The organism is Vibrio sp. Y176, from assembly GCF_033438945.1.
Genome location: NZ_JAWOQS010000005.1, coordinates 230,687 through 288,357, shown reverse-complemented (window position 1 = coordinate 288,357; position 57,671 = coordinate 230,687). Strand labels below are relative to the sequence as shown.

The window sequence follows — 57,671 nt, the reverse complement described above, 5'->3', positions numbered from 1 at the left end:
CATCTAGGTCTTCCGCTAAGTTCAAGTCGCGGAAAATAATTTCTGAGTAGAGATCATCTTCAAACCCACTGCCACTGAATAAACCAAAGTTGTAGCCCTGATCTTTCAGTACATCGAGCAATACTGGGGAAGCACCTTGCGCCTTGATGCTTGATGCATAACTGGTCGGTAAGCCATAGAACAAACCAAAGGCCCCGTATGTATCATTACTTGAGCTGTAATGATTACGGAAGTTCTGATTGTTTTCAGCAAACTCATAGAGGTTAGGCATCTCTTCTTGGTTCAGCGCATCCGCTCGTAAATTGTTTATGCTGATCATCAACACATTGAGCTTATTAACTCGGCGGTTAAACTCAAGCTTTTCAAGAGGGTAGTTGACTAACTCTACGTTGCCTTCGTTTTCTGCCAAACGTTTTAGGTATTCCTCACGGTCAAGTAGACCATGTTTTTCCATAAAACTCTTCGCCGTCATCGGGTAAGACAAAGGGAAGTTTGAACGCTGGCTAGTAATTGGGTTGTAAAAATACGCATCTGCCCAAATGTAAACCAAATGGCTGGTCATAAAGCTGAGGAAAAAGACGGCCGCGAGAGGGCGTCCTACGTGCTTATGAGATAGTTTGCGCTGTTTTCGCCATACCCATTCGGATAGTGCGAGTTGAATAAGGAAGATCAGCGGCATCACAACAAATAAATGTTGTAGGTCAGTGCTGAGCGCACTTTTGTCTTCGCTGAATAGTAACTCCCAGACAACGGGAGTTAAGTGCAAATTGATCGACTGATACGCTTGGGTATCAATTAATAATATGGTTTGCCCAACGGTTGCGAAAATCACTGCCACCAAACGGAACAACTTCCGCGATGGCAGGATAAACGTCAACGGGAATAGAACAAGCAAGTAAAGTGCGAAAACTAGAAAGCCAAAGTGACCAACCCAAGAAACCGCCAGATAAAACTGACCAAGTAACGTCTCGGGCCAAGGAGACTGAACAATGTAGCGTGTGCCTATCAACATCGACGCAACGATATTGAAGAATGCAAACCAGTGACCCCAACCAACTAGTCGAGATACACGTTCGCCGTATGAGTTTCCGCTGTCTACCATGTATGTGTTCTATTGTCCGTGATTAGTGTGTTTTTGGTGTTTCTAAAGAAGACATCAGCGCCTGAGCAAATTTTTCAGCAATCGCTTTGCGTTGTGAAGCAGCAACACGTTGATTTAAGACATTGGTTGCGATATTTCCGGCAATCATTAGCGTCAACTCAGGAGAAGCAGCATGTTTTTCAAGAACTGTTGCTACTTCAGCAAGAATTTTTTCTACTTGCTCGTCAGTATATTTAGATGTAATCGGCATAAAGACTCTAATAATGATAGTAAAAGCGGCTTATGATAACCTACAATGCCCATCAACTAAAACCTTGTAGCAAGATAAAATCACTATGAGTCTTCATCTTTCAAACGTTATTCTGCATCAACTGTGCAAAAACGATCAGGACGAGCTGGTTGTAAACTTTCGTCCAGCATCATTAGAGAACGATGCATCTACAGAAAACTTAGTCGCTGAGCTTCACCGAGTATTCCATTCTAAAGCTGGTAAAGGTTTTGGCGCTTTCCAGTCAGACAGCGAATTTCAATTTTGGCTTCAAGAAATGCGCAAAGGAGAGCGAGATTTTTACGACTTCTCACAAATTAGTGCAAATCGCTTGAAAGAAGAGTTGATTAAGTACCCATTTGCGGATGAAGGTATCTTGGTTTTCGCTGAGTATCAGAGTTTAGCAACGGACTACTTGTTCATCGGTATCTTACCAATGAATCAGAGTTTAAAAGTGACCGAAGGTTTGGACATCAGTGCGACAGATTACCTTGATATCACCAAAATGGATATTGCCGCACGCATCGACCTGTCGAGCTACGAGACCGACAAGGAATCCAATCGTTATCTGCAATACATTAAAGGACGCGTTGGCCGTAAAGTGGCGGACTTCTTCCTAGATTTTCTGCAAGCGGATATTGGCTTAGATACTAAACAACAAAACTTAGTGTTGATGCAGGCGGTGGATGATTTTTGTGCTGACTCGAAGCTAGAAAAGCAAGAAGTGAACGAGTACAAGAAACAAGTTTACGACTACTGCAATGAGCAAATTAAATCCGGTGATGAAGTTCAAATCTCAGAGCTTTCTGGAGAACTTCCTCCAAGCCAAGATGGCACAAGCTTTATGGATTTTACCAAAGAGCAAGGGTACGAGCTTGAAGAGTCTTTCCCAGGTGATCGTGCGACGGTTCGCAAACTGACTAAATTTGTTGGAGCTGGTGGTGGTTTGAATATTAGCTTCGATAGTCTCTTACTTGGCGAGCGTATTTTTTATGATCCAGAGACGGATACCTTAACGATTAAAGGGACGCCTCCAAATCTAAAAGATCAGTTAAGTCGCAATTAAAATCATATCGTTAAATAAAGAGAGCAAACGGCTCTCTTTTTTTATGTGAATAAGAAACATCCATAGTATATGCTTGTAATTAATGGAGATATGCGAGGGGCAAGTGTTGCTGAAGCTAAAAGAAGGAATACGGCGGTTTGTTTGGTTCTGGTTCGTTTTGTGGTGTGTTTTAGCACTTGGCATTTGGCTGCAAGCCAAACAAACGATTCAAACGATTTCGACTGTAAATGAGTTAGGAAGTAAAGTTGAAGAAGTCAGGCACTTTTTTAACTTCGATCTGCCTTACCGTGTTAAACACGTCGACCAAATTTCACTGAAACTTCAGTTGGCTTATGCAGTTCGCTTACAGCTTGAAAGTGAGTTTTCTGAAGGGAAAATCACACCAGACATCACTCAATTGCTTTATACGACCGACCGATTTTTAGAAAGTGCTCGAGCTTTTGTAAGAAGTGACAGTGAATTGGTTTCGTTAGCAGAACAGTTACGAAGCAGCCGTGCTCGAACAGAAAACTCTGATCAAATCCAGGCAATGTACTATCGCTTAGGTGCGCTTGTTTTTGAGTCTGTCTTTAGTGACTCTGCAACGAATAGCGATACTTACCGTGACTTAGACCGACTTTTTATTGAATCAGAGACGCTCTCTCCCGAAGAGCGAAGTGCTCTTCAGCGCCAGCTTGCTCAAACCTCAAGCGCACTATCTGCTCAGGCACAGGGCAGTTATTTATCCAATCAACTGCTTAATCCAGATTTCCCGAACCAGTTAACTTCGATAAATGATCAGTTGGAACAGAAGCTAATGACTTTTATTGTTTGGTTGTCTGTAATCAGTGGTTTGCTCCTTTTCCTCATTTCATGGGGAGCCTTCTCCCCAAAAACGATTCAACCGATACCACTACCCAGAACCGATGATAAAAAGTCAGAGCAAGTTGGCGATGATGAAAATGGAGCTAACGCTGTTCCCTCAGCTCAGTCAGAAAATTTTCAAAACGTCCAAATGAACGAAGAAAGTTGTAATGAGGTGAATTCATCACAAGTGGAAGTAGTGGAACGTGAGCCGTACATAGATATCAATAAAATGTTAGATTCTCTGTCTGGTGACGAGGGCGCTGTGCGGATGTTACTGGAGGTCTTTATTCAGGATCACTCTGGCGATGGCACTAAAATGTATCAGCTGTTAGAAGAGGATAAAGAGCAAGCGCAAAGAGCCGCACACAGTCTTAAAGGGGTCTCAGGGAGTTTAGGTGCAATGCCATTGCACTGTATTTCGGGTGATATTGAACTGTTGATTAAACAAGGGCAAAAAGTGCCGGAAGAGAAGTTGGCATGTTTAGATGATGTCCTAAAACAAACCATACTTTTTGCTAATAATGTTCTCAATAGTGAAAAGATAACAGAAGCGCTAACAGATTGATATTGCTCTGACTTAATGTCATAAGAGTTGAGGTAATAAAGGCTCGAACTATATGACTTAGTTCGCTTTATTCCCGTTCTATACAATTTGTTAAAGGTGTTTTCATGTCCGTTCGCCGAATGTCTTCAATGATGTTGATAGGGCTGGTTATGATGCTTTCAGGGTGCTCCCTGCTCGAAGTCAAGATCGAGAGTCAAACCGTCCCTCTTACCAAACAAGAGCTCAATATGCGTCTTTTGACTCGTGAGTATGCGCAGCAGTTTTTTGCTCAGGTTGAGCAAGCAGCAGATGCACTACACGAACAATATGAGCCTCATGATAAAGTTCATCAATCTTATATTTTACTTTGGAAGATAAATGCTGAAGAAGGCATCCAAGCTTCTGCGTATCAAGTGTCCCCAATGGCTGCACTGATTGATACATGGACTTTCACGCTACAAATGGAACAGTTCTTTACTACCGCTTCTGGTAATGAGCTCTTTGCGTCTGATGAGGCCAAGTTAGTTTCCGTTTATTTAGCGAAAGAGGTAGATAAACTGGCTCAATCTTTATTGAAGAAAGAAGCATACATCAAGACACAAACGTTTGTTGCAGAGTTCGCCAAGCAGCATCAATTCGCTGATTTAAGCATGATTAGGACTCCGGCTTACCGTAAGTGGTTAGATGCAAACCAAATTAGCGAAGAGGAAGCCGTTACAACGTTAGGCACGATGCCAGAAGCACTTGGGGATGTCTCTGATCGTCTAAGTCTGGTATCAGAACAGACACCAAAAATAATGACGTGGAAAGCGCAGTTGTTGGCCTTGAATAGCTCTGCCAGCATCGAAAAAGTCAATGCGGCGCTCAATAGTTTGCAAGTTACCGCTGATTCGATGAGGGATTTTATCGATAACAACCCAGAGTACATGCGTTATTTGGCAGAACAAATGGCGCTGGAGTTACAACCTTTGGTTGACGATATCGATCAAAGGACGGAGGCGCGTTTATCTCAGTTGGGTGAAGAACGCCAAGCTATAGAGCTGATGGTTGCCAGAGAGCGCCAAGAAATCGCACAGATCATTACCCATGAGCGCGAGAAGTTTGCTCAAGATATGGATCGAGTGTCGCAAGAGGTTGTGAATCTCGCCATGACTAAGCTGATTGAACTTGTCAAAAGTACCATCATCTACTTTATTCTGTTCATTGCCGTTATATTCTTTGCACCGCTTGGATTGGGCTATTGGTTTGGGAAGCGTGCAGCCGTGAAAACGCCAGTCAAACAAAGCTAACGATTTGTTTTGGAAATAAAAAAAGAGCGCTTTAAAGCGCTCTTTTTTAGTATTGAATTCGGAAGGGAGGTTCTTCCTATCTCTGCGAAGTTAAGCGGTTTGCTGCTTTAATTCGCCTTCAGCTTCTTCAACTGCTTCTGCTGTTGGTTCGCACTTATCAACAAACCAACCCATGTAAGAAGTGAAGATCGTTACGATGATACATACAAAACTCAGCCACATGAACGGGGCATAAGACAGTGTAGCAACACCCAAAATACTGGCCATGTAGATACCGTTGTCACTCCAAGGGACCATACCTGAGGTTAGCGTGCCGCCAAATTCTGCGTTACGAGACAAATTCTTACGTTTGTAGCCTAGACGGTCATAGTTCTTCGCACAGATTTTTGGGGTCAGAATAAGTGAAACGTACATCGCTGAACCAAATACGTTGCCCATAAAGGCCGTACCAATTGTGCTTGTTGCCAATGAACCTGCACTTTGAACGCGTTTTTCAAACAGCTTCGCGATAGTCTCTAGCACGCCTACTTTATCTAGTAGACCGCCAAAACCAAGGCCGAATACGATAACCGCTACCGACCCAAGCATTGAAGACATGCCGCCACGGTTAAGGATTGAGTCAATGAAATCTACGCCAGATGAGATTGCAAACGGAGCCCAAGCCGTGTTGAACGCGGTTAGGAAATCGACATCTTGGATCATCACTGCCCAAATAATACCTAGCAGAGAACCAAAACTGATCACTGGGAATGAAGGCATACGCATCGCTAGAAGTGACAATACGATGATCACAGGAACAAATGAGTAAGGGGTGATGTAGAACTGCTGTTCCATCGCTTTAATGACAGAGTCTACCTGGCTCATGTCAACTTGACCTGCGTAGTGGAAGCCAAATGCAGTAAACATAATGCCTGTAATAATGTAGCTAATGAGTGCTATCGGCAACATGCCTTTAATATGTTCCATCACTTCAACGTTAGACATAGATGAAGCAAGGATTACTGAATCCGATAGAGGCGACATTTTGTCACCAAAGTAACAGCCTGAAAGTACGGCACCTGCAGTGATTGGCGCAGGAACACCAAGACCTTGACCGATACCCATCATTGCAATACCTGCTGTGCCAGCAGCTCCCCAAGATGTGCCAGTCGCTAGCGCAGTCAATGAACAGATGATCATGGTCGCGAGCAAAAAGATGGAAGGGTGGATTGCTTTAAGGCCGTAGTAAATAATGGTTGGAACAATACCACCAGAGATCCAAGTACCTACAAGCGCGCCAACGGCCAAAAGGATTAAAACGGCTCCAAGTCCATTGGAAATGCCATTTAGTGCTGCTTTTTCCAGATCTTTATACTGATGGCCAAGCTTTATGCCCAATATCATGACAATGAACCAACCGATGTATAGCGCTAGCTGAATCGGTAGGTCTAGCTTGGCTGTGAACGAAAATGCCAGCAGGAGAAATAAACCGAGCGAGATAAATACCTGTATCAAGCTTGGTAGGCGTGGTGTAACTTGCTTCATATGTGCCTCTGTCAATCTTGGAGCAATAGAGGAAGGCGCTCCTTGTTGTAATCGCGCATAACATACATTAACAAAAATTATATTTCGAACATTTGGTGCTTTATCTTGATGTTCGTCGGTAAAAACGTTTGCTTGTGAAATTAACTGTTAGTTTGTTTTAACTTTTTTGGTTTTAAATGTTGTGTAATGTGAAATTATTGTGCTTCATGTGTTATTTTCTCACTGAGTGGTAAGACCAATTAGGGGGCTAAAGTACTTTCCCTACTTGAAAAATGGTTAAAACCGCAAACCAAACACTAAAAAATCTCGTGTAACCCGGTTTTTCAGAGGAAAAGGTTAAAAAACGCGCTTATTTACAAAATAGGGGTTGAGATTTTGCTGTGAAAAATTAACTATGGGGTAGGTTTTTTAATACATGGAGAGTTAATACGATGAGAGTTGGTTTAGTTGGTTGGCGCGGTATGGTTGGTTCAGTCCTTATGCAGCGTATGGTTGAAGAGAAAGACTTCGACCTAATCGAACCAGTATTCTACAGTACTTCTCAAGTTGGTATTCCTGCTCCTAACTTAGGAAAAGACGCAGGCTTACTGCAAGACGCGTATGATATTGAAAGCTTAAAACAGCTTGATGCGGTAATCACCTGTCAAGGTGGTAGCTATACAGAAAAAGTTTTCCCTGCACTTCGTCAGGCTGGTTGGAAAGGCTACTGGATTGACGCGGCCTCTACGCTACGTATGGCTGAAGATTCGATCATCACACTTGATCCAGTGAACTTAAAGCAAATCCAACAAGGCATCCACGGTGGCACGAACACATTTGTCGGTGGTAACTGTACGGTTAGTTTAATGCTAATGGGGCTAGGTGGTCTATTTGAGAAAGGCCTTGTTGAGTGGACAAGCGCAATGACTTACCAAGCCGCATCTGGTGCTGGTGCGCAAAATATGCGTGAATTGATCTCGCAAATGGGCGTTATCAATGACTCTGTGAGCTCTGAACTTGCAAACCCATCAAGCTCTATCCTAGATATTGATAAGAAAGTCGCGGATACAATGCGCAGCGGCTCTTTCCCTACCGATAAATTCGGTGTGCCACTAGCTGGTTCGTTGATCCCATGGATCGATGTGAAGCGCGATAATGGTCAGAGTAAAGAAGAGTGGAAAGCGGGCGCTGAGGCGAATAAAATTTTGGGTTCTCAAAGTTCACCTGTTCCAATTGACGGTACTTGTGTGCGTATTGGCGCGATGCGTTGTCACTCTCAAGCACTTACTATCAAGCTTAAACAAAATGTACCAATGGACGAAATCGAAGAAATCATCGCCACTCATAACGATTGGGTGAAAGTGATTCCTAACGACCGTGACATCACTGCTCAAGAGCTAACGCCGGCAAAAGTTACGGGCACAATGTCTGTACCAGTGGGTCGTCTACGTAAGATGGCAATGGGTGATGATTTCCTAAATGCTTTCACTGTTGGTGACCAACTGCTTTGGGGTGCTGCGGAGCCATTGCGTCGTACTCTGAGAATTATTCTGTCTGAGAAAGCATAATCACATCAATCCTTTATTTGATGACAAAATAAAAGAGCTCCGTAGGGAGCTCTTTTTTCATGCGTCGTCTTCCGTTCGAACGACTCTTTTGTCTGGATCGGCCAGTTCACTACCACAATGTTTACAGTAAATTGCGTCAGAGTCGTGCCCTGCGTGGGAGCAGTTTGGGCATTTCACCAATACTTTGTGCGATTGCATCTCTTGGTGCAGTTCGGCAGTGAAAATACCTGTAGGTACCGCCAAAATGGAATAACCCAGTAACATGGTGAGTGATGCAAGCCCTTTACCTAGGTCTGTTTGAGGGACCAAGTCACCATACCCAACCGTTGTGATGGTCACGATCGCCCAATAAATACTCTTAGGAATGCTAGTAAATCCGTTTTCAGGTCCTTCAATGATAAAAATCAACGAGCCGAAAATCGTTACCATAATGGCGACGGAACTAAAGAAGATAAAAATCTTTCTGCGCGCCATAAGCAGTGAACGTAAGAGGATATTGGACTCTTGGAGGTATCGGACTAACTTGAGTATGCGGAATATTCGCATCACTCGCAGCGCCCTGATCACACCCATAAACGAAGCGGATGGGAAGAAGAGTGCTAAATAAGTGGGCAAAATCGCAAGTAAATCGACGACACCATAAAAACTCTTTGCGTAGGCGGCAGGTTTGGGGGAGCAATAAAGCCTTAGAAGGTATTCAATCGTGAATAGGCCAGTAAATGTGTATTCAATAAACTTCAGCTCTTTTTCCCACTCGGCCCGAACGGAGGGTATCGAATCTAACACCAGTACGATTAACGAACTGATGATCGCGATAATGAGAGCAATATCGAACGTTTTACCAGCTTTGGTATGAGTACCAAAAATGGTGACATATAGAGTATGTTTAAGAGAGTCAGTCGTCATGACAAAGCGATCCATTGTTGAATCGCTCTATCATACAATTTTATAGAAACTCAGGCTAATCCTGGAAATAAGTTGCGTAAGCCATTCGCAATAAACTCTATGCCAAGCGCGCCCAATATCAAACCCATGATACGAGTAATGACGTTGATTCCAGTTTGACCTAAAAATCGTACGATCAATGGGGCAGAACGGAATAATAGCCATGAACAAAGGCAGAACAAACCAATCGTAATACTAATGCCCACGGTATCGAACATGCTTGGGTAGCGTGCACCATAAACAATAGTCGAACTGATTGCACCAGGACCTGCCATTAAAGGCATTGCAAGAGGGACCACACCAATCTGTTCACGACTGACGTATTCCGTTTTCTCTTGTTTGTTCTGCTTATCTTCCCCCAGTTTACCGCTCATCATCGAGAATGCGATGCTAAGTAATAGCAACCCGCCAGCGACACGAAACGAATCCAGAGAAATACTGAACATGTCTAACAGTAACTGACCAGCAAAAAGCGAAATGATCAGGATGATCGCAACAGCCACATTTGCTGTTGTTGCCGTATTGCGCTTTTCGTCTGGTGTCATATGCCCGGTTAGTGACACAAACACAGGCATGATACCAACAGGGTTTACTGCGGCGACCAAACCGAGAAAAAACTGCAAGAAGATAGCAAGTTCAAAAGTTTGCATGTTGCGTACTCATCAAAGTTCACATTAGTGAAAAGGAGAAGGGGTAATTTGGGCGTAATGTAAGGCAAAAGTTAGGTTGTAAGAAATGAAAAAAACTAACGCATTCCCTGCCATTTAAGTGAGAAAAACTAATTCTTTAATAAACTGTATCTAATCTGGAAAGGAAATGTTACGTATAAAGTTGCTGATAAATTGCACTGTTTTACATAAACGTTAACATTCGCACATTTTTGATAAAAACCAAGGTGGTTTGTAGAGAGATGTATTCGGTTCGATATACTCTCAGTAGCACACAGAATTGGGCCTACATGTAATTTTGTTGGTCAAAAATGAAACTTTTTTACAGGTTGTTGTAGTTTCTTTTATTTATTTGTCCATTTGCTTCTTTTTTACTCAATAAAAAATGAAAGTTAATTTATTTGTTTATCAGTGATTTATGTCATTTTGGTGTGATGAGGCACCACTTTGGTAGTATTTAGGTGGTGAGAACTGATCCAAGTCAATTTTTTTCACACTCTGAAATATTATACTCAGTCCTGAAAGCAATTTACTAAGACGTTTGTTTTCTAAGTTACTGATAAACAGTAAAAACGATAAGTAATAGCCTTAGTAAAAAGTTTTTAATATTTGTTAATTTTAGGAGATTCCCTATGCCTGTAACTAATATGGCTGAACTAGATGCAATGGTTGCTCGCGTTAAGAAAGCGCAAGAAGAGTTCGCTACTTACTCTCAAGAGCAAGTAGATAAAATCTTTCGTGCAGCATCGCTTGCAGCTAACCAGGCCCGTATCCCGCTAGCTCAACAAGCGGTAGAAGAATCTGGTATGGGTATTGTTGAAGATAAAGTAATCAAGAACCACTTCGCTTCTGAGTTTATCTACAACAAATACAAAGACGAACAAACGTGTGGCATCTTAGAAGAGGATGACAACCTAGGTACTATGACTATCGCTGAGCCTGTAGGCATCATCTGCGGTATCGTACCAACGACTAACCCAACTTCTACAGCGATCTTCAAATCTCTAATCTCTTTGAAGACTCGTAACGGTATCATCTTCTCACCACACCCACGTGCGAAAAACTCAACTAACGATGCAGCTAAACTCGTTCTAGATGCAGCAGTAGCAGCAGGCGCACCAAAAGACATCATCGGTTGGATCGACCAGCCTTCTGTTGAGCTTTCAAACGCTCTAATGAAACACGATGACATCGCTCTTATCCTTGCAACTGGTGGTCCAGGCATGGTTAAAGCCGCTTACTCTTCTGGTAAGCCAGCAATCGGTGTAGGTGCAGGTAACGTTCCGGTTGTTATCGATGAAACAGCAGACATCAAACGTGCTGTTGCTTCTATCCTTATGTCTAAGACTTTCGACAACGGTGTAGTATGTGCTTCTGAGCAAGCTGCAATCGTAGTTGATGAAGTATACGACGAAGTGAAAGAGCGTTTTGCTTCTCACAAAGCTTATGTCCTAAGTAAAGCAGAAGCTGATAAAGTTCGTAAAGTGCTTCTTATCGATGGCGCGCTAAACGCGAAAATCGTAGGTCAGCCAGCAGCAGCAATCGCTGAAATGGCAGGCGTTAAAGTTCCAGCAGACACTAAAGTTCTTGTTGGTGAAGGTCTGGGCAAAGTATCTCACGATGACGCATTCGCTCACGAGAAACTATCTCCAACTCTAGGTCTATTCCGTGCTGACAACTTCGAAGACGCGGTTGCTCAAGCGGTAACTATGGTTGAGATTGGTGGTATCGGCCACACATCTGGTCTTTACACTAACCAAGATACTAACGCTGACCGTATCCGTTACTTCGGTGACAAGATGAAGACAGCTCGTATCCTAATCAACATCCCGACTACTCACGGCGGTATCGGTGACTTGTACAACTTCAACGTTGCGCCATCTCTAACGCTAGGTTGTGGTTCTTGGGGTGGTAACTCTATCTCTGAGAACGTAGGTCCTAAACACCTAATCAACAAGAAAACTGTAGCGAAGCGAGCTGAAAACATGTTGTGGCATAAACTACCTAAGTCAATCTACTTCCGTCGTGGTAGCCTTCCAATCGCGCTTGGCGACCTAGAAGGCAAGAAACGTGCATTCCTAGTAACTGACCGTTTCCTATTCAACAACGGTTACGCAGATGACGTAGTAAGCCTACTGAAAGCTCAAGGCATGGAAGTTCAAACATTCTTCGATGTTGAAGCTGACCCAACACTGTCTGTAGTAGAAAAAGGTGCGGCTCAAATGGCTAGCTACCAACCTGACGTTATCCTAGCGCTAGGCGGTGGTTCACCAATGGATGCAGCGAAAATCATGTGGGTAATGTACGAGCACCCAGAAACTCACTTTGAAGAACTAGCAATGCGCTTTATGGACATCCGTAAACGTATCTACAAGTTCCCTAAAATGGGTAAAAAAGCTGAGCTTGTATGTATCACTACAACTTCAGGTACTGGTTCAGAAGTTACTCCATTCGCGGTTGTTACTGACGACAAGACTGGTGCTAAATACCCACTAGCTGACTACGAAATCACGCCAAACATGGCAATCGTTGATGCGAACCTAGTAATGAACATGCCTAAGTCTCTAACAGCATTTGGTGGTTACGATGCAGTAACTCACGCTCTAGAAGCTTACGTTTCTGTTCTTGCTAACGAATACTCAGATGGCCAAGCTCTTCAAGCACTTAAGATGCTAAAAGAGTACCTACCATCAAGCTATGCGAACGGTGCAAATGACCCAATCGCTCGTGAGAAAGTACACAACGCAGCTACTATCGCTGGTGTTGCATTTGCGAACGCATTCCTAGGTGTTTGTCACTCAATGGCTCACAAACTGGGTGCTGAGTTCCACTTGCCACACGGCCTAGCTAACGCACTACTTATCTCTAACGTGGTACGTTACAACGCGAACGACAATCCAACTAAACAAACTGCGTTCTCTCAATACGACCGTCCACAAGCACGTCGTCGTTACGCTGAAGTTGCTGACCACCTAGGCCTAAGCCAAGAAGGTGACCGTACTGCTCAGAAGATTGAACGTCTACTAGCATGGTTGGATGAACTAAAAGTTAACCTAGACATCCCAATGTCTATCCAAGCGGCAGGTGTTGCTGAATCAGATTTCGTAGCGAAACTGGATGAGCTAGCGGTAGAAGCGTTCGATGACCAATGTACTGGTGCGAACCCACGTTACCCTCTAATCAGCGAACTTAAAGATGTGTTGATGGCTTCTTACTACGGTAAAGCATTTGTTGAAGGCGAAACTTTCGAAGGTACAACTGTTATCAAGAAGAAAGCAGACCAAGAAGCAGCAAAAGCAGCACCTAAAGCAAAGAAAGAAAAAGCTGACGCGTAATTAAAAAATCGAGTGAGCAAGGTTTTCGCTAGCACGGAACCTTAATCGGGAAAAGGTTAAAGCCCCAGTCAAATGACTGGGGCTTTTTTTATTTTGGTGCAGGAGTTACATCTGGCTTGGGAAAACAGAGTTGCTGTGTATGCTTACACTTCGGTCGCAACTACTCGGCCACTGAAGTATTCATTCGCGACGATGTATGCTGTGTTGCGGACTAGTTCGTCTTGGATCTCAGCCCAGTGTCTCTCGTTGAGCTCTTCTTTTGTATGATTTACCGAGGGAATAACGCCGCCCACTCGAATGTTGAATGGTGTGAGTTCTTTTGCCCAGCTGTGAGTAAAACCTGACACCAACGCCGCCATGCTTTCAACTCCCGTAAAGTCTTCATGGTTGTCATGAGAAATGACGTTAACAATGACGCCTTTCTTGTTTCTGGCTCGAAAGCGCTCTGCTCCTACTTGGCCGTAGGTATAAAGGAAGCGTGCCGCAGACGACAAGTGATCAATGTAAGTACTCATTGGTTCTGGCGCCATTAAGCCAGGCATAGGGGAGCTGGTCCAGCAATTAACAATCACATCTGGTGTCGCACGTAGCTGTGATTCTATCTGGTCAAACAATAAGTTAATGGACGTTGTGTTATCACTACACACATTCATCGCATACACTTTGTCAGTGAAAGCGCTGATTTGCTCATAGCTCGCTCTCAAAGCGCTAGAATTTTGGTCACAAAGAATCAACGTTGCTCCAAGGTGAGCAAAGTGATTTGCACAGGTTCTTCCTATAACTGAACCTGCAGACGTGACGAGAATAATTGATTCTTTGATATCCATAGCACCTTCACTGTATCCATATGTGAAAAACAATACACCAGTGGTTTGTGCTAATAGCATGGTTGAAATTCGTTGGGTTCAGTGTGAAAGGCTTCAAACTAACGCTTTCGAGTGAGGACTATTGTGCGGTAATTTGTAAGATGTCACATTTCTGACGTGTAGGTATTGCAAGCTATTGGATAAAAAGCGGATCTCTATGCTTTAGCTTGAATTTGATGCTGACGTTGAGCCGTCACTAGCTGATTATATAGCCCAGCATCTGGGATCAGTTGTTTGTTGCGTTCGCCCAATCTGCGTCGCTCATGACCAGATAGGTTGTGATAAACCTCCTCTGGTAGGTTGAATGTGTCTTCAGGCAGGTAAGTCAGCGCATCTGGTTTTAGGTAATGGCTCAGCTTTGCGGAAGGCAATCCTGCATCGTGAAACTGTTTCGCTTGTTCAGCTGCGAGTTCATAGCTGCTGCTATCAGAACGAAGAGCTTGAGGTTGCGATAAACCCAATTGTTGGCGAAGAATACTGTCACTGGTGATGACTTCCTGGACCTCTTCAACTGGGACCACATCGCGAACATCATTAGAGAACATAGACAGAATCAGCGAGAAATCTGCACGACGACCTTCGTGTACGGCATGGTTAATACCATTACCGAACTGAAGTTCGTTGATAATTGCAGCTTTGTCTAACGTATGAATTTGCATGATGTTCCTCGCTCGATGCTCTTTTAACGGCGTGGATAAGAAGAACTTTAGTAAAAGAGGGAATTATTTAAAGGTGCTAGGGAAGGCGAAACAAAAAAGCCCGCTAAATAGCGAGCTTTTGAATAAGACTAAATTGAACTTAGGGGGAAGTATATTACTTCGCTAGGTTCTCAGCTACGAAGTCCCAGTTTACTAGAGCCCAGAAGCCGTTCATGTAATCAGGACGTACGTTGCGGTAATCGATGTAGTACGCGTGTTCCCATAGGTCAACAGTTAGAAGTGGTGTTGTACCTTCTTCTGTTAGAGGAGTAGCAGCGTTAGAAGTGTTAACGATCTCTAGAGAGCCGTCAGCTTTCTTAACAAGCCAAGTCCATGAAGAACCGAAGTTGTTGATTGCTGAATCAGTAAACTTCGCTTTGAATTCTTCAAAAGAACCGAATGCTGCGTTGATAGCGTCTGCAACTGCGCCAGTTGGCTCGCCGCCCGCATTTGGAGCAAGACAGTGCCAGTAGAACGTGTGGTTCCAGATTTGCGCTGCGTTGTTGAATACGCCACCAGTAGAAGTCTTGATGATCTCTTCTAGAGTTTTGCCTTCGAACTCAGTACCAGGGATAAGACCGTTAAGCTTAACAACGTAAGTGTTGTGGTGCTTACCGTGGTGGTAGTCTAGAGTCTCTGCTGAGATGTGTGGTTCTAGTGCGTCTTTCGCGTAAGGAAGAGCTGGTAGTTCAAATGCCATTACTCGATTCTCCATTGATTTGAAAGGATGACCTTTCGATTGCTTCCAGTGTTTTTTATAGCTATGTCGCCTTTAAGGCTGACTTGCTAAGTATTTTAGCAAGTTTTTACTTTATTAAAACCCCGATATGAAAATATTTTAAGAGGTTAGCAGTGGTGAAGTGCTGCATTGCTCGCCAATGAGCAATCTAAAATTAAGCCTTATTAATTATATGGTTTTTATTCTGTCGTTATTGAGTAGAATGTGGCAAATAAATAAAGTTCAAACCCATGAATGAGGAAGCGATGGAAACTATCGACAAAATCAAACAGCAGATCTCTGAAAACTCAATCCTGCTGTACATGAAAGGATCACCGAAACTACCTAGCTGTGGTTTCTCTTCTCAAGCGTCACAGGCACTAATGGCATGTGGTGAGAAGTTCGCTTACGTAGACATTCTGCAAAACCCAGATATCCGTGCTGAGTTACCAAAGTACGCGCAATGGCCAACTTTCCCTCAACTATGGGTTGAAGGCGAGCTTATCGGCGGTTGTGACATTATTCTAGAAATGTTCCAAAAAGGTGAACTGCAGCCTCTAATCAAAGAAGCAGCAGCGCGCGCTGAAGATCAAGCTGAGTAATTCGTAAATACTCACATTTAGCGATAGAATACGAAGGAGCCGTACTGGCTCCTTTTTCTTTTTAGGTTAGTGGAATGAACATAAAGCTTTGTTCTAACTGCCTATCTCGTAAACCTCGCGAAGCCATGTTAATCCCGCCTAGTGTATACAAAAATTCCAGTATGAATTTTGATGTATATTGGCGTGTAATTACGATGTATGCTGCCATCTATTTCGTAAAGTCGTTTTCAAACATCATTGCTTACACGTCTTTGATAAGGGAGTTGCTACAAATGGTATTTGGTTAAGGAATTACACTAAAGGCAATTTAACTCCCCAGAATTTTTAGGCCAACTTATTTCGGCACAAAATGCACTCGAAGAGTAAGCCCCATCATAAATCAGCATTGGACGCTAAGAACCAAGTTTTGGGAGGATTATGACAGTTTACAAGATAATAGATAATTTAAGAGAATTTCAAACGGTCTGCTCTGGTCCCGATGAAATCGCTAGCCAGTTAGGTGACTTCGACTATTTTGAGAGGATCTTATTACAGGCTATTAAAAACCAATCTCTGCAAGATATTTGGAAGCCTGTGGAGGTAAAGTTTCAAGATGTATTTAAGTACAATTCTCTATTGCCTGATATTAGTTTATGGGCGCGAACATACCTTGTTTTATCTCCGAGGGCATATGAAATATTGAATGCTTATCTAAGTGAACACGGGGAGTTTTTACCTGCTAACTACCAAGGTGGGCAATGGTATTTATATGCATCACTGACTTTTGGACAGGAAAACAAGAGAAAGTGTGTAGAAAAAATCGCATATGGGAGCCGAGATGGGTTAGATACCCTTGTTTTTATTGACGATGATGTTAAAGACAAAATGGTTTTCAAGTCTCGGTTAGAAGGAGCGGGCACCTTGTACTGTACAGATAAGTTTAAGGCTTTGTGTGAACAAAATCAGCTCAATGGCATCATGTTTTCTTCTAATTTGACAGATCCATTTAATTAGTGATTTTTATTAATATGAAAATACTATTTCTCTGATTTTGAGGTTTGTAAGCACTGTAATGGTCGACGAGAAAATTAGCTTTCTCCTCTAAAACGCAGCTTTTTTAGGCCTGTTTCCTTCATGAAAAATGATTTGAAAAGTAACTTACCCATAGGTAGCACTTGGTAGTAAAACATGAGGAGTTGATAGATTAATGACGGTTTATAAAATTTTCGACTGTCACAATGAATATAAAATCGTGAGCACTACGCCTAGTTCTGTAGCTAGGCAGTTAGGTGACATGGATTTAATAGAAAAAATCTTTGTGCAGCCATTAGAAAACTTTTCTTTCAAAAGTATATGGGGTGAAGTAGATATTGAGTTTGAAGATGTTCTCAAGAAAGACTCATTACTTCCTGATATCAGTTTATGGTTACGGGTTTTCTTAGTGCTTTGCCCTAAAGCTTATGCATCTTTAAAAGAGCCATTGAGCAAAGTAGGCGAGTTCTTATCGATTCGCTATAAAGAAGAGGAATGGTACCTGTATACACCGTTGGAGTTTGGGCAAGAAGATGAAGATAAGTGCGTCCAAAAAATTGAATATGGCAGCTTAGCAGGTGTAGAGGTGTTAGTATTTAATGAAAGCGACGTTGCAGAAAAGGTTGTTTTCAAGTCAAAGATGCTAGGAGCGAGCTTTCTGTATTGTACTGAACATTTTAAGAGTTTGTGCGAACAAAATGAGCTAGGTGGGCTAGAGTTCTCAGCTGACAGACTTGTTTATCTAACCTAAGATCTACAATGAAACTTAACACGCCTCGTATAGACTGGCTTTAGAGCGAATTATTAAGATAAAGCAGTTTTTCAACTTATGAGACTGTATAATTACTCTGAGATTTTGAGATGATTTTAAAGGTTTAATTATTAAAGTGGATATAAAGCTTTACTACGTGCATGACCCAATGTGCAGTTGGTGTTGGGGTTACAAACCAACGCTGGATAAACTAAAACAGCAACTGCCAGGTGTGATTCAGTTTGAGTATGTGGTTGGTGGTCTTGCGCCAGATACTAATTTACCGATGCCGCCCGAGATGCAACAAAAACTCGAAGGTATTTGGAAGCAGATTGAGCGCCAGTTAGGCACTAAGTTTAACTACGATTTCTGGAAGCTTTGTACGCCAGTTAGAAGCACTTACCAATCTTGTCGTGCGGTTATTGCAGCGGGCTTTCAAGACTCTTATGAACAGATGCTAGAAGCGATTCAGCATGCGTATTACTTACGTGCGATGCCTCCTCATGAAGAAGCCACTCACTTGCAACTAGCGAGAGAAATTGGCTTGAATGTTCAGCAATTCAAGAATGACATGGATGGCTCTTTCTTAGAAGGTGTGTTCGAAGATCAATTGAGCCTTGCAAAGAGCCTAGGTGTGAGCTCTTACCCTAGCTTGGTTCTTAAAATTAACGACGCTTATTTTCCGATTGCCATCGATTACCTGTCGACAGAACCAACCTTGAAGCTGATTCGTGAGCGTATTATTGACAATATGCCAGCGCAATAACCACAGTTATGAATAACAAAAAGCCGCTCATTGAGCGGCTTTTTCGTAACTAAATGTATATCCATCCAAACAATAGTATTAAAGCACCATTGCTGCAATCCAACCAAAGATGATTAGAGGGATATTGTAATGGATAAAGGTTGGAACGACTGTTTCCCAAATGTGCTCATGTTGACCGTCGGCATTTAGACCAGATGTAGGGCCTAATGTAGAGTCAGAAGCTGGAGAGCCTGCATCACCTAACGCCGCCGCAGTACCTACCAGTGCAATCGTTGCCATCGGCGAGAAGCCAAATGCTAGCGCAAGAGGCACATAGATAGTTGCAAGGATTGGAATCGTAGAGAACGATGAACCAATGCCCATTGTTACTAATAGGCCAACGATCAGCATCAGTAGTGCAGCTAAAGGCTTATTGTCACCGATGCTGGTTGATAGCGATTGTACTAGTGTTTCAACACCGCCAGTTTGCTTCATTACTGCTGCAAAACCTGCCGCTGCAATCATGATGAAGCCAATCATTGCCATCATGTGTACACCTTTAGTGAATACGTCGTGCGTCTCTTTCCATGCAATAACGCCGCCGAAAGTGAACACCATAAAGCCAGCTAGAGCACCGATAATCATTGAACCCGTGTAAAGCTGAACACCCAAAGCAGCGACAATACCAAGTGCCGCAACTAAGATGTGCTTTTTATTAATGACGTGATCGGTTTCGTCAACGACAGTCAACTCAGTTTCTTTGTAGACACGCGGTTTACGATAGCTCACAAAGATAGCCAGTAATAGACCAAACAGCATCCCTGCACCTGGCAGTAACATGGCGGTTGGGACTTGGCTTGCAACCACATTCTCCAAACCGTTGTCATGTAGGTTCTTTAATAGAATGTTGTTTAAGAAAATACCGCCGAAACCAACAGGTAAGATCATGTAAGGTGTGATCAAACCGAAGGTAAGAACACACGCGACCAAACGTCGGTCGAGCTTAAGTTTCGCGAATACGCCCAAAAGAGGTGGAATCAAAATTGGAATAAAGGCGATATGGACCGGAATTACGTTCTGAGATGACATCGTGACAAGCACTAATGCCACCAACACGGCGTACTTTAACCCGGTAGTTGACGCCGAGTTTTCTTTACCATTTAAGCGCTTGATAACACTTTTGGCCAGTAGATCCGTGATGCCTGATTTCGAGATGGCAACAGCGAAAGTACCTAACATGGCGTAGCTTAGCGCGATAGTTGCACCGCCACCTAGACCACTTTCAAATGCGGCAACCGTATCCCCAAGGCTCATGCCTGCGACTAGGCCGCCTACGATGGCACTAAACGTGAGGGCAACCACCACGTTTACGCGCATCAATGCTAACACGAGCATGACGCACACTGATATAACGACAGGATTCATACTTTTCCTAATATGTTGTGTTTACTTATTATTCTTCGTCGACAAGCGGCCAACCGCCGAGGGCCTTCCATTTGTTGACAATTCCGCAGAATAATTCTGCTGTTTTTTGTGTATCGTAAAGCGCAGAGTGTGCTTCACGGTTATCAAATTCCATCCCGGCTGTTTTGCATGCTTTAGCGAGAACTGTTTGGCCATAAGCAAGGCCACTTAATGTAGCCGTATCAAAAGTAGCAAAGGGATGAAAAGGGACTCTTTTTAGTTTACAGCGTTCATTTGCTGCGTTTACAAAACCCAAGTCGAATGCTGCGTTATGAGCAACCATAATTGCACGTGAGCAATCTGCGGCTTTTTGTTCTTTGCGAATAAGCTTATAAATTTCCTTTAGCGCCTCTTGCTCAGAAACAGCACCACGAAGAGGGCTGAAAGGGTCACGAATACCATTGAATTCAAGCGCTTCTTTTTCTAAGTTAGCGCCTTCAAATGGTTCCACATGAAAATGAATGGTGGAGGCCGGATGCAACACGCCATGTTCGTCCATTTTCAACGTAACGGCACAGATTTCTAAAAGTGCATCAGTTTGAGCATTGAAACCAGCGGTCTCAACGTCTACTACCACAGGGAAATAACCACGAAAGCGTTTTTTCAAGGTTAGAGCTTCATTTTCTAGTGTCATGTTGGCTTATTTTTGTGTGACGAAGGCTGCATTATTGCAGATTATACCGATGAGAAAAACCGCAATTTAAGAGAAAACCGGAATTCTATTTTGCATCCAATCAATAAGTTTGTATTGCATATTATGTAGACGTTTATTCGCCATACTTTGCATCATGTAAACCGATAAAACATGAGTAAGTAAAACGCTAAGTGGCGGTTAAGGTGATTGGAACACGGTGGCTCACATTAATGGCAGTGTGACAGATAACCCTATATTGGCGAGATTTTTGCATGCCGGTTGAAGTGGTTTTATTGATGCAAATTGACGGCAACAGACTGCCGTTTAAGAGACAGTATTAGATGAAGAAATGGCTGATTACCAGTGGTGTTGTATTTTCGTTGTTTAGCACAAGCAGCTTCGCTTTGATGGGCAAACGTTATGCTGCAACTCCACAGCAATCTCAATGGGAAATGGTGGTCAATACACCATTAGAATGTCAGCTTGTACACCCCATTCCAAGCTTTGGAGATGCGGTATTTTCATCTCGTGCGAATAAAAAAATCAATTTAGACTTTGAGTTAAAAATGCGTCGCCCGATGGGAGAAACACGTAACGTCAGTCTCATTTCTATGCCGCCACCTTGGCGACCAGGTGAACACGCCGATCGAATTACAAACCTAAAGTTTTTTAAACAGTTTGATGGTTATGTCGGAGGGCAAACAGCATGGGGCATTTTGTCTGAGCTGGAAAAAGGCCGTTATCCGACCTTTAGTTACCAAGATTGGCAGAGCCGAGATCAGAGAATTGAAGTCGCATTGTCATCAGTACTATTTCAAAACAAGTACAACGCGTTTAGCGACTGTATTTCCAACTTATTGAAATACAGTTTCGAGGACATTGCTTTTACGATTTTGCACTACGAAAGACAAGGTGATCAGTTAACCAAGGCTTCTAAAAAGCGTTTATCACAAATTGCAGATTATATCCGACATAATCAAGATATCGATCTCGTGCTGGTGGCGACGTACACAGATTCAACCGATGGTAAAAGTGCGAGTCAAAGTTTATCAGAGCGACGTGCAGAGTCACTTCGTGATTACTTTCAGTCTCTAGGGCTACCGGAAGATCGAATTCAAGTGCAAGGGTACGGCAAGCGTCGTCCTATTGCAGATAACGGTTCGCCAATAGGAAAAGACAAAAACCGCCGAGTCGTGATATCTCTAGGGCGAACCCAAGTGTGATGCATATAAAAACGCCGAAGCTGAAAGCTTCGGCGTTTTTGATTTACTGACGTTGTTAATAATATTTTAGTGGTATTTTGCCAAGCACCTTTCGGTGATTCTTGCTGTATAATTTGAATGTTAGTTTAAGCGGAATTTGGCAATGACTTCGCAATTGGTTGCGGTATCTATTTTTTCAACCTGTTTGGCAATAGCCGGATTAGGGTGACGCTTCATAAAGTCTATCAACGCCTTAGTACAGCATCCTATCGAGTCGATAAAGCTTGCACACTCTTTATTTGGGCATTGTGGGATAAGTGTTAAGACTTTCTCAGAGGCCAGTTGAAGGTATTTGAGTTCATAGTCAGTATCTCCGGCCCAACGCCAGAACTGAGCTAAGTTATGACAAGAAATCACAGAAATTAATAATCGCTCGTCCGCCTCAATTTCCACACATTCGCTAATATCTTCACTCAGGCTTAGGGCTTGCTGGTAATGAAGAATGCTGCGAACAGGGTCATCTAGTTGAAGTGCCGTATCGGCTAGAAGTGTGTGTTTTTCCCATTCACTGATCATTATCGTAATCCCGCATATCGAAGTTGCGGATAAATCTAAACGATAACCATTATCAAGTAAAGAGTTTTGTTTATAAAAGGACAGGCAGATCGCAGACCTGCCTGTAATCGGAGTTCAACTTGCAGTACAAGTGATTATTAGAAGTGCCGCTTAGCCTTCAAGACCTGCTGAAGCTTGCTTATTTTGAATAAGCTCAATCATATAACCATCTGGGTCTTTTACGAATGCAATGTGCGTGCTTCCGCCTTTTACTGGACCTGGCTCACGTGTCACATTACCGCCCGCCGCTTTGATAGCGTCGCAAGTTGTGTAGATATCGTCAACACCAATGGCGATATGACCAAAAGCGGTACCTAAGTCATACTCAGTTTTACCCCAGTTGTAAGTCAGTTCGATCACTGCACCTTGGGATTCGTCACCATAACCAAGAAACGCTAGCGTGTATTCGTACTCTTTATTTTCGTTAGTACGAAGCAGCTGCATGCCCATAACTTCAGTGTAAAACTTGATGGATTTGTCTAGATCACCTACGCGAAGCATAGTGTGGAGAATTCGACCGTTTGACATTTTTTGCTCCTAGCTTTGATTTACAAATAGCGTTAGCTATCTGGGTATACTTTCTCTTTATATTCGCACAAATCTTCGATAATGCAGCTACCGCAGCGAGGCTTTCTTGCTACGCACGTATAACGACCATGAAGAATGAGCCAGTGGTGCACATCGAGTTTGAACTCTTTTGGCACAACTTTTAATAGCTTCTGCTCGACATCATCAACCGTTTTTCCCATCGCAAATTTAGTGCGATTCGACACGCGATAAATGTGCGTATCGACGGCAATAGTTGGCCAACCAAAAGCGGTGTTGAGCACGACGTTTGCGGTCTTGCGACCTACGCCTGGTAGCGCTTCTAACGCGGCACGATCTTCAGGAACTTCACCATTGTGTTTTTCCAACAAGATCTTACAAGTCTTGATTGTGTTTTCTGCCTTTGAGTTAAACAAACCGATGGTCTTTATGTATTCTTTTAAGCCATCGACTCCCAAATCAAGAATGCTTTGAGGTGTATTCGCTACAGGGAAAAGCTTGTCGGTGGCTTTATTGACGCTTACATCGGTTGCTTGAGCTGATAGTAATACAGCGATTAGCAGCTCAAAAGGGGAGCTCCAGTTAAGCTCAGTTTGAGGATTCGGATTGTTTTCTCGTAATCGCTCAAGAATTTCGATTCTTTTTATTTTGTTCATTGCTGACTTCCAATACCGTCTCTGCGGTTTATGAAAAAGGCTCCTATGACAGAGCCTTATCTTGTTATGCGTTAGTGACGCGAGCACGTTCTATGGTTGGTTTTTCTTCTTTTGGTTGACGTGCCTGAATTGAATTATCTATGACATTTTTGAGCGCTATCAACAGCCCAACACCGATAAATGCACCAGGTGGGAGAAGCGCTAACAGGAAGCTATTGTCAAATTGGAAAACTTGAATCCGTAGAGCTGAAGCCCAGTCTCCTAGGAGAAGGTCTGCTCCGTCGAATAGTGTGCCATTACCAATCAATTCGCGCATGGCACCTAAAACAACCAAGACGCTCGTCATACCAAGGCCCATCCACAAACCATCTAGCGCAGCGGGTGCAACATCATTTTTTGACGCGTAAGCTTCTGCTCGGCCAATAATAATGCAGTTCGTTACAATCAGAGGAATAAAGATACCTAGAGACAGGTACAAACCGTACGCATAGGCATTCATTAACAACTGAACGCAGGTAACGAGTGAGGCAATGATCATAACGAATACAGGTATACGGATCTCTTTTGGCACATAGTTACGAATAAGAGAAACTGTTACGTTGGATCCAACTAGCACGAGTAAGGTTGCAATACCAAGACCTAATGCATTGGTTATCGTGGAAGAAACCGCTAGCAGTGGACATAAGCCCAGCAGTTGTACGAGAGCGGGGTTGTTACTCCACATACCGTTTTTCATCAGTAATTTATTCTCATTCATTACTGCTCTCCTTCACAGCCTAACGGCTGGTTAAGAATGTCTTCACGAGATTGGTTTACGTAGTTAACGGTATTTCGCACCACTTTTACGACGGCTCTTGGCGTGATCGTTGCACCAGTAAATTGATCGAAATCGCCGCCATCTTTACGAACTTTCCACGAATTCCAATTGTTTTCCGTGACTTGTTTTCCTGTAAAGCTCAGGATCCAGTCGGTGACACGAAGATCGATTTTATCGCCCAGACCAGGAGTTTCTTGGTGGTTTAGGACGCGTGTCCCCAAAATATTGCCCTGATTATCAATCCCAGTAATCACTTTTATCTCACCATTGTAGCCATCTGGCGCGATAGATTCTATTGCGATTGCTGTTGGTTCACCATTCTTCGTGGCGAGGTAGGCTGGCATCGCACGTAATGTCCCCAGATCTGGAGACGTGACCATTGTACAAGCTTGCGTGAGTGCGTTGTCATGCATGTTTTCTGGAATGACTTGATTCAAAACAGAAAGTAATTGTTTTTGCTCTTGTACCTTGATTTGGTCTTTTGTTAGGTACTGAGTAAGGGCGACTAATCCGGTTGTTGCACATGCAAATATCGCGAGTGTCAGACCATTTTTTCTAATAGCGGTTAACATGTTTACCTCAGTGACCGTAAGTTCTAGGTTTGGTGTAGTAATCGATCAGTGGCACACACATATTTGCAAGCAACACTGCAAATGCAACACCATCTGGGAAACTGCCCCAACTGCGAATGATAAAAACCAAAGCACCAATAAGCGCACCGAAGATTAAACGTCCTTTGACGGTGGTAGACGCCGAAACGGGATCGGTTGCAATAAAGAATGCGCCAAGCATGGTTGCACCAGATAACAAGTGTAAAATTGGCGACGCAGTTTCCCCTGGCGTCAGCAACGTGAACACTAGGCTAAACAGAGTCAGACTCGCAAGGAAACCTGCTGGAATATACCATTGGATGATACGCTTTTTGATCATGACTATGCCGCCAAGAAGGTAAGCAAGGTTTACCCATTGCCAACCAATACCACCTAAGCCATCAAATATCGGCTGCGACATTACTTCGCTTGGAGTGGCACCTGTAAGAATGCCAGTCTTAAATGCATCAAGTGGTGTCGCCATTGTCACACCGTCAACACCTGAGCGAACTTGCTGAAGTGATAAGCCGTCGTAATCATAGCCCGTAAAAATTAAAGAGAGTGTATCTGCAAAATTTACATGATCAGGTATGAGTGATGTCGGTGCACTCCAACTCGTCATTTGTACTGGGAAAGAGATCAACAAGACCACATAAGCGACCATTGCAGGGTTGAATAAGTTTTGTCCAAGGCCACCATAGAGGTGTTTAGCGATTACTATCGCAAAAATAAGCCCGATCACCATAATCCACCACGGAGACCATGGTGGTATAGCAACGGCTAACAACCAAGCGGTAACTATTGCACTGTTATCACGTAGCGCTCTCATTGGTGAGCGTTTACGACAGATCATGACTAAGGCTTCAAGGGATACAGTGACTGCAATGGCAAAAATCAGCTGAATCAGCGTACCCCAGCCAAAGAAGTAGGTTTGAGCTACTAAACCTGGAAGTGCGCAAAGTGCCACCCATTTCATTAAGTCTGGCGTATTACGACGACTGTGGGTATGCGGTGAACTGGCAATAAAAAACGACACTACTCGTTCTCCTCAGTATTATTTTTATTAGCTTCTTGTTGCGCTTTGCGTGCCTTCGCGCGCGCAATTGCTGCGGCAACCGCGGCTTTCTTCGGATCCACTTCTGGTTCTTCGGAGGTTGCTTCTTCAACAGGCTCTGTTTGCGTTTCTTGCTTCGCTTTGCGCGCTTTGGCACGTGCAATGGCAGCGGCAACTGCGGCTTTTTTCGGATCGTCGGTTTGCTCGGCAGGTGCGTCAGCTTCTTCCGCTTCAGTTGAGTCTGCTTGCTTCGCTTTTCGCGCTTTGGCACGTGCAATCGCAGCAGCCACGGCGGCTTTTTTCGGATCGTCGGTTTGCTCAGTAGGTGCTTCAGCTTCTTCCGCTTCAGTTGAGTCTGCTTGCTTCGCTTTACGTGCTTTGGCACGTGCAATCGCAGCAGCCACGGCGGCTTTTTTCGGATCTTCGGTTTGCTCGGCAGGTGCTTCAGCTTCTTCCGCTTCAGTTGAGTCTGCTTGTTTCGCTTTACGAGCCTTCGCGCGCGCAATTGCTGCGGCAACCGCGGCTTTTTTCGGATCCACTTCTGGTTCTTCGGAGGTTGCTTCTTCAACAGGCTCTGTTTGCGTTTCTTGCTTAGCTTTACGCGTTTTGGCACGTGCAATGGCAGCTGCCACGGCGGCTTTTTTCGGATCTTCGGTTTGCTCGGCAGGTGCGTCAGCTTCTTCCGCTTCGGTTGAGTCTGCTTGCTTAGCTTTGCGCGCTTTGGCTCGAGCAATTGCAGCGGCAACTGCGGCTTTTTTCGGATCGTCGGTTTGCTCAGCAGGTGCGTCAGCTTCTTCCGCTTCAGTTGAGTCTGCTTGCTTCGCTTTACGTGCTTTGGCACGTGCAATGGCAGCAGCAACCGCGGCTTTCTTCGGATCGCTGTCTTGCTGTGCAGACGTTTCCGATTCTACAGATTCAGTTGAATCTTCTTGTTGTGCTTTTTTCGCTTTAGCTCGGGCGATGGCGGCCGCAACTGCCGACTTTTTATCATCAGCGTTATTGTCTGGCGTTTCGCCTTGTTCTTTTTGCGCTTTCCGTTCGCGAGCAAGACGTTTGCGCTCTTCGCGCAGTTTTGCCATTTCTGAGTTATCAGGTTCACTAGAGCCTGCTTTAGCTGCTGCCGCTTGTTTCGCCTTCGCTTTGGCAATGGCTGCCGCTACGGCTGGTTTTACTGCTGGCTCTGTTTTTTCTGTGGTTTCTGTCTTTTGAGCTTTCACTCGTGCGATTGCTGCTGCTATCGCATCATCGCCGCCAGAAGACTTCATCTCTTTACGGCGCTGATCGGCAGCTTTCTTGAAGCGATTTTCACGTTCTGCTTTTTCGCGTTCCATACGCGCTTTTTTCTCTTCAAAACGCAGTTTTGCTCGCTCTGCAGCTTCCGCTTCTTGTGTTCTAGTTCTAATTTCTGCTTTCGCTTGGCGGTAGTACTGTACGAGCGGAATTTCACTTGGACATACAAACGCACAAGCGCCGCACTCGATACAATCCTTTAAGTTTAATTCTTCGAGTTTGTCATACTCTTCAGCTTTTGCATGCCATTGCAGTTGTTGAGGCAGCAGCGAAGCAGGGCACGCTTCTGCACATTGGCTACAGCGAATACATTCCATCTCATACTGGTGCGGAGAGATCTCACGACGAGTCGGAGCAAGGATACAGTTTGCTGTCTTGGTAATCGGCACTTGGGAGTGAGGAAGGGTAAAGCCCATCATTGGCCCACCCATAATTAAACGCTGTAACTTCTTATCTGCTTTATAGCCAAACTCATCCAACAGTGCTTGTACTGGTGTCCCTAATAATGCCCAAACGTTGCGTGGTTGTTTGAAGGTTTTACCAGTGAGAGTCACGATGCGTTTTATCATCGGCTCACCGTCGATGACTGCGCGTTTTATAGCGTAAAGAGAACCAACATTCTGGACCAAAATACCAATATCTGCTGGAATCGCGCCACTTGGCACTTCTTTATTGGTTAAAATTTTGATCAGCTGTTTTTCACCGCCAGAAGGGTATTTAGTTGGGATAACGCGAATAACGATGTCTTTGTTTATAGCCGCAGCTTCTAGCGCTTTGATTGCTTCTGGTTTGTTGTCTTCAATGCCAATAATCGTGAGCTTTGGTGTCAGGATATGTTCGACAATTTCGATACCTTGAATAAGCTCTTCGGCATGTTCTTGCATGAGCTTGTCATCAGACGTGATGTATGGCTCGCACTCTGCTGCATTAACGATAAGAATCTCGGTACGAGCAAAACCTGATTGGATTTTTTTTGCAGTAGGGAAGCCTGCGCCACCCATACCAGAAATACCAGCGAGACGAATAATATCAATCAGTGCGTCAGGGGTTTCTTGTTGGTAATCTGCGACGGGGTTTCTTTCACACCATGCATCTTTCCCATCAGGCGTGATGACTGCGCACAACTCACTTAACCCAGAAGGGTGCGCGACAGTTCGTGGCTCAATCGCGGTGAGCGTACCTGATGTTGGAGCATGCACTGGAACCGTAAAGCCGGTCTCCGATTGCGTTAATGGCTGACCTTTTAATACGTAGTCACCTTCGGCAACCAGTAGGTTACCCGCTTTACCAATGTGCTGTTTTAGCGGCAATACAATTTCTGACGGGATAGCCGCATGAGCGAGTTCAGTTTTGTTGGACTGCTTTTTATTTTCTGCCGGATGCACACCACCTGGGAAATCCCAAAGCGCGCCTGTACGAATTTGTTCAATCAAAGACAACATGTGAAACCTTACTTAATTGAATCTTTCACGTTCGCTGCATTGTCGGCAGCATCCGTAATGTTAAGTACCGGAATGGAGTGAAGTTGCCACTTCCAGCTTTCTGTGGTCGTTGCCACAGGAATCATTTCAATACAATCAGTCGGACATGGGGCAACACACAAGTCACAGCCCGTACATTCGTCTTTGATTACGGTATGGACCGCCTTTGTTCCGCCTACAATTGCATCCACCGGACACGCCTGAATACACTTAGTGCAGCCAATACACATGTCTTCATGAATAAACGCAACGGTTGGAATTTTGCTGTCGAGATCGTGCGCAGATTCTTCTGGCTCAACACCCATTAAGTCGGCGAGCTTTTCGATTGTTGCCTGACCACCAGGTGGACATTTGTTGATGTGGTCGCCATTTGCAATTGCTTCAGCATAAGGGCGGCAACCAGGGTAGCCACATTGACCGCATTGAGTTTGCGGTAAAATGGCGTCGATTTGATCCACAATAGGGTCCGCTTCAACTTTAAAGCGAATAGAAGCAAAACCAAGTATCGCGCCGAAAATCGCAGCCAGAACCGCTAACGCGATAATCGCAATTAAAATCGTACTCATCGCTTACTTCACCAAACCTGTAAAGCCCATAAAGGCGAGTGACATTAAACCTGCTGTAATCATTGCTATTGATGCACCTTTAAAAGGTACAGGAACGTCGGCGGCGGCTATGCGCTCTCGCATGGATGCAAAAAGTATCAACACCAATGAGAAACCAACAGCGGCGCCGAAGCCGTAGATGATCGATTCAATAAAGTTATGGTTTTCATTAATGTTAAGAAGTGCCACGCCCAATACTGCGCAGTTTGTTGTGATCAGCGGTAAGAAAATGCCAAGCAAGCGATAAAGCGTCGGGCTGGTTTTGTGCACAACCATTTCGGTGAACTGCACCACAACGGCTATCACCAAAATAAAACTCATGGTTCGAAGGTACTCAATACCCAGTGGACGAAGGATGTAGCTTTCCACTAAATACGCACACACTGACGCGAGCGTTAGCACAAAAGTTGTCGCTAAGCCCATACCTATTGCTGTTTCCAGTTTTTTGGACACACCCATGATAGGACATAGGCCCAAAAACTTCACCAGTACAAAGTTGTTCACCAGCACAGTGCCGACCAACAACAAAACATATTCGGTCATAGTTATTACGTTCTTAAAATCCGATCTTGATATTATCGTGTTTTGTGACACCAATAACAACCAGTGAACGATGTGGTTTTACATACACGATGGAAAAATAGTCGTCTATTTGATCTATTTTGATGAATCAATAAGAAATTGAATCGTTTGCTGAATGTATTGTTAGCGAGAGGATACTACCTATTAATTTTCATCTAATGTGTGATTTTAAAAAAAGCCCGCCTCTCCCAGGTAGAAAAGAGAAGCGGGCAATGCATATTTACAAGCTAATTATTTAAATCTTCTGAGTGCTTGATGGACTATGTTTATATCTTACTTGTGAAAGTACGAGTGATGACGTCTTGCTGTTGCTCTGTCGTTAGAGAGTTAAAACGTACCGCATAACCAGACACTCGAATCGTCAACTGAGGGTATTTCTCTGGATGTTCAACAGCATCCAATAACATCTCTCGGTCTAGAACGTTGACGTTAAGGTGTTGACCACCTTCAATCGCAATGCCCTCGTTGCTTGCTTCGTGATGGAAGTAACCATCCATTAGCGCAGCTAGGTTCTTCTTCTGACTCAAGTCATCTTTACCCAATGCGTTAGGCACAATTGAGAAAGTGTAAGAAATACCATCTTTAGCGTAAGCGAACGGTAATTTAGAAACCGATGCCAGAGACGCAACCGCCCCTTTTTCATCACGACCGTGCATTGGGTTTGCACCCGGGCCAAAAGGCATACCTGCGCGACGGCCATCTGGTGTATTACCCGTTTTTTTGCCGTAAACCACGTTAGATGTGATCGTTAGGATCGATTGAGTTGGCACTGCTTCGCGGTAGGTGTGCATCTTCTGAATTTTCTTCATGAAGCGCTCAACCAGATCACAAGCGATGTCATCAACACGGGCATCATTGTTACCAAATTTTGGATAATCACCTTCGATTTCAAAATCAACGGCGATGCCATCTTCATCACGAACAGGCTTTACCGTTGCGTATTTAATTGCTGCCAAAGAGTCTGCGACAACAGACAGACCTGCAATACCACACGCCATCGTGCGGTGCACGTCGCGATCCATCAGTGCCATCAGTGACGCTTCGTAGCTGTAACGGTCATGTGAGTAATGGATGATGTTCAACGCTGTGACGTATTGCGTTGCTAACCATTCCAACATGTTGTCGAAACGAGGCATCAAAGCGTCAAAGTCGAGAATTTCATCTTGAACTTTGTCCACTACCGGACCCACTTGCGCTTTCGATTTTTCATCGATACCACCATTGATGGTGTAAAGCAGTGCTTTTGCAAGGTTGGCACGTGCACCAAAGAATTGCATGTGCTGACCAACAACCTGCGGGCTCACACAACAGGCAATCGCGTAGTCGTCATTGTTGAAATCAGGGCGCATTAGATCGTCGTTTTCGTATTGAACCGAAGAGGTATCAATCGACACTTTTGCAGCGTATTGCTTGAACGCTTCAGGTAATTGCTCTGACCAAAGAATCGTCATGTTTGGCTCAGGAGCAGGGCCCATAGTATGTAGTGTATGTAAGTACCGGAATGTCGTTTTAGATACTAGCGTACGGCCATCAACGCCCATACCAGCCATGGCTTCGGTTGCCCAGATTGGGTCGCCAGAGAACAATGAATCGTATTCTGGTGTGCGTAGGAAGCGAACCATGCGTAGCTTCATGATGAAGTGATCAATCATTTCTTGCGCTTGTGATTCATCAATCAAACCGTTTGCGATATCGCGTTCTAGATAGACGTCTAGGAAAGTCGAAGTACGGCCCAGTGACATTGCTGCGCCGTTTTGCGATTTAACCGCCGCTAGGTAGCCAAAGTAGGTAAATTGGATCGCTTCTTGTGCTGTTTTTGCAGGTAGCGACATATCAATGCCGTATTTCAGACCCATTTGACGAATGTCTTCAAGCGCTTGAACTTGATCGGCTATTTCTTCGCGCAGACGAAGTGTTTTCTCAAGATCGTTGCCTTGTTCTAAGAACGTTTGTGTTGAGTTGTATTGTTCTTTTTTGTCTGCTTTTAAGAAGTCGATACCGTATAGGGCGAGACGGCGATAGTCACCAATGATACGACCACGGCCATAGGCATCAGGAAGGCCCGTGATGATGCCGGATTTACGACAGGCTAGAATTTCTTTGGTGTAAAGGTCGAAACACGCTTTGTTGTGAGTTTTACGGTATTCAGTGAAGATCTTTTCAACCGTTGGATCCAGTTCGCGGCCATAAACTTCGCACGAGTTTTTTACCATGCGAATCCCGCCATTGGCGATGATTGCACGTTTTAGCGGTTGATCAGTTTGTAAGCCAACGATCTTTTCCAGATCTTTGTTGATGTAGCCTGCATCGTGGGAAGTGATTGTTGAGGGCAAGTCTGTGTCAAAATCAATAGGGGCGTGTGTGCGGCTTTCTTGTTTTATGCCTTCAAGCACTTGGTTCCATAATGCTGAAGTGGATTTGCTAACCTCGGCTAAGAAAGACTCGTCTCCCTCATAGGGTGTATAGTTTTTTTGGATGAAGTCACGAGTGTTGACAGAGTTTTGCCATTCACCAGCAGTAAATCCAGCCCATGCATCTAGCATGTCAGTTGTCGGAATAGTCATAAGTAAATCCCTAAGTTATTGATAATTAGAATGGAGGCGACGAGTAGGACGGAACCATTCTTAACCTTTTTAATCGTATGGATTTATTTGATATGAGTAAAATGAATGCTTTTCATTTTTTCAATGATTAAATTGCATTAATAATAGATTCAATTGGTTATGATTGTTTTTTGCTAGAAAAGAGACAGAATTAAATGTGTGGTACTGTGAGAACACTATCTATGACAATGTTATGAGTTCTGTAATTTGAACTTATTTCGGTGTGATTTTATGACGCCTAGATTGGCTTAGATTTCATGGCGATTAAGATACAAAAAAAGCCGTGTCTTGCGACACGGCTTTTCTATAATCTGGCTCCTCCTGCTGGGCTCGAACCAGCGACCTGCGGATTAACAGTCCGTCGCTCTACCAACTGAGCTAAGGAGGAATTGCTTTGCTTGAAAGCGGGACGAATCTTACCGAGCACTCAAACTACTGTCAACAGTAAAAAAATACATTTTTAGAAAAAAATATTGAGTTAAGGGCTTTACTTTTCTGTATGGCTTGCCAGTAAAGGCTCGAGGTTAGTTATCCACTAAATTTGTGGATAAGTATGTTGATGAGATCTGGGTAAAGAAAATTGATATGCAACTAAGTTTTTATTTAATGAATCTTTAGTCAGAGTTATGCGTAAAATAAGCAAATAAAACAGAGATTTATCGATGTTAATCAAAAGGTATTCAAAGTGGATAAAAATCAATCTTTTGGGGATAAGAAAGTTTTAAGCTAATTTTTGGGGAAAAGTTGTGGAAACTATAATGTGAAGAATGTGTGTAGCTCTTCAACTAGGGCGAAGTACTATATCAGAGTCACTTTTGTATGGCTATAGCATTCTAGACAAACAAGAAAATTTATTAACAATGATGGTTAAATTCTCGATAGACGTAGATTTCATTAGCTAAGGTGTATATATATACAGCCAAAGCGCAGTAAAATTGAGGAAGGGTATGAGTAAAGTCTATGAATTGGTCTCCGATTATCAGCCGTCGGGCGATCAACCAGGAGCGATCAATCAGTTGCTTGAGGGGCTCGATGCTGGGCTAGCACATCAAACCTTGTTGGGGGTCACAGGCTCAGGTAAAACCTTCACACTAGCGAATGTGATTGCTCAAGCCCAACGACCTGCAATATTACTTGCGCCAAACAAAACGCTTGCTGCTCAGTTATATGGTGAGATGAAGTCATTCTTTCCTAATAATGCGGTTGAGTATTTTGTTTCTTACTACGATTACTACCAACCTGAAGCATACGTTCCCACAACAGATACTTTCATTGAAAAGGACGCTTCGGTTAACGCCCACATTGAGCAAATGCGACTGTCTGCCACTAAAGCTTTATTGGAACGGAAAGACGCTATTATAGTTGCTTCGGTTTCAGCTATCTATGGTTTGGGTGATCCGGAATCCTACTTACAAATGATGCTTCATTTGCGACGTGGAGATGTGATTGATCAGCGTGATATGCTTCGTCGCCTAGCGGAGCTCCAATACTCGCGCAATGATGTTGCTTTTGAGCGAGGGCAGTTCCGTGTCCGTGGCGAGGTGATTGATATATTCCCTGCTGAATCAGACCAAGACGCTGTGCGCGTTGAGATGTTTGACGATGAGGTGGATTGCATCAGTGTGTTCGATCCATTGACAGGCGTGGTGAAACAACGAGACTTGCCGCGCTATACCATCTATCCCAAGACGCACTATGTGACGCCAAGAGATCGCATTCTTGAAGCGATTGAAAATATTAAAGTCGAACTAGAAGTGCGCAAAAAGCAGCTTCTAGATAACAACAAGCTACTGGAAGAGCAGCGAATTAGCCAGCGCACTCAATTCGATATCGAAATGATGAATGAGTTGGGCTTTTGCTCCGGTATCGAAAACTATTCTCGTTATCTCAGTGGACGCTCGGAAGGTGAGCCGCCACCAACCCTGTTTGACTACTTACCTCATGATGGCTTGTTGATCATCGATGAATCTCACGTGACAGTACCGCAGATAGGTGCCATGTATAAAGGCGACCGTTCGCGTAAAGAAACGCTGGTGGAGTTTGGTTTCCGGTTACCTTCAGCTTTGGATAATCGTCCACTGAAGTTTGAGGAGTTTGAAGCACTAGCGCCACAAACGATTTTCGTCTCTGCTACTCCTGGAAATTACGAACTAGAAAAATCGGCGGGTGATGTAGCGGATCAAGTCGTTCGTCCTACAGGCTTGCTTGACCCTGAGTTGGAAGTTCGCCCAGTAGCGACCCAAGTCGACGACCTATTGTCTGAGATCCGTATTCGCGCAGCTAAAGATGAACGAGTTCTGGTTACAACACTGACCAAACGAATGGCTGAAGATCTCACCGAATACCTTCACGAACATGATGTTAAGGTACGTTATTTACACTCAGACATTGATACTGTTGAGCGTGTGGAAATTATCCGTGACCTTCGTCTTGGGGAATTTGACGTGCTGGTGGGAATAAACTTATTGAGAGAGGGCCTGGATATGCCAGAGGTCTCGTTAGTTGCAATTTTGGATGCGGATAAAGAGGGCTTCTTGCGGTCTGAACGCTCACTCATTCAGACCATTGGTCGTGCTGCGCGAAACATCGAAGGTAAGGCGATTCTATACGCTGACCGAATCACCAACTCAATGAAAAAGGCGATGGATGAAACTAACCGTCGTCGCGAGAAGCAGGAAGCGTACAACGAAGAAATGGGTATTTCGCCACAAGCGCTCAAACGAAATATCAAAGACATCATGGAACTTGGCGATATCACTAAGTCTAAACGCCAGCGTAACACTAAACAGGTACCATTATCGAAAGTGGCGGAGCCTTCGCAAACTTACGAGGCACTGTCCCCTCAGCAGCTAGAAAAAGAAATCAGTCGACTGGAGGCGGCGATGTATCAGCATGCGCAAGATTTAGAATTTGAGTTAGCGGCACAAAAGCGTGACGAGATTGAAAAACTACGAGCGCAGTTCATCGCAAATAGTTGAACAAACTTACCGATTTAGCTATCCAAGCATTTTAGGTCGCTTGTAAAAAAAAGAAGCCAATAGGCAGTCGGGTCTATTGGCTTGTTTTGTGAACATATCGTTCACTAACAACGTCAGTTGGCTAGGTGACCCGAGGGGTCACTATCGTTACAGCATGGTTTGTGCCACTTTTTAAATAATTGATATTATTTTTGAATTTTTTCCTTTGCCCATAATTTAGCTAATGTTATTTGCAAAATGCAAAGCGTAATGCGATTATTGTTTAAAACACAACAAAATAATAGCTAGGTTATGCAACAAAAACCCGAAGGCCCAAAGTCTCGTTACCTTTTAATGGTCGAGGACACCGCATCTGTTGCGGCTCTGTACCGCTCATACCTGACACCGCTTGGCATAGATATCAATATTGTCGGCACAGGTAGGGATGCCATTGAGAGCCTAAATCATCGAATTCCAGATCTTATTTTACTCGATCTCCGTCTGCCAGATATGACGGGGATGGACGTTTTACATGCCGTTAAAAAGAGTCATCCCGACGTACCTATAATCTTTATGACAGCGCATGGTTCTATCGATACCGCGGTCGAGGCCATGCGTCATGGCTCACAAGACTTTCTAATTAAACCGTGTGAAGCAGACCGTTTACGTGTCACGGTTAACAATGCAATTCGTAAAGCGACCAAGCTAAAAAATGAAGCCGATAATCCAGGCAATCAGAGCTATCAGGGGTTTATCGGCAGTAGCCAAACCATGCAGCAGGTTTACCGTACGATAGATTCAGCGGCGAGCAGTAAAGCGAGTATTTTTATCACAGGTGAAAGTGGTACTGGTAAAGAGGTATGTGCTGAGGCTATTCACGCAGCAAGTAAACGTGGTGACAAACCTTTTATTGCAATTAACTGTGCTGCAATTCCAAAAGATTTGATTGAGAGTGAACTGTTTGGTCACGTAAAAGGGGCCTTTACTGGCGCTGCGAATGATCGTCAAGGGGCAGCTGAGTTAGCGGATGGCGGCACACTTTTTCTAGATGAGCTTTGTGAGATGGACTTGGATTTACAAACCAAGTTGCTACGATTTATTCAAACGGGCACATTCCAAAAAGTGGGTTCCTCAAAAATGAAGAGCGTGGATGTGCGCTTTGTTTGTGCCACTAACCGTGATCCCTGGAAAGAGGTACAAGAAGGTCGATTCCGTGAAGATTTGTACTATCGTTTGTATGTCATTCCTTTGCATTTACCGCCTTTACGCGAACGAGGCGAAGATGTTATTGAAATTGCATACTCACTGCTAGGTTACATGTCACACGAAGAAGGAAAAAGCTTCATACGTTTTGCGCCTGATGTCATCGAGCGATTCAACAGCTATGAGTGGCCGGGTAACGTTCGTCAGTTACAAAACGTGCTACGCAATATCGTTGTTCTAAACAACGGTAAAGAGATTACGTTGGACATGTTACCGCCACCGTTGAATCAACCGCTTGACCGTCCGTCGTCTGTGGCTAAATTAATTGAGCCGAAAGCGATGACCGCATCTGAGATTATGCCATTATGGATGACGGAAAAAATGGCAATCGAGCAAGCGATTGAAGCATGTGATGGCAATATTCCTCGAGCGGCGGGATACCTTGATGTCAGTCCGTCGACGATTTACCGCAAGTTACAGGCATGGAACGGCAAGGAAGAGCGGCAAAAAGTATGAGTGTAAATGTATTAAATCAGCAAAAAATAGATGAACTGTCGATGGAAATTGGCAGTGACAACGTACCTGTACTGTTCGATATCTTCCTAGGAGAAATGGATACCTATATCGAGAACTTATCCCAACTGCAGGGGGCAGAGCGATTAGCTTACTCAAAAGAAATCAGCCACGCGTTGAAAAGTAGTGCTGCGAGCTTTGGGGCAGATCGCCTTTGTGAACTGGCTATGTCCATAGACAAAAAAGCGAAAGCCGGTGAGTTGACTGCGGAGTCTGAGGAGTTAGAGGCTATGTTCGATCTTTTGCACGAAACTCGAGATGCTTATCGCTCTTGGCGACAGTAGCTATTTTTTCTATTAACCTAAACATCTGTTTTTACTGGATGCCTGAACTAAAACCCTTCGATGACAGAAGGGTTTTCATTATCAATAAACACCTTAAAAGAGGGCGCTAGCCAGGTAACGTGCTCTTAAATAGAAAGTTGTAGCTGATTTTCAATCGCTAGTTTGAGCTTGTTTCTATCGTGACGCCAGTCTCGGTTAGAGGAGGCGAGTGACTCCGTCACTACATTCCATTGACTTAAGACGTCTTGCTCGGTTTTCTCTGCTAGAACCACGTCTATTTTTCTTCCTTGACAGGCACGTTCACACCATTCTAATTTTTGAGCCATCGTCATTCGTCCCGCTGGGCCGTATTCTGGACTCAGGTTAGCAACAAAAATGACTTTTGCTTTTGTGTTTGCTGCAATCGCTTTGCCGAGTTCAGGCAGCAATAAAGGAGGCATGATACTAGTTAAAAAACTGCCAGGGCCAAGAATAATCGCGTCCGCTTCCGCCAAAGCTGTGATGGCTTCTTTGGTAGCAGGCACTTCTGGTGAAAGATCCAAACGTCGCAAGTCTGCTTTCATTTCGTCGACATTTGTTTCTCCCGTAACCCACTTCCCATCTACGGATAACGCGGAAAGATCCGAAGGGTGTTCGGACATAGGAAGGATGTTAACGTCGACTTTTAACATATTGCGAATCAGATTAATGGCATCTAAAGGTCTGACCGATAAGTTATCGAGTGCAGTAAGCATCAAATTACCAAGATTATGACCATCAAGTTCGCCAGTGCCTTTGAAGCGATATTCAAACATCATAGAACTGATCGAAGGCTCTGTAATGAGCTGATTAATACAGTTACGTGTGTCTCCCCAAGCGATTCCTCCTTGGCAGTGACGAATTCTTCCTGTTGAACCACCATTGTCAGTCGTGGCAACAATCCCAGTTGCATTGCTGCCAAAATCTCGTAATGCGGCCAGCATTCGACCTAAGCCATGACCACCGCCAACAGCGACCACTTTTTTATCTGTGTAGATATTCATTATGTTCTTCTAATAATCTAATAAAAAACGGCTACAATTTATCCTAAGGAGTGTCTTAAAGGTACTCACTTAGCGGTAAATTGTGTCTCTAGAGAGTTTTTTATCACTCAAGTCTGGATTCCATTACAAATATTAAGTATTTTACACCGCAAAGCTATCAGAGATTTCATATCTCTGGTTGCCATAACTCCGAGCTCACTATTGCTAAGTCCTTGGATAAGCGTTTTGAGCCAGTGGCATACTGTCACAAGGGCATGATTGGAAATGGCCATGCCTCCCGTGTTTGGAAAGGTGTTCCGTGGCGCAACAATTCGAAGACAAATTTCATCGTAAGTTTTATTACTTGCGTCTGTCTGTGACCGACGTATGTAATTTCAAATGTACCTATTGCCTTCCTGATGGCTATAAGCCTTCGGGCAATAAAAACTCGTCTTTTTTATCTCTCCCTGAAATCAAACGGGTCGTAAAAGCATTCGCTGATTGTGGCACGTCAAAAGTGCGCATCACTGGTGGTGAGCCTAGCTTACGCAAAGATTTTACCGACATTATCCATTCAGTAGCGGCGACGCCTGGCATTCAAAAAGTTGCAACGACAACCAATGGCTATCGCATGGCAAAACAAGTCGCAGATTGGCGTGAAGCGGGTTTAACCCACATTAATGTCAGTGTGGATAGCCTTGACCCGCGTATGTTTCATCAAATCACAGGTGAAAATAAGTTTACTGAAGTCATGAATGGTATCGAACGTGCGTTCGAGGTCGGTTATGAGCAAGTAAAAGTTAATGTGGTGTTGATGAAAGATCTGAACCATCACGAGCTGCCAGCGTTTCTTAACTGGATAAAAGATCGTCCAATCCAACTGCGTTTCATTGAGTTGATGCAAACGGGTGAGATGGATGAGCTATTTAATAAGCACCATGTATCCGGAGTGGCAATTCGTAACCAGCTAATTGCAAATGGTTGGTTGCTGAAAGTGCGCTCGCATAATGATGGTCCTGCGCAAGTATTTGTTCATCCTGATTACAAGGGTGAAATAGGTCTTATCATGCCTTATGAAAAAGACTTTTGTGAAAGCTGCAACCGACTGCGCGTTTCTGCGATGGGTAAGCTGCACCTATGTCTGTTTGGAGACCACGGTGTAGAATTGCGTGATCTTTTGGAACGTGATGAGCAAGAGAGTGAGCTTATTGAACGTATCCAGGCGCAGTTACAAACCAAGTCGGTAAGCCATTTCTTGCATGATGGCAATACTGGTATGACGCCACACCTCGCGTCTATCGGCGGCTAACTTCATTCAATTTTTAGAGCGAGTTCACTGATAAGCTGGCTCTAACTTTTTCCGAATCGATACCAAGCGTATCAAAGCTAATTAAGAGAATAGGTGAACAAATGGGTCACGCTGAAAGCAAATTCCAACCTGCAAATATTGCCGTTCTAACGGTATCTGACACTCGTACTGAAGAAAACGATACCTCTGGTCGTTACCTAGCTGAGCATGCTCAAGAAGCGGGTCACAACGTAGTAGACAAGCAAATTGTTATTGATGACATGTATAAGATCCGCGCGATTGTTTCTCAATGGATTGCTGATGAAAGCGTACAAGCGATCATGATTACTGGCGGTACAGGTTTCACCTCACGTGATAGCACGCCAGAAGCACTTAAGCCCCTATTTGATAAAGAAGTTGAAGGTTTTGGTGAGTTGTTCCGTATGGTGTCGTACGAAGAGATCGGTACGTCTACGATTCAGTCTCGTGCGATTGCTGGTTTTGCTAACCACACCGTGATCTTCGCAATGCCAGGTTCAACTGGTGCGTGCCGCACAGGCTGGACAAAAATTATTAAACAGCAGTTGGATGCAAGTCATCGCCCTTGTAACTTCATGCCACACCTATCTGTATAACCTTTCCTAAAAGCGAAGGAAAAACAATGACCCAATTTACACATATCAATGCTTCTGGCGAAGCAAACATGGTTGACGTGTCAGCAAAAACGGAGACGGTTCGTGAAGCTCGTGCTGAAGCATTTGTTCACATGGCCCCAGAAACACTTCAACTGATTGTCTCTGGCCAGCACCACAAAGGTGATGTATTTGCGACGGCTCGTATTGCTGGTATTCAAGCTGCGAAGAAAACCTGGGATTTGATTCCACTTTGTCATCCGCTACTACTCTCTAAAGTTGAAGTTCAACTGGAAGCTATCGAAGCAGAAAACAAAGTTCGCATCGAATCAGTATGTAAACTTGCGGGTAAAACTGGTGTGGAAATGGAAGCGCTCACGGCAGCTTCCGTTGCTGCTCTAACGATTTACGATATGTGTAAAGCAGTACAAAAAGACATGGTCATTGGTCAAGTTCGTCTACTAGAGAAAACGGGTGGTAAATCTGGTCACTTTAAGGTGGAATCATGATTAAAGTACTTTTCTTTGCTCAAACTCGCGAGCTGATTGGCATCGACAGTGTCGAGTTAGACGGGCCGTTTGAAACGGTTGAATCAATTCGTGCACATCTAGTGGAAGAAGGCACTAAGAAAGATGGCAAGTGGGATTTAGCGCTCGAGCCAGGAAAGCTACTTGCTGCAGTGAACCAATCCATCGTCCCTTTGGATACACAAGTAAAAGCAGGTGACGAAGTTGCGTTTTTCCCGCCGGTAACTGGGGGTTAAGATGGATTCTCGTGTTTCTGTACAAATTGAAGATTTTTCGGTCGAGCAAGAATATCAACGTCTATCTGAAGGGACGGCTGCCGGCGCTGTCGTTACATTCGTTGGTAAAGTTCGAGATATGAACCTTGGGGATAATGTCATTGGTTTACATCTAGAGCACTATCCGGGGATGACAGAGAAGAGCTTGAGCGACATTTGCGATCAAGCTGAGTCTCGCTGGCCACTATTAGGTGTACGCGTGATTCATCGTGTCGGAGACATGGATAGCGGTGATCAAATTGTATTTGTGGGCGTTTCCAGTGCGCACCGCGGCGCGGCATTTGATGCGTGCGAGTTCATCATGGATTATCTGAAAACCCAAGCACCATTTTGGAAAAAAGAGCGTACGACGAATGAAGATCGTTGGGTTGAGTCGCGCGACACCGATCATCAAGCTGCACAGCGTTGGGAAAAATAGAACTAACCCGCATTCTAGTGAAAAAAGCTAAGTGCTAATGGTACTTAGCTTTTTTTGTATTTATCTTCATTGTATTGCTCACTTTGTTTCAATATTTCCTATCTTTTGTCTGGTGATATTCTTCACAATAAAAGTTTTTTGCCCAATATATAAACAATTATTTGTTAGACTTGATTTGTCATAAATGTTAAATGATGTGTAAATATCTAGCATAAGATGCTAGTAAATGGTTTAAACTCAGATTAATCGAAAGTTTCGCCTGTTAAATGTCGCTTCTGGTCTTTATTTGGCTGGTGAATGCTTTGGGGTTAGAGTTTACTGCTAGATATGTGTGGTTTAGTCAGCATTATTGGTTTTTTTGCTACATTTTTATGGCAAATTACTTCAATGATTGCTAATGTGTGCCGCAGTCTTTGTAAGGTTTTAGACTTTTGTGCTCAGAAAGTGCACTAAAAAAATCTAAAACTCTGACCGTTCCAGGCCCTTACAAAGAAGTCATGGATGCTAACGAAAAAATTTGGAGTTTTACGCATGTATAAGAATAAAATCACGCGCGCTTTATTTATTGGTGCTGGTCTTTCTCTCGCTCTAGCTGGTTGTGGTGAAAAGCCTGCGGAGAAACAAGCTGCTGAGCCTGCTCCGGCTCCAGCCCCTGAAGCTAAATCTGATTCTAAAGAGCCAAAACTTGCTGCTGTTCAAGAATTGGTGCGTGGTAACGGTACAGAAGTTGCGACAATAGACCCTCATAAATCTCAAGGTGTTCCAGAATCCCACGTGATTCGCGATCTTCTTGAAGGCCTTGTAAACCAAGATGCGGACGGTAACACTATCCCTGGTGTTGCAGAATCTTGGGAAACTGAAGACAACAAAACATACACTTTCCACTTACGTGAAGACGCAAAATGGTCAAACGGTGATCCTGTCACTGCAGGTGATTTCGTTTACAGCTTCCAACGTGCAGTCGATCCAGCAACCGCCTCTCCATATGCTTGGTACATGGAATACACCAAGATGAAGAACGCAAAAGACATTGTTGCGGGTAAAAAAGATAAGAGCGAGTTAGGTGTTAAAGCGGTTGACGACCACACGTTAGTGGTTGAGTTAGATACTGCAGTACCATATTTTGTAATGATGATGGGCCACACGACAGTGAAACCTGTTCATCAAGCAACTGTTGAAAAGTTCGGCGATCAATGGACGAAGCCAGAGAACTTTGTAGGTAACGGTGCTTATGTTGTTGACAACTGGGTTGTAAACGAGCGTTTGGTTCTAAAACGTAACGAACAGTACTGGGACAACGAAAACACGACGCTTGACCAAGTTACTTTCCTACCAATCGAGAACCAAGTAGCGGAAATGAACCGCTTCCTAGCGGGTGAAATCGACTTCACGAACGAGCTGCCTACAGAGCACTTCAAGCGTCTGAAGAAAGAGCACCCACAAGAAGTGTCTGTAACCGGTAACTTATGTACTTACTACTACATCTTCAATACGAAGAAAAAGCCGTTTGATGATGTTCGTGTGCGTAAAGCGATTTCTTATGCGATTGACCGTAACATTGTGACTGATGCGATTTTAGGTCAAGGTCAAAAGCCAGCTTACTTCCTAACACCTGAAATTACGGCAGGTTTCAACCCAGAAATCCCTGCATACGGCAAAATGACGCAAGAAGAGCGTAACGCAGAAGCTGCGCGTCTATTGGAAGAAGCGGGTTACGGCGCAGACAACCCTCTTGAATTTAACCTTCTATACAATACATCAGAGAACCACAAGAAACTTGCGGTTGCACTGGGTTCAATGTGGAAGAAGACGCTTGGTCTAGACGTTACGCTAGAAAACCAAGAGTGGAAAACTTACCTATCTACCAAAGATTCTGGCAACTTTGAGGTTGCTCGTGCAGGTTGGTGTGGCGACTACAACGAAGCTTCATCTTTCCTAACGCTGATGATGAGTAATAACACTACTGGTGGTATTCACTACGACAGCAAAGAGTACGATGCGATCATGAACAAAGCATTTGCTTCAACCTCTGACGAAGAGCGCCAAGCACTTTACCTAGAAGCAGAGAAGTTGATGGCAAAAGATATGCCAATCGCACCTATCTACCAGTACGTGAAATCACGTCTACTATCACCGAAAGTTGGTGGCTTCCCAGTAAATAACGCGGAAGACAAGATTTACTCTAAAGATCTCTACATCACAGAGTAATTCGTAACTCGATAGAACTATAAAAATGAGGCTCTACATGTGAGAAATTGCATGTAGCGCCTATCTTTAGTCCAAAAGAATTGGACGACTTCTTTAATTTAACTGTCACAGACTGAAAGAGTGAGTTTATGCTTAAATTCATCGCAAAAAGGATATTTGAGGCGATCCCAACAATGTTGGTTTTGATCACCGTATCTTTCTTTCTTATGCGCTTTGCACCGGGAAACCCTTTCTCGACAGAGCGTCCATTGCCACCCGAAGTAATGGCAAATATCGAAGCTAAATATGGCTTGGATAAACCTGTATTTGAACAATACACCACGTATTTGACCAATGTTATCCAAGGTGATTTCGGACCGTCATTTAAATACCTTGATTACTCAGTAAACGAGCTGATCGCGGTTGCCTTACCTGTTTCGGCTAAAGTGGGCTTCATCGCCTTTATCTTTACTTTGATAATGGGGGTTACCGTCGGTACCATTGCTGCGCTCAAGCAAAATACTTGGATTGATTACACCATTATGTCGACTGCGATGCTTGGTGTCGTAATGCCATCCTTTGTATTGGCGCCTGCGCTTATCTACATATTCTCGCTTCACTGGAATATCTTCCCTGCGGGCGGTTGGCAAGATGGTAGCTGGCAGTATTTAGTGCTTCCTGTTATTGGTATGTCGCTACTGTATGTTGCTACCTTTGCTCGTATCACGCGTGGTTCGATGATCGAAACCCTAAACAGTAACTTTATTCGTACGGCACGTGCTAAAGGTCTAAGTTACCGTTACATCATTATCAAACACGCTCTTAAGCCGGCACTTCTCCCTGTTGTTTCTTACATGGGTCCAGCTTTCGTAGGTATCATCACCGGTTCCGTTGTTATCGAAACCATTTTTGGTCTGCCTGGTATTGGTAAACTATTCGTTAACGCTGCGTTTAACCGTGACTACTCGCTAGTAATGGGGGTAACCATTCTGATTGGTTTCCTATTTATTCTATTCAACGCGATTGTAGATATTTTACTTGCAATGATTGACCCGAAAATTCGCTACTAACAGGGACGTTTGGTTATGTTAACGAAAAAAGAAAACCTAGAAGCGATTGAGAAATTCTCCGAAAACTTGGAGATTGAAGGTCGCAGTCTTTGGCAAGATGCTCGTATCCGTTTCATGCGCAACAAAGCGGCGATGGTGAGCTTATTCCTTCTTGTTCTAATGACGTTGGCGGTTATTATCCTGCCAATGATCGCACCGTACACATTTGATGATACTGACTGGTACGCGATGCACGTTGCACCGAATGCTGACCATTGGTTTGGTACTGACAGCTTAGGCCGTGATTTATACGTGCGTACGCTAATTGGAGGTCGTATTTCGTTGATGGTAGGTGTTATGGGGGCATTTGTAGCGGTACTGATTGGTACGCTCTACGGCGCAGCATCTGGTTTCATCGGCGGTAAAGTTGACCGCGTAATGATGCGTATTCTAGAAATTTTATACGCGGTACCGTTTATGTTCCTGGTGATTGTACTGGTAACATTCTTCGGTCGTAACATCATGCTGATCTTCGTTGCGATTGGTGCTATCGCATGGCTAGATATGGCGCGTATCGTACGTGGTCAGACTCTTAGTCTACGTAGCAAGGAGTTTATCGAAGCGGCACATGTGTGTGGTGTAAGCAACTGGAAAATCATTACTCGTCATATCGTACCGAACGTACTGGGTATTGTAGCGGTATACTCTACGCTGCTTATCCCAAGTATGATTCTAACGGAATCATTCCTATCATTCCTTGGTCTTGGTGTTCAGGAACCAATGACAAGTTGGGGCGCTCTTCTACAAGAAGGTGCACAGACAATGGAAGTAGCAATCTGGCAGCTGGCATTCCCAGCAGTGTTCATGGTTGTGACGCTATTCTGCTTCAACTACGTTGGTGACGGCCTGCGCGATGCGCTGGATCCAAAAGACAGATAATTAAAAGATAAGATTAAGGAAGCAATGATGAGCTTATTAGATGTCAAAGATCTGCGCGTCGAATTCACCACGCAAGATGGTATCGTAACCGCAGTAAACGATTTGAACTTCTCTCTCAACCAAGGCGAAACCTTAGGTATCGTTGGAGAGTCGGGATCAGGTAAATCTCAAACCGTATTCGCAATCATGGGCCTTTTGGCTAAGAACGGTATTATTTCTGGTAGCGCAAAGTTTGAAGGCAAAGAAATCCTAAACTTACCAGAAAAAGAACTGAACAAAGTGCGTGCGGAACAGATCGCAATGATCTTCCAAGACCCAATGACATCACTGAACCCTTACATGAAAGTGAGTGATCAGTTGATGGAAGTGCTTATGCTGCACAAAGGCATGGGCAAAGCGGAAGCATTTGAAGAATCAGTACGCATGCTGGAAGCGGTAAAAATCCCTGAAGCGCGTAAGCGTATCACGATGTACCCGCATGAGTTTTCAGGCGGTATGCGTCAGCGTGTAATGATCGCGATGGCGTTGTTATGTCGTCCTAAACTGCTTATTGCCGATGAGCCAACAACAGCACTTGATGTGACGGTACAAGCACAGATCATGGACTTGTTGAATGAGCTGAAATCTGAGTTCAACACAGCGATCATCATGATCACGCACGACCTTGGTGTGGTTGCAGGTTCGTGTGACAAGGTGCTGGTGATGTATGCAGGCCGTACTATGGAGTACGGTAACGTAAACGAAATTTTCTACAATCCAAGCCATCCTTATGCGGAGGGGCTGCTGAAGGCGATTCCTCGCCTCGATACTGAAGGTGAAATTCTGCCGACCATTCCTGGTAATCCACCAAACTTGCTTCGTCTACCGCCGGGCTGCCCTTATCAAGAGCGCTGTCACCGTGTGATGGATCGTTGTAAGCGCGAGGCGCCAATTCTGACACCATTTGGTGATGGTCGTCAGCGTGCATGTTTTTCTGAATGGGAGGCTTGGAACAAATGAACGCAGTAGACAAAAAACTAATTCTGGACATTTCTGAGCTGAAAGTTCACTTCAGCATTGCCTCAAAGTCGGCATGGCCGTGGTCAAAGCCTTCGAGCTTGAAAGCGGTAGATGGCGTGAACGTTCGACTATACGAAGGGGAAACGCTTGGTGTAGTAGGTGAATCAGGTTGTGGTAAATCGACGTTTGCTCGTGCCATCATTGGTCTGGTTGAAGCTACTGACGGCCAAGTAGTTTGGTTGGGTCAAGACCTTACTAAAATGAAAAGCGTTCAGCGCCGTGAGACGCGTAAAGAAATTCAGATGATTTTCCAAGACCCATTGGCATCGCTGAATCCGCGTATGACTGTTGGTGATATCATTGCTGAACCTCTTGAGACATTCTATCCAGAACTGTCTAAGCAGGAAGTGAAAGATCGCGTTAAAGAGATGATGGCGAAAGTTGGCCTATTACCTAACGTGATTAACCGTTACCCACACGAGTTCTCGGGTGGTCAGTGTCAGCGTATCGGGATAGCGCGTGCGCTTATCCTTAAGCCTAAGATGATCATTTGTGACGAGCCAGTATCGGCGCTTGATGTATCTATTCAAGCTCAGGTGGTTAACCTACTTAAAGAGATTCAAAAAGAGTTAGGGCTTTCTCTGGTATTCATTGCGCATGACTTGTCTGTCGTTAAACACATTTCAGATCGCGTTTTAGTTATGTATTTAGGTAATGCCGTGGAACTTGGCGAGGCCGAGGCTCTGTTTGCTGATCCTAAGCACCCATATACGCGTGCGCTGATGTCTGCGGTTCCGATCCCGGACCCGGATATTGAGCGCAATAAGAAAATCCAAATGCTAGAGGGTGATCTTCCTTCACCTATCAACCCACCGTCGGGTTGTGTATTCCGCACTCGTTGCCCACAAGCAACCGAAGAGTGTGCGAAGACAAAGCCAACCATTTTAGGTAATGACGTTCACGCGGTATCTTGTTTACACGTTAGTGTATAAATTCAGCCTGTGACGGGCTTAAGCGCGACACCTTCATCGGGTCGCGCTTTTTTTATGTGTCTGATTTATACATTCGAATTTCTTGAACATGATGTCCTAAGTTCGATGATTCTCTGTTTGATAGGAAACGCTAATATAGACACAAACAGAACGAGAGGAGAGCAATCATGGGTAAGTTGGTTGAAGGTGTTTGGCAAGATGTCTGGTATGACACAAAATCAAATGGTGGCAAATTTGTGCGCGAAGATGCCGGATTCCGTAACTGGGTTAAAAACGACCCTGATGCGGAGTTTACGCCAGAGTCCGGTCGATACCATTTGTATGTCTCTCTTGCTTGTCCTTGGGCACATCGAACCCTCATTTTCCGCAAGCTGAAAGGTTTAGAACCACATATTGATGTCACGGTCGTTTGTCCTGATATGCTCAGCCAAGGTTGGCAAATGGGGCTTCCTGAGCCATTGTTTGGTCACACGCGCATGTATCAAATTTACACGCAGGCCAAACCCGATTACACGGGCCGCGTAACCGTGCCTGTACTTTGGGATAAAAAGACCAATACTATTGTGTCGAACGAGTCGTCAGAGATCATTCGTATGTTTAACTCGGAGTTCAATGCGTTAACAGGGAATCACGACGACTACTATCCAGAACATCTAAAACACGTTATTGATGAGTGGAACGATTTTGTTTATCCGAATGTCAACAACGGAGTGTATCGTTGTGGCTTCGCGACTACGCAAGAGGCGTATGAAGAAGCGTTTGATTCTTTGTTTAATGCGTTAGATAAAATCGATGCTCACCTAGCGACGCATCGTTACTTAGCAGGGAACACAATTACTGAGGCGGATTGGCGTTTGTTTACGACTCTTATTCGTTTTGATGCGGTGTATGTGGGGCATTTCAAGTGTAACAAGCAGCGCATCGCAGACTACGAAAATATACAAGGCTACTTAAAAGAGTTGTATCAAGTTGAAGGCGTCGAAGAAACGACGGATTTCTATCACATTAAACGCCACTACTACTTCAGCCACACTGGGATTAATCCGACGCAAGTTGTACCAAAAGGGCCTGATTTAGACATAAATACTCCTCATGGAAGAGAAAGGGTTGGCTAGTTTGCTGCTTCCATCGCAAATGAAAAAGTACTTAACGGTTAGCAATGCCGTTAAGTACTTTTGTGTCATCTAAATACCGGGAGTAGGAAGTTTACTTTTTCATTCATCGTCACCTTACTTAGCGCGTACGATGTCCATCACTAGCTTTCCGTCCACTTTTACAGGACCGTCCTCTTTAGCGCCGAGCGTATACTCAAACACACCAGTCTTCATGCCACCTTTCTCTCCGTGGACCATTAACATCAGCATATCGCCTGATTCTACTGGTTCCATCAAAATTGCATTTACGTTTTCATTCTTTCCCATTTTTAACGGAGCGTAGCCGATAATAGGACCAGGCTTCATTGATTCGTCTGTTCGGTGGACAACCATCCACCCATTGTCATCAGCATGAGCCATTTCAGCGGTCACCGTTCCTCCGGACATATCTTGATCGACGCCTTTAATACTCGGGGCGGAAAAGCTGAATGAAGAAAAACTAATCAGAAACGCAGCTAAACCAAACTTTATCAGTGATGTATTGATGAAATCCTTCATATATATTCCTTAGCAGTCAATGAGTTTGTGCATTGCAGTAGCTTTTACGTATTTCCTAGCAAAAAAGTTTAGCTAAAACGTAAATAATGTCGATAAATTGAACAGGGACCGTGCTGCTTTGGAGCCAATGCATTTTGGGGAGTGGGTCAATCGGTGTAAGAACAAGCACGAGCAATGTCGATTAGGTATGGAGGGCGATAGGGAGAAAAGCTTTGTGCACCAGTAATTATAGGTTGTGCAGTGATTGGTATAAAAAATAAATAAGTGTTCTGGCCAGCAATAGAAAAAGCCCTCGACGAATCGAGGGCTTTGTATCTATATCCAACTAGATGTAAGAAGCTATTATTTAGCTTCTTGGTCTGCTTGGATAGCTGTTAGAGCGATGGTGTACACGATGTCGTCTACTAGCGCGCCACGAGACAAGTCGTTTACAGGCTTACGCATACCTTGCAGCATTGGACCGATAGATACTAGGTCAGCTGAACGTTGTACCGCTTTGTAAGTTGTGTTACCCGTGTTTAGGTCTGGGAATACAAATACTGTCGCTTTACCTGCAACTGGAGAGTTTGGTGCTTTAGAAGCAGCAACGTTTTCCATAATAGCAGCGTCGTACTGTAGAGGACCGTCAATGATAAGATCAGGACGTTTCTCTTGAGCCAGTTTTGTTGCTTCACGTACTTTATCAACGTCTGCACCCTTACCAGATTCACCAGTAGAGTAAGAGATCATTGCAACGCGTGGTTCGATACCGAATGCTGCTGCAGAGTCGGCAGATTGGATAGCGATTTCAGCAAGCTGTTCAGCAGTTGGATCTGGGTTGATTGCACAGTCACCGTAAACCAGTACTTGATCAGGCAGAAGCATGAAGAATACTGAAGATACGATAGACGCATTTGGTGCCGTCTTGATGATTTGGAACGGAGGAACGATAGTGTTCGCCGTAGTGTGAACAGCACCAGAAACTAGGCCGTCAACTTCGTCGTTCTCAAGCATCATTGTGCCTAGGAATACTGAATCTTGTAGCTTCTCACGAGCCACAACTTCAGTCATGCCTTTCGCACCGCGCAACTCAACTAGGCGAGCAACGTAGTTTTCACGAACAGCATCTGCATCGATGATGGTTACACCAGTACCTAGCTCAACGCCTTGTTGAGCCGCTACGCGACGGATTTCATCTGGGTTACCTAGAAGTACACAGTCTGCAATGCCGCGTTCAGCACAGATTGCCGCTGCTTTAACTGTGCGTGGTTCGTCACCTTCTGGAAGAACGATACGCTTACCTGCTTTACGAGCAAGTTCAGTTAGCTGGTAACGGAACGCTGGTGGGCTTAGACGACGAGACTTCTGAGTGCCTTCAGTCATAGACTCGATCCAGTTACCGTCGATGTGGCCAGCAACGTGTTCGTTGATGAACTCGATACGCTCTTTATCGTCTGCAGGCACTTCGATGCTGAAGCTCTGTAGGTTTAGAGACGTTTGCCAAGTGTTACCTTGTGCTTTGAAGATAGGTAGACCAGTGTCGAATGCTGGTTTACATAGGCCTTCGATTTCGCTAGGGATATCGTAACCGCCAGTTAGCAGTACTGCACCAATATCCACACCGTTCATTGCAGCAAGAGAAGCAGCAACGATAACATCAGGACGGTCTGCAGAAGTAACAAGTAGAGAGCCCGGTTTGAAGTGCTCAATCATGTTTGGCAGAGAACGTGCACAGAAAGTGATGCTCTTGATGCGACGAGTGTTGATGTCACCTTCGTTGATGATATCTGCTTTCAGGTGTTTAGCCATGTCGATTGCACGAGTCGCAATCAGATCAATGCTCCATGGCACACAACCTAGAACACGAATTGGAGAAGTGTTGAAAATTTCCATCACTTTCAATTCGTTTTGTTTCGCGCTGTCTGCATCGTCAAAGATTTCAGATAGGTCAGGGCGAGTACGGCCAGCTTCGTCAACAGGAGCGTTTAGCTTGTTGATGATAACACCAGAGATGTTTTTGTTTTTAGTGCCGCCGAAGTTAGAACATGCTACTTCGATACGCTCTTTCAGTTGCGCAGGGTTATCAGTACCTGGAGTCGCAACTAGCACGATTTCTGCACCAAGTGTTGCCGCGATTTCCGCGTTTACTTGGTTTGCAAATGGGTGCTTACGAGTAGGTACAAGACCTTCGATTAGCGTAACGTCTGCGTCTTTGTTGATTTGGTTGTAACGTTCAACAACGGTTTCTAGCAGCTCGTCCATGTTGTCGTTACCGATTAGGCTTTCAGCAACAGACATCGCCATTGGTTCACCGATCTTCATATCGCTGTTACGACCAACGATAGTTGAAGTCAGATCTGGCTGATCACCACCTGAACGTGGCTGACAGATTGGCTTATAGAAAGAAACTTTAACGCCTTTACGCTCCATAGCGCGAAGAACACCCATGCTAACGCTTGTTAGGCCAACGCCTGCGCTAGTAGGGATAAGCATAATAGTACGAGACATTCGTAGAGTACCTTTAGCTATTTGGGGGATAAAAGCTCAACTCTTATTCCATGAAGCTCGAAGAATAGGAGTTGAGCCCCTAAGAAATTCGTTTGAATGAAAACTGGCTAGCCGAGTGGCTAGCCAGGAATTCAATTAAAGACCTGTCAGGCGAGCAGTGTCTTCAGCGATGACTAGCTCTTCGTTAGTAGAGATAACCATTGCAGGGATACGGCTGTTTTCAGTCGTGATAACGCCTTCGCCGCCGAAGCGAGCTTTAAGGTTAGCTTCGCTATCTACTTCGATACCGAAGATGCCAAGACGGTTTAGAACCATTTCACGGATAGGGCCAGAGTTCTCGCCGATACCGCCAGTGAAAGTGATTGCGTCTAGACGGCCTTCCATTGAAGCAGTGTAGCCAGCAACGTATTTAGCTAGACGGTGGCAGAACACGTCCATTGCGCGTGTTGCTTCTTCTTTTTGACCGTAGTTGTCTTCAACGAAACGACAGTCAGAAGTCACTTCAGTTAGACCTTGAAGACCAGATTCTTTAGTTAGCATCGTGTTGATTTGATCAACAGAGTAACCTAGAGCGTCGTGTAGGTGGAAGACGATAGCAGGGTCGATGTCGCCACAGCGAGTACCCATTACCAGACCTTCAAGTGGAGTAAGACCCATAGAAGTGTCTACAGATTGACCGTTCTTGATCGCACATACAGATGCGCCGTTACCTAGGTGACAGTTGATGATGTTTACTTCTTCAACTGGTTTGTTTAGTAGGCCTGCAACTTCACGAGTGATGAACAAGTGAGAAGTACCGTGCATGCCGTAACGACGGATACCGTGTTCTTTGTATAGGTTGTATGGAAGAGCGTATAGGTAAGACTCTTCAGGCATAGTTTGGTGGAACGCAGTGTCAAATACAGCAACGTTTTTCAGCTCTGGGAAGTTTTTCTTAGCCGCTTCGATACCGATGATGTGAGCAGGGTTATGAAGAGGTGCAAATGTTGCAGCGTCTTGAATACCTTTTAGAACTTCATCAGTAATTAGTGCAGATTGAGTGAACTGCTCGCCGCCGTGAACGATACGGTGACCGATTGCGCCTAGGTTAGCTTTAAGCTCTGGCTTAGAAGCAAGAATAGTTTCTACCATAAACGCTAGTGCTTCTTCGTGAGCTGCACCATTGCCTAGTTGAGCTTCGTGCTTGCCATCAAGTTTCCACTTGATGCGAGCTTCAGGAAGGTGAAGACACTCAGCAAGACCTGACAAGTGCTCGTCGCCGTTCTCGGCATCAACAACGGCAAATTTAAGAGAAGAACTACCGCAGTTTAAAACTAAAACTAGCTTAGACATGTATGACTACCTGTTATTCGTCTGATAAAAAATCAGTTAAAGAATGAAAAATTAATCACAAGAATAGCCGATACCCAGAAGGCTGCGTACTAATCCTGGTCAAAAATTGTTCTAATTCCATATAAAGAAATAGTGATGAACCCTTCCATCACTATGATGCGATCCGTGCAGATAGATATCTCGGAGTTGCTTAAATTGTAAATAACAGCAACAATGAGATTGAGGGTCTGCAAAGGATAGCGATAATAAGCAATGATAACAAAAAAAATTTGAAAGAATATTAACTTTCATCAATTTTTTGTACCTTCAGTTGAAATGTTCAACTATTTTTTAGTGAGAGAGCGGTATGAGTAATAAAGTCGGATTGATCCATAGCCTGAAAGATGGCCAGAATTACATGGAGATCTGGCCAGTTCGTAAAGAGCTAAGCGCCATATTTCCGGAACAGCGTATCATTAAGGCGACTCGCTTTGGCATTAAAGTCATGCCGGCCGTTGCTGCGATCAGCGTACTCACTCAAATGGCATTCAACAATTACCACGCGTTACCTCAATCCATTGTTGTTGCCTTGTTTGCGATTAGCTTGCCACTTCAAGGCATTTGGTGGCTTGGTGCTCGATCCAACACGAAATTGCCGCCTTCTTTGGCCTCTTGGTATCGGGAGTTGCATCAAAAAATTGTGGAAACAGGTTTTGCATTAGAGCCTGTCAAAGCTCGCCCTCGTTACAAAGAGCTTGCGATAATACTGAACCGAGCGTTTCGCCAGCTCGATAAATCGTCATTAGAGCGTTGGTTCTAATTTAAATTGTTTGAAATGGAGTGTGCACTGGCCGCTCCATTTTTGATCCTGCCTCTATTACCTACTTTGACGGTCGTTGATGAAGCGAGCGAAGCTTTGTTTACCAAAGATTCTTTCCGGATGAAGAAGTCCCCCCGATCACAAATGTTGCTTTAGTGTTAAATCTTTCTTTTCTTTACTAAGACTTAGTAGTAATAATAAAAACAAGATGCGCAAGAAGTGCACAGTTATATGAACACAACAATACCGCCTTCAAACATTTGAATTCACGAGTCGATACACATATTGAAAGCTCGTGAAACAAGGACGAAGTCACATCAAGGAGTTATGATGAAAACGAAACGTTTATTAGCCACTGCCGTTCTATCAGCTACTGCTATTTTCTCTTCTACCAATGTACTGGCCGCCACTGCAACTGTCGCAGTTTCACAGATTGTCGAACACCCGGCGTTAGACGCGACGCGCCAAGGATTGCTTGATGGTTTGAAAGCGAAAGGCTACGAAGAAGGCAAAAATCTAGAATTTGATTATAAGACCGCACAGGGTAATCCAGCGATTGCGGTGCAAATTGCCCGTCAGTACGTCGGTGAAAATCCTGATGTGTTAGTTGGCATCGCGACACCTTCGGCACAAGCCTTGGTGTCGGCTACTCGCTCTATTCCTGTTGTCTTTACTGCGGTAACAGATCCGGTTGGTGCGAAATTGGTTAAGTCGATGGAACAACCAGGCAAAAACGTAACTGGCCTGTCTGATCTTTCACCCGTTGCTCAGCATGTCGATCTCATCCAAGAAATTCTTCCTCAGGTGAAAAGCATCGGGGTTGTATTTAATCCCGGTGAAGCTAATGCCGTGACTTTAGTTGAATTACTAAAAGAAAGCGCAAAAGCAAAAGGCATACAAGTGGTTGAAGCGACCGCACTAAAAAGTGCTGATGTTCAGTCTGCGACTCAAGCGATTGCAGCGAAATCAGACATTCTTTACGCCCCAACAGACAATACAGTTGCAAGTGCGATTGAAGGGATGATTGTTGCAGCGAATCAAGCGAAGAAACCTGTATTTGGTGGCGCGACGTCGTATGTCGAAAAGGGTGCAATTGCAGGCTTAGGTTTTGACTACTACCAGGTTGGTGTACAAACCGCGGATTACGTGGCGGCGATTCTTGATGGTCAAGAACCAGGCAAGCTGGATGTAAAAGTCGCGACGGGCTCTGACCTTGTAATTAATGAAAGCGCAGCATCTAAGCTCGGTATCAAGCTGCCAAGTTCTGTGATTGAACGTGCGACAAGCATGCAATAAGTAACGCTTTTTGGGGTTAAGCCTGTCACGTTGATAGAGGCTTGCCCCAAAATTGATACTCGCCAGATTTCTCGTGTAAAGCATTCTGCTAGAGAAGAAGGGGAGTATACGTTAGAAGTCTTACGTTCAGGTTGGTATTAGCCAGCCTGAGTATGCAGAAAGGAGCAGTTATGTCTGCATTTGCTTTTTTTGGCGCACTCGAAATTGGCTTGATTTATGGCCTAGTCGCTCTGGGTGTGTATCTTACGTTCCGTGTTCTCGATTTCCCCGATTTGAGTGTGGATGGCAGCTTTCCAATGGGAGCGGCGGTGGCTGCAACGGCGATTGTCGCAGGTATTAATCCTTGGCTTGCGACAATAATGGCGATGATAGCTGGTAGTATGACGGGGTGGGTAACCGCTTTTCTGGCTGTTCGGTGTGGTATTTTACACCTGTTAGCTTCCATTCTTACCATGATAGCTGCATTTTCAATTAATATTCGTATTATGGGCAAACCTAATATGGCGTTGCTTGGAGAGGATACTATTCTCACTCCGTTTGAAGCATTGGGCGATGCGATGTTTATTCGCCCTCTGGTTGTTGGGGTCTTAGTTCTTCTGTCCGCTTTCTTTGTCATTCGCCTGCTGAACAGCGACTTTGGTCTTGGTTTACGAGCCACGGGTGTGAATGCGCGTATGGTTTCTGCGCAAGGGGCTAGCACTGGCTTTTATACCTACTTTGGCTTGGCTTTATCCAACGGGTTTGTGGGATTCGCAGGCGCGTTGTTTGCACAAACGAACAGCTTTGCGGATGTGACCTCTGGCGTGGGCACCATTGTCGTTGGTTTGGCTGCTGTGATTTTGGGGCAGACCCTTATTCCCGGGCGCAAGATTTGGGTTGCGGTATTTGCGGTCATCATCGGTTCGGTACTTTATCGTCTTGCAGTGGCTTTCGCTTTGAGTTCTGGCATGTTTGGTTTACAAGCTTCAGACCTCAACCTGGTTACCGCAGTATTGGTGGCTGTGGCGCTTATTGCTCCAAAGCTAAAACAGAGCATGAGAGCGAAACAACGCGTTACTGATGCTAAACAAGCGGCATCAAAAAATGGTTCTGGGGAGGCATTATGATCGAACTAAATAACATTCAGGTCACGTTCAACCCAGGGACGATTTTGGAAAATCGTGCATTGAAAGGCGTCTCTTTAGAGGTTCCAGAGCATCAATTTCTTACCGTGATTGGTTCTAATGGCGCAGGAAAATCGACGTTGCTTGGTGCGGTGACAGGTGAGACGCCGATGATAGGTGGTCAGGTGATCATTGATGGCAAAGACGTCACCAAGCAGACGGTAGCCCAACGTGCGACGCAATGTGCCCGAGTGTTTCAAGATCCATTGGCCGGGACTTGTGGTGAACTGACGATAGAAGAGAACATGGCTCTAGCGCACATGCGTGGTAAAAAACGCAGCTGGGGGTTGGCGCTCTCTACTAAACGTCGCAAGCTGTTCCAAGAGAGAATTAGCATCCTTGGTCTTGGTTTAGAAGACCGCTTGGGCGATAGCATTGGGTTGCTGTCTGGTGGGCAACGACAAGCAGTTAGCCTTGTGATGGCGACGTTATCGGAGAGTAAGTTGTTATTGCTTGATGAACACACGGCTGCGCTTGATCCTCGTATGGCGGCGTTTGTTATCGACTTAACTAAACGTATTGTCGATGAGTTCGACTTAACCGTGATGATGGTGACGCATTCGATGAAAGACGCATTAGCATGTGGCGATAGGACCGTAATGCTTCACCAAGGTGAAATTGTGCTTGATGTGGCTGGAGAGCAGCGTGCTAACATGCAAGTACCAGACTTGCTGGATATGTTCTCTAAAGTGCGTGGTGAAGAGCTGGCAGATGACAGTCTTTTGTTGAACTAAGCGGTATCCGACAAGTCACTACGCCTACTAAGTGTGATCCTCCTTGGGAAAATTGGTTGATATGTCAACTCGCAGGGAGGATTTCTTGTCTCTAATTCTTCAATAACATAGTGGCATATCCGATGACGAGGAGTGCCCATAATGAACCTGCCATTTATTTTTCATAGTCAAACTATTGATGGTTTAGCTTTTAATGACGAGCAAGTTACAGTCAGACTGA

53 protein-coding genes, 1 tRNA gene and 1 riboswitch (2 of these 55 running past the window's edge) are annotated in these 57,671 nt (G+C 44.3%); of the genes, 29 read left to right on the top strand and 25 right to left on the bottom strand.

The annotated features are described in order from the left end of the window. Positions 1-1,102: the 5' portion of a DUF3413 domain-containing protein gene (locus R7O13_RS14920; protein WP_005380721.1), read on the bottom strand. Its footprint begins 707 nt before the window's first position; only the first 1,102 of its 1,809 coding nucleotides appear in the window; it begins with the start codon at positions 1,100-1,102; its stop codon lies beyond the left edge, outside the window. 22 nt (positions 1,103-1,124) lie between these two features. Then, positions 1,125-1,352: a YejL family protein gene (locus R7O13_RS14915; protein ID WP_005380722.1), complete on the bottom strand. Its 228-nt coding sequence runs from the start codon at positions 1,350-1,352 to the stop codon at positions 1,125-1,127. 85 nt (positions 1,353-1,437) lie between these two features. Here R7O13_RS14915 and yejK point away from each other — a divergent pair, with 85 nt between their 5' ends. The 3 genes from yejK to R7O13_RS14900 all read left to right on the top strand — a co-directional run bounded on the left by yejK (position 1,438) and on the right by R7O13_RS14900 (position 5,115). After that, positions 1,438-2,436, top strand: a complete 999-nt coding sequence (yejK, locus tag R7O13_RS14910; RefSeq protein ID WP_151515024.1) for a nucleoid-associated protein YejK — start codon at positions 1,438-1,440, stop codon at positions 2,434-2,436. An 82-nt stretch (positions 2,437-2,518) separates the two neighbouring features. Continuing rightward, positions 2,519-3,847 (top strand): Hpt domain-containing protein, encoded by a 1,329-nt coding sequence (locus tag R7O13_RS14905; RefSeq protein ID WP_080276925.1) that lies wholly within the window; start codon positions 2,519-2,521, stop codon positions 3,845-3,847. Positions 3,848-3,951: 104 nt separating this feature from the next. Beyond that, entirely contained in the window at positions 3,952-5,115 is a 1,164-nt protein-coding gene (locus R7O13_RS14900) for a chemotaxis protein (RefSeq protein WP_318070787.1), read from the top strand. Between the two features lie 90 nt (positions 5,116-5,205). Here R7O13_RS14900 and nhaC read toward each other — a convergent pair whose 3' ends face one another. Beyond that, positions 5,206-6,639, bottom strand: coding sequence for a Na+/H+ antiporter NhaC (nhaC, locus tag R7O13_RS14895; protein WP_005380726.1), 1,434 nt, complete (start codon positions 6,637-6,639; stop codon positions 5,206-5,208). Positions 6,640-7,070: 431 nt separating this feature from the next. Between nhaC and asd the strand changes: the two genes are divergently transcribed. After that, the gene (gene asd / locus R7O13_RS14890) at positions 7,071-8,186 is read left to right on the top strand and encodes an aspartate-semialdehyde dehydrogenase (RefSeq protein WP_005380727.1); all 1,116 of its coding nucleotides are present in this window, start codon (positions 7,071-7,073) and stop codon (positions 8,184-8,186) included. Positions 8,187-8,243: 57 nt separating this feature from the next. Here the strand turns inward: asd and R7O13_RS14885 are convergent, their stop codons facing one another. Together R7O13_RS14885 and R7O13_RS14880 are read right to left on the bottom strand one after the other, a co-directional pair. Then, the gene (locus R7O13_RS14885; RefSeq protein ID WP_005380728.1) at positions 8,244-9,107 is read right to left on the bottom strand and encodes an ion transporter; all 864 of its coding nucleotides are present in this window, start codon (positions 9,105-9,107) and stop codon (positions 8,244-8,246) included. 35 nt (positions 9,108-9,142) lie between these two features. Beyond that, a complete protein-coding gene (locus tag R7O13_RS14880; protein WP_005380729.1) occupies positions 9,143-9,781 on the bottom strand; it encodes a YchE family NAAT transporter in 639 nt (212 codons plus the stop codon). A 650-nt stretch (positions 9,782-10,431) separates the two neighbouring features. Between R7O13_RS14880 and adhE the strand changes: the two genes are divergently transcribed. Beyond that, positions 10,432-13,134 (top strand): bifunctional acetaldehyde-CoA/alcohol dehydrogenase, encoded by a 2,703-nt coding sequence (gene adhE / locus R7O13_RS14875; protein WP_005380731.1) that lies wholly within the window; start codon positions 10,432-10,434, stop codon positions 13,132-13,134. Between the two features lie 143 nt (positions 13,135-13,277). On the opposite strand, the gene R7O13_RS14870 is transcribed toward adhE, so the two are convergent. The 3 genes from R7O13_RS14870 to sodB all read right to left on the bottom strand — a co-directional run bounded on the left by R7O13_RS14870 (position 13,278) and on the right by sodB (position 15,398). Then, on the bottom strand, positions 13,278-14,021 hold the full coding sequence (locus R7O13_RS14870; protein WP_005380732.1) for an SDR family oxidoreductase: 744 nt from the start codon (positions 14,019-14,021) through the stop codon (positions 13,278-13,280). 134 nt (positions 14,022-14,155) lie between these two features. Next, the gene (locus tag R7O13_RS14865) at positions 14,156-14,659 is read right to left on the bottom strand and encodes a VC2046/SO_2500 family protein (protein WP_033907342.1); all 504 of its coding nucleotides are present in this window, start codon (positions 14,657-14,659) and stop codon (positions 14,156-14,158) included. Positions 14,660-14,813: 154 nt separating this feature from the next. Continuing rightward, positions 14,814-15,398: a superoxide dismutase [Fe] gene (sodB, locus tag R7O13_RS14860; protein ID WP_005396533.1), complete on the bottom strand. Its 585-nt coding sequence runs from the start codon at positions 15,396-15,398 to the stop codon at positions 14,814-14,816. Between the two features lie 284 nt (positions 15,399-15,682). Here sodB and R7O13_RS14855 point away from each other — a divergent pair, with 284 nt between their 5' ends. From R7O13_RS14855 to R7O13_RS14840, 4 genes are all read left to right on the top strand, one after another. Next, positions 15,683-16,018 (top strand): Grx4 family monothiol glutaredoxin, encoded by a 336-nt coding sequence (locus R7O13_RS14855; protein WP_017635833.1) that lies wholly within the window; start codon positions 15,683-15,685, stop codon positions 16,016-16,018. Between the two features lie 417 nt (positions 16,019-16,435). Continuing rightward, the gene (locus R7O13_RS14850) at positions 16,436-17,011 is read left to right on the top strand and encodes a hypothetical protein (protein WP_033907341.1); all 576 of its coding nucleotides are present in this window, start codon (positions 16,436-16,438) and stop codon (positions 17,009-17,011) included. A gap of 193 nt (positions 17,012-17,204) precedes the next feature. Next, positions 17,205-17,780 (top strand): hypothetical protein, encoded by a 576-nt coding sequence (locus R7O13_RS14845; protein WP_017821150.1) that lies wholly within the window; start codon positions 17,205-17,207, stop codon positions 17,778-17,780. Positions 17,781-17,916: 136 nt separating this feature from the next. Continuing rightward, entirely contained in the window at positions 17,917-18,546 is a 630-nt protein-coding gene (locus R7O13_RS14840) for a DsbA family protein (RefSeq protein ID WP_017821191.1), read from the top strand. Positions 18,547-18,624: 78 nt separating this feature from the next. On the opposite strand, the gene R7O13_RS14835 is transcribed toward R7O13_RS14840, so the two are convergent. Together R7O13_RS14835 and rnt are read right to left on the bottom strand one after the other, a co-directional pair. Next, positions 18,625-19,950: a Na+/H+ antiporter family protein gene (locus tag R7O13_RS14835; protein ID WP_017821192.1), complete on the bottom strand. Its 1,326-nt coding sequence runs from the start codon at positions 19,948-19,950 to the stop codon at positions 18,625-18,627. 28 nt (positions 19,951-19,978) lie between these two features. Then, positions 19,979-20,623: a ribonuclease T gene (rnt, locus tag R7O13_RS14830; RefSeq protein ID WP_005384888.1), complete on the bottom strand. Its 645-nt coding sequence runs from the start codon at positions 20,621-20,623 to the stop codon at positions 19,979-19,981. Positions 20,624-20,964: 341 nt separating this feature from the next. Between rnt and motY the strand changes: the two genes are divergently transcribed. Next, positions 20,965-21,846 (top strand): flagellar protein MotY, encoded by an 882-nt coding sequence (gene motY / locus R7O13_RS14825; RefSeq protein WP_005384887.1) that lies wholly within the window; start codon positions 20,965-20,967, stop codon positions 21,844-21,846. 120 nt (positions 21,847-21,966) lie between these two features. On the opposite strand, the gene R7O13_RS14820 is transcribed toward motY, so the two are convergent. The 11 genes from R7O13_RS14820 to R7O13_RS14770 form a co-directional block, all read right to left on the bottom strand. Next, the gene (locus R7O13_RS14820; protein ID WP_005384886.1) at positions 21,967-22,401 is read right to left on the bottom strand and encodes a DUF2753 domain-containing protein; all 435 of its coding nucleotides are present in this window, start codon (positions 22,399-22,401) and stop codon (positions 21,967-21,969) included. Positions 22,402-22,551: 150 nt separating this feature from the next. Beyond that, positions 22,552-22,968 (bottom strand): lactoylglutathione lyase, encoded by a 417-nt coding sequence (gene gloA, locus R7O13_RS14815; protein ID WP_005380739.1) that lies wholly within the window; start codon positions 22,966-22,968, stop codon positions 22,552-22,554. 32 nt (positions 22,969-23,000) lie between these two features. Then, positions 23,001-23,642, bottom strand: coding sequence for an endonuclease III (nth, locus tag R7O13_RS14810; RefSeq protein ID WP_005380743.1), 642 nt, complete (start codon positions 23,640-23,642; stop codon positions 23,001-23,003). A 64-nt stretch (positions 23,643-23,706) separates the two neighbouring features. Beyond that, positions 23,707-24,399 (bottom strand): electron transport complex subunit E, encoded by a 693-nt coding sequence (locus tag R7O13_RS14805; RefSeq protein WP_005380745.1) that lies wholly within the window; start codon positions 24,397-24,399, stop codon positions 23,707-23,709. Next, positions 24,399-25,031 carry an electron transport complex subunit RsxG gene (gene rsxG, locus R7O13_RS14800; protein ID WP_047103464.1) on the bottom strand — a complete coding sequence of 211 codons (633 nt, stop codon included), beginning with the start codon at positions 25,029-25,031 and terminating at the stop codon, positions 24,399-24,401. Before rsxG ends, R7O13_RS14805 begins: the two co-directional genes overlap by 1 nt. A gap of 7 nt (positions 25,032-25,038) precedes the next feature. Beyond that, positions 25,039-26,085: an electron transport complex subunit RsxD gene (gene rsxD, locus R7O13_RS14795; RefSeq protein WP_318304155.1), complete on the bottom strand. Its 1,047-nt coding sequence runs from the start codon at positions 26,083-26,085 to the stop codon at positions 25,039-25,041. Further along, on the bottom strand, positions 26,085-28,835 hold the full coding sequence (gene rsxC / locus R7O13_RS14790) for an electron transport complex subunit RsxC (protein WP_318304154.1): 2,751 nt from the start codon (positions 28,833-28,835) through the stop codon (positions 26,085-26,087). The genes rsxD and rsxC overlap by 1 nt, the downstream gene beginning before the upstream one ends. Before the next feature lie 8 nt (positions 28,836-28,843). Beyond that, positions 28,844-29,440, bottom strand: coding sequence for an electron transport complex subunit RsxB (gene rsxB / locus R7O13_RS14785; RefSeq protein ID WP_005380760.1), 597 nt, complete (start codon positions 29,438-29,440; stop codon positions 28,844-28,846). A gap of 3 nt (positions 29,441-29,443) precedes the next feature. Next, positions 29,444-30,022 carry an electron transport complex subunit RsxA gene (gene rsxA, locus R7O13_RS14780; protein ID WP_318304152.1) on the bottom strand — a complete coding sequence of 193 codons (579 nt, stop codon included), beginning with the start codon at positions 30,020-30,022 and terminating at the stop codon, positions 29,444-29,446. Positions 30,023-30,327: 305 nt separating this feature from the next. Then, positions 30,328-32,625: a formate C-acetyltransferase gene (gene pflB / locus R7O13_RS14775; RefSeq protein WP_318304151.1), complete on the bottom strand. Its 2,298-nt coding sequence runs from the start codon at positions 32,623-32,625 to the stop codon at positions 30,328-30,330. 351 nt (positions 32,626-32,976) lie between these two features. Beyond that, positions 32,977-33,052: transfer RNA gene (locus tag R7O13_RS14770), tRNA-Asn, on the bottom strand. 559 nt (positions 33,053-33,611) lie between these two features. On the opposite strand from R7O13_RS14770, the gene uvrB reads away from it, so the two are divergent. From uvrB to luxU, 3 genes are all read left to right on the top strand, one after another. Continuing rightward, the gene (gene uvrB / locus R7O13_RS14765; RefSeq protein WP_017636056.1) at positions 33,612-35,642 is read left to right on the top strand and encodes an excinuclease ABC subunit UvrB; all 2,031 of its coding nucleotides are present in this window, start codon (positions 33,612-33,614) and stop codon (positions 35,640-35,642) included. Positions 35,643-35,933: 291 nt separating this feature from the next. Next, on the top strand, positions 35,934-37,340 hold the full coding sequence (gene luxO / locus R7O13_RS14760) for a quorum-sensing sigma-54 dependent transcriptional regulator LuxO (protein ID WP_005380768.1): 1,407 nt from the start codon (positions 35,934-35,936) through the stop codon (positions 37,338-37,340). After that, a complete protein-coding gene (gene luxU, locus R7O13_RS14755; protein WP_017636054.1) occupies positions 37,337-37,681 on the top strand; it encodes a quorum-sensing phosphorelay protein LuxU in 345 nt (114 codons plus the stop codon). Before luxO ends, luxU begins: the two co-directional genes overlap by 4 nt. 125 nt (positions 37,682-37,806) lie before the next feature. Here luxU and R7O13_RS14750 read toward each other — a convergent pair whose 3' ends face one another. Further along, complete coding sequence (locus R7O13_RS14750) at positions 37,807-38,703, bottom strand: YvcK family protein (RefSeq protein WP_005388931.1); 897 nt, start codon at positions 38,701-38,703, stop codon at positions 37,807-37,809. 175 nt (positions 38,704-38,878) lie between these two features. After that, positions 38,879-39,013: riboswitch (molybdenum cofactor riboswitch) on the top strand. On the opposite strand from R7O13_RS14750, the gene moaA reads away from it, so the two are divergent. The 11 genes from moaA (at position 39,002) to R7O13_RS14695 (ending at position 49,103) form a co-directional block, all read left to right on the top strand. Further along, positions 39,002-39,991 (top strand): GTP 3',8-cyclase MoaA, encoded by a 990-nt coding sequence (moaA, locus tag R7O13_RS14745; RefSeq protein WP_017636052.1) that lies wholly within the window; start codon positions 39,002-39,004, stop codon positions 39,989-39,991. (Overlaps the previous riboswitch by 12 nt.) Positions 39,992-40,092: 101 nt before the next feature. Continuing rightward, positions 40,093-40,605, top strand: coding sequence for a molybdenum cofactor biosynthesis protein B (moaB, locus tag R7O13_RS14740; RefSeq protein ID WP_005388935.1), 513 nt, complete (start codon positions 40,093-40,095; stop codon positions 40,603-40,605). Positions 40,606-40,631: 26 nt separating this feature from the next. Further along, positions 40,632-41,111: a cyclic pyranopterin monophosphate synthase MoaC gene (moaC, locus tag R7O13_RS14735; protein ID WP_005380779.1), complete on the top strand. Its 480-nt coding sequence runs from the start codon at positions 40,632-40,634 to the stop codon at positions 41,109-41,111. Continuing rightward, positions 41,108-41,365, top strand: coding sequence for a molybdopterin synthase sulfur carrier subunit (gene moaD / locus R7O13_RS14730; protein ID WP_005388938.1), 258 nt, complete (start codon positions 41,108-41,110; stop codon positions 41,363-41,365). Before moaC ends, moaD begins: the two co-directional genes overlap by 4 nt. Position 41,366: 1 nt before the next feature. Beyond that, positions 41,367-41,822 carry a molybdopterin synthase catalytic subunit MoaE gene (gene moaE / locus R7O13_RS14725; RefSeq protein WP_017821374.1) on the top strand — a complete coding sequence of 152 codons (456 nt, stop codon included), beginning with the start codon at positions 41,367-41,369 and terminating at the stop codon, positions 41,820-41,822. Between the two features lie 531 nt (positions 41,823-42,353). Next, positions 42,354-44,030, top strand: coding sequence for an ABC transporter substrate-binding protein (locus R7O13_RS14720; RefSeq protein ID WP_017633862.1), 1,677 nt, complete (start codon positions 42,354-42,356; stop codon positions 44,028-44,030). A gap of 128 nt (positions 44,031-44,158) precedes the next feature. Beyond that, entirely contained in the window at positions 44,159-45,079 is a 921-nt protein-coding gene (gene oppB / locus R7O13_RS14715; RefSeq protein WP_005380786.1) for an oligopeptide ABC transporter permease OppB, read from the top strand. A gap of 15 nt (positions 45,080-45,094) precedes the next feature. Further along, the gene (gene oppC, locus R7O13_RS14710) at positions 45,095-45,997 is read left to right on the top strand and encodes an oligopeptide ABC transporter permease OppC (protein WP_017633861.1); all 903 of its coding nucleotides are present in this window, start codon (positions 45,095-45,097) and stop codon (positions 45,995-45,997) included. A 27-nt stretch (positions 45,998-46,024) separates the two neighbouring features. Beyond that, entirely contained in the window at positions 46,025-46,996 is a 972-nt protein-coding gene (locus R7O13_RS14705; protein WP_005380792.1) for an ABC transporter ATP-binding protein, read from the top strand. Then, positions 46,975-47,988, top strand: coding sequence for a murein tripeptide/oligopeptide ABC transporter ATP binding protein OppF (gene oppF, locus R7O13_RS14700; protein ID WP_005387265.1), 1,014 nt, complete (start codon positions 46,975-46,977; stop codon positions 47,986-47,988). The genes R7O13_RS14705 and oppF overlap by 22 nt, the downstream gene beginning before the upstream one ends. Positions 47,989-48,155: 167 nt before the next feature. Beyond that, complete coding sequence (locus R7O13_RS14695; protein WP_318304147.1) at positions 48,156-49,103, top strand: glutathione S-transferase family protein; 948 nt, start codon at positions 48,156-48,158, stop codon at positions 49,101-49,103. Between the two features lie 114 nt (positions 49,104-49,217). Here R7O13_RS14695 and R7O13_RS14690 read toward each other — a convergent pair whose 3' ends face one another. From R7O13_RS14690 to R7O13_RS14680, 3 genes are all read right to left on the bottom strand, one after another. Beyond that, positions 49,218-49,640 (bottom strand): hypothetical protein, encoded by a 423-nt coding sequence (locus R7O13_RS14690; RefSeq protein WP_318304145.1) that lies wholly within the window; start codon positions 49,638-49,640, stop codon positions 49,218-49,220. 342 nt (positions 49,641-49,982) lie between these two features. Next, positions 49,983-52,127 carry a phosphate acetyltransferase gene (pta, locus tag R7O13_RS14685; protein ID WP_005380805.1) on the bottom strand — a complete coding sequence of 715 codons (2,145 nt, stop codon included), beginning with the start codon at positions 52,125-52,127 and terminating at the stop codon, positions 49,983-49,985. A gap of 135 nt (positions 52,128-52,262) precedes the next feature. Continuing rightward, positions 52,263-53,459 (bottom strand): acetate kinase, encoded by a 1,197-nt coding sequence (locus tag R7O13_RS14680; protein ID WP_005380807.1) that lies wholly within the window; start codon positions 53,457-53,459, stop codon positions 52,263-52,265. A gap of 346 nt (positions 53,460-53,805) precedes the next feature. Here R7O13_RS14680 and yfbV point away from each other — a divergent pair, with 346 nt between their 5' ends. The 5 genes from yfbV to malZ all read left to right on the top strand — a co-directional run. Beyond that, positions 53,806-54,258 (top strand): terminus macrodomain insulation protein YfbV, encoded by a 453-nt coding sequence (gene yfbV, locus R7O13_RS14675; protein WP_005380809.1) that lies wholly within the window; start codon positions 53,806-53,808, stop codon positions 54,256-54,258. Between the two features lie 330 nt (positions 54,259-54,588). Continuing rightward, positions 54,589-55,554 carry an ABC transporter substrate-binding protein gene (locus R7O13_RS14670; protein ID WP_005380811.1) on the top strand — a complete coding sequence of 322 codons (966 nt, stop codon included), beginning with the start codon at positions 54,589-54,591 and terminating at the stop codon, positions 55,552-55,554. Between the two features lie 170 nt (positions 55,555-55,724). After that, positions 55,725-56,660, top strand: coding sequence for an ABC transporter permease (locus tag R7O13_RS14665; protein WP_012841584.1), 936 nt, complete (start codon positions 55,725-55,727; stop codon positions 56,658-56,660). After that, the gene (locus R7O13_RS14660) at positions 56,657-57,451 is read left to right on the top strand and encodes an ABC transporter ATP-binding protein (protein WP_005387275.1); all 795 of its coding nucleotides are present in this window, start codon (positions 56,657-56,659) and stop codon (positions 57,449-57,451) included. Before R7O13_RS14665 ends, R7O13_RS14660 begins: the two co-directional genes overlap by 4 nt. Before the next feature lie 141 nt (positions 57,452-57,592). Beyond that, positions 57,593-57,671: the 5' portion of a maltodextrin glucosidase gene (malZ, locus tag R7O13_RS14655; protein WP_318304142.1), read on the top strand. It continues 1,748 nt past the right edge of the window; only the first 79 of its 1,827 coding nucleotides appear in the window; it begins with the start codon at positions 57,593-57,595; its stop codon lies off the right edge, out of view.

Coding starts and splice junctions, on each gene's coding strand:
- R7O13_RS14660 (WP_005387275.1), top strand. CDS start 56,657: ATGATCGAACTAAATAACATTCAGGTCACGTTCAACCCAGGGACGATT.
- moaB (WP_005388935.1), top strand. CDS start 40,093: ATGGGTCACGCTGAAAGCAAATTCCAACCTGCAAATATTGCCGTTCTA.
- motY (WP_005384887.1), top strand. CDS start 20,965: ATGAAGAAATGGCTGATTACCAGTGGTGTTGTATTTTCGTTGTTTAGC.
- moaE (WP_017821374.1), top strand. CDS start 41,367: ATGGATTCTCGTGTTTCTGTACAAATTGAAGATTTTTCGGTCGAGCAA.
- moaD (WP_005388938.1), top strand. CDS start 41,108: ATGATTAAAGTACTTTTCTTTGCTCAAACTCGCGAGCTGATTGGCATC.
- R7O13_RS14680 (WP_005380807.1), bottom strand. CDS start 53,459: ATGTCTAAGCTAGTTTTAGTTTTAAACTGCGGTAGTTCTTCTCTTAAA.
- R7O13_RS14695 (WP_318304147.1), top strand. CDS start 48,156: ATGGGTAAGTTGGTTGAAGGTGTTTGGCAAGATGTCTGGTATGACACA.
- R7O13_RS14850 (WP_033907341.1), top strand. CDS start 16,436: ATGACAGTTTACAAGATAATAGATAATTTAAGAGAATTTCAAACGGTC.
- sodB (WP_005396533.1), bottom strand. CDS start 15,398: ATGGCATTTGAACTACCAGCTCTTCCTTACGCGAAAGACGCACTAGAA.
- luxU (WP_017636054.1), top strand. CDS start 37,337: ATGAGTGTAAATGTATTAAATCAGCAAAAAATAGATGAACTGTCGATG.
- uvrB (WP_017636056.1), top strand. CDS start 33,612: ATGAGTAAAGTCTATGAATTGGTCTCCGATTATCAGCCGTCGGGCGAT.
- nth (WP_005380743.1), bottom strand. CDS start 23,642: ATGAACAAAATAAAAAGAATCGAAATTCTTGAGCGATTACGAGAAAAC.
- rsxC (WP_318304154.1), bottom strand. CDS start 28,835: ATGTTGTCTTTGATTGAACAAATTCGTACAGGCGCGCTTTGGGATTTC.
- R7O13_RS14805 (WP_005380745.1), bottom strand. CDS start 24,399: ATGAATGAGAATAAATTACTGATGAAAAACGGTATGTGGAGTAACAAC.
- pta (WP_005380805.1), bottom strand. CDS start 52,127: ATGTCTCGTACTATTATGCTTATCCCTACTAGCGCAGGCGTTGGCCTA.
- rsxA (WP_318304152.1), bottom strand. CDS start 30,022: ATGACCGAATATGTTTTGTTGTTGGTCGGCACTGTGCTGGTGAACAAC.
- R7O13_RS14855 (WP_017635833.1), top strand. CDS start 15,683: ATGGAAACTATCGACAAAATCAAACAGCAGATCTCTGAAAACTCAATC.
- yfbV (WP_005380809.1), top strand. CDS start 53,806: ATGAGTAATAAAGTCGGATTGATCCATAGCCTGAAAGATGGCCAGAAT.
- oppB (WP_005380786.1), top strand. CDS start 44,159: ATGCTTAAATTCATCGCAAAAAGGATATTTGAGGCGATCCCAACAATG.
- R7O13_RS14690 (WP_318304145.1), bottom strand. CDS start 49,640: ATGAAGGATTTCATCAATACATCACTGATAAAGTTTGGTTTAGCTGCG.
- pflB (WP_318304151.1), bottom strand. CDS start 32,625: ATGACTATTCCGACAACTGACATGCTAGATGCATGGGCTGGATTTACT.
- R7O13_RS14885 (WP_005380728.1), bottom strand. CDS start 9,107: ATGGATCGCTTTGTCATGACGACTGACTCTCTTAAACATACTCTATAT.
- adhE (WP_005380731.1), top strand. CDS start 10,432: ATGCCTGTAACTAATATGGCTGAACTAGATGCAATGGTTGCTCGCGTT.
- nhaC (WP_005380726.1), bottom strand. CDS start 6,639: ATGAAGCAAGTTACACCACGCCTACCAAGCTTGATACAGGTATTTATC.
- yejK (WP_151515024.1), top strand. CDS start 1,438: ATGAGTCTTCATCTTTCAAACGTTATTCTGCATCAACTGTGCAAAAAC.
- R7O13_RS14670 (WP_005380811.1), top strand. CDS start 54,589: ATGAAAACGAAACGTTTATTAGCCACTGCCGTTCTATCAGCTACTGCT.
- R7O13_RS14750 (WP_005388931.1), bottom strand. CDS start 38,703: ATGAATATCTACACAGATAAAAAAGTGGTCGCTGTTGGCGGTGGTCAT.
- R7O13_RS14835 (WP_017821192.1), bottom strand. CDS start 19,950: ATGAATCCTGTCGTTATATCAGTGTGCGTCATGCTCGTGTTAGCATTG.
- R7O13_RS14880 (WP_005380729.1), bottom strand. CDS start 9,781: ATGCAAACTTTTGAACTTGCTATCTTCTTGCAGTTTTTTCTCGGTTTG.
- R7O13_RS14720 (WP_017633862.1), top strand. CDS start 42,354: ATGTATAAGAATAAAATCACGCGCGCTTTATTTATTGGTGCTGGTCTT.
- gloA (WP_005380739.1), bottom strand. CDS start 22,968: ATGTCAAACGGTCGAATTCTCCACACTATGCTTCGCGTAGGTGATCTA.
- R7O13_RS14820 (WP_005384886.1), bottom strand. CDS start 22,401: ATGATCAGTGAATGGGAAAAACACACACTTCTAGCCGATACGGCACTT.
- oppC (WP_017633861.1), top strand. CDS start 45,095: ATGTTAACGAAAAAAGAAAACCTAGAAGCGATTGAGAAATTCTCCGAA.
- rnt (WP_005384888.1), bottom strand. CDS start 20,623: ATGACACTAGAAAATGAAGCTCTAACCTTGAAAAAACGCTTTCGTGGT.
- R7O13_RS14705 (WP_005380792.1), top strand. CDS start 46,025: ATGAGCTTATTAGATGTCAAAGATCTGCGCGTCGAATTCACCACGCAA.
- moaC (WP_005380779.1), top strand. CDS start 40,632: ATGACCCAATTTACACATATCAATGCTTCTGGCGAAGCAAACATGGTT.
- R7O13_RS14915 (WP_005380722.1), bottom strand. CDS start 1,352: ATGCCGATTACATCTAAATATACTGACGAGCAAGTAGAAAAAATTCTT.
- R7O13_RS14870 (WP_005380732.1), bottom strand. CDS start 14,021: ATGCTATTAGCACAAACCACTGGTGTATTGTTTTTCACATATGGATAC.
- asd (WP_005380727.1), top strand. CDS start 7,071: ATGAGAGTTGGTTTAGTTGGTTGGCGCGGTATGGTTGGTTCAGTCCTT.
- R7O13_RS14900 (WP_318070787.1), top strand. CDS start 3,952: ATGTCCGTTCGCCGAATGTCTTCAATGATGTTGATAGGGCTGGTTATG.
- rsxG (WP_047103464.1), bottom strand. CDS start 25,031: ATGTTAACCGCTATTAGAAAAAATGGTCTGACACTCGCGATATTTGCA.
- R7O13_RS14845 (WP_017821150.1), top strand. CDS start 17,205: ATGACGGTTTATAAAATTTTCGACTGTCACAATGAATATAAAATCGTG.
- oppF (WP_005387265.1), top strand. CDS start 46,975: ATGGGAGGCTTGGAACAAATGAACGCAGTAGACAAAAAACTAATTCTG.
- luxO (WP_005380768.1), top strand. CDS start 35,934: ATGCAACAAAAACCCGAAGGCCCAAAGTCTCGTTACCTTTTAATGGTC.
- R7O13_RS14865 (WP_033907342.1), bottom strand. CDS start 14,659: ATGCAAATTCATACGTTAGACAAAGCTGCAATTATCAACGAACTTCAG.
- R7O13_RS14665 (WP_012841584.1), top strand. CDS start 55,725: ATGTCTGCATTTGCTTTTTTTGGCGCACTCGAAATTGGCTTGATTTAT.
- rsxB (WP_005380760.1), bottom strand. CDS start 29,440: ATGAGTACGATTTTAATTGCGATTATCGCGTTAGCGGTTCTGGCTGCG.
- R7O13_RS14905 (WP_080276925.1), top strand. CDS start 2,519: ATGGAGATATGCGAGGGGCAAGTGTTGCTGAAGCTAAAAGAAGGAATA.